At 37.6% G+C, this 41,980-nt stretch carries 43 protein-coding genes and 1 tRNA gene (1 of these 44 running past the window's edge); 12 read left to right on the top strand and 32 right to left on the bottom strand.

What is annotated here, in order from left to right; translation table 11 throughout:
* From JOC36_RS07525 to JOC36_RS07505, 5 genes are all read left to right on the top strand, one after another.
* On the top strand, positions 1 to 1,143 hold a 1,143-nt coding region (locus JOC36_RS07525), incomplete at its 5' end, for a CAP domain-containing protein (protein WP_239517566.1).
* A gap of 14 nt (positions 1,144 to 1,157) precedes the next feature.
* Complete coding sequence (locus JOC36_RS07520; protein WP_205145883.1) at positions 1,158 to 1,304, top strand: hypothetical protein; 147 nt, start codon at positions 1,158 to 1,160, stop codon at positions 1,302 to 1,304.
* 146 nt (positions 1,305 to 1,450) lie between these two features.
* Positions 1,451 to 1,855, top strand: coding sequence for a hypothetical protein (locus JOC36_RS07515; protein WP_205145882.1), 405 nt, complete (start codon positions 1,451 to 1,453; stop codon positions 1,853 to 1,855).
* Between the two features lie 18 nt (positions 1,856 to 1,873).
* Positions 1,874 to 3,118 carry a tyrosine-type recombinase/integrase gene (locus tag JOC36_RS07510; protein WP_205145881.1) on the top strand — a complete coding sequence of 415 codons (1,245 nt, stop codon included), beginning with the start codon at positions 1,874 to 1,876 and terminating at the stop codon, positions 3,116 to 3,118.
* A gap of 472 nt (positions 3,119 to 3,590) precedes the next feature.
* Positions 3,591 to 4,280 (top strand): hypothetical protein, encoded by a 690-nt coding sequence (locus tag JOC36_RS07505; protein WP_205145880.1) that lies wholly within the window; start codon positions 3,591 to 3,593, stop codon positions 4,278 to 4,280.
* Positions 4,281 to 4,332: 52 nt separating this feature from the next.
* Here JOC36_RS07505 and JOC36_RS07500 read toward each other — a convergent pair whose 3' ends face one another.
* From JOC36_RS07500 to JOC36_RS07480, 5 genes are read right to left on the bottom strand one after another with little or no spacing between them, the layout of a single operon-like run.
* Positions 4,333 to 4,686, bottom strand: a complete 354-nt coding sequence (locus tag JOC36_RS07500; RefSeq protein ID WP_205145879.1) for a hypothetical protein — start codon at positions 4,684 to 4,686, stop codon at positions 4,333 to 4,335.
* Positions 4,687 to 4,697: 11 nt separating this feature from the next.
* Positions 4,698 to 6,527: a hypothetical protein gene (locus JOC36_RS07495; RefSeq protein WP_205145878.1), complete on the bottom strand. Its 1,830-nt coding sequence runs from the start codon at positions 6,525 to 6,527 to the stop codon at positions 4,698 to 4,700.
* Positions 6,520 to 7,938, bottom strand: coding sequence for a hypothetical protein (locus tag JOC36_RS07490; protein WP_205145877.1), 1,419 nt, complete (start codon positions 7,936 to 7,938; stop codon positions 6,520 to 6,522). The genes JOC36_RS07495 and JOC36_RS07490 overlap by 8 nt, the downstream gene beginning before the upstream one ends.
* 11 nt (positions 7,939 to 7,949) lie before the next feature.
* On the bottom strand, positions 7,950 to 8,960 hold the full coding sequence (locus JOC36_RS07485) for a hypothetical protein (protein WP_205145876.1): 1,011 nt from the start codon (positions 8,958 to 8,960) through the stop codon (positions 7,950 to 7,952).
* 12 nt (positions 8,961 to 8,972) lie between these two features.
* Positions 8,973 to 9,719 (bottom strand): hypothetical protein, encoded by a 747-nt coding sequence (locus tag JOC36_RS07480; protein ID WP_205145875.1) that lies wholly within the window; start codon positions 9,717 to 9,719, stop codon positions 8,973 to 8,975.
* A 405-nt stretch (positions 9,720 to 10,124) separates the two neighbouring features.
* On the opposite strand from JOC36_RS07480, the gene JOC36_RS07475 reads away from it, so the two are divergent.
* The 3 genes from JOC36_RS07475 (at position 10,125) to JOC36_RS07465 (ending at position 12,744) form a co-directional block, all read left to right on the top strand.
* The gene (locus tag JOC36_RS07475) at positions 10,125 to 11,078 is read left to right on the top strand and encodes a hypothetical protein (RefSeq protein WP_205145874.1); all 954 of its coding nucleotides are present in this window, start codon (positions 10,125 to 10,127) and stop codon (positions 11,076 to 11,078) included.
* 10 nt (positions 11,079 to 11,088) lie between these two features.
* Positions 11,089 to 11,757 (top strand): hypothetical protein, encoded by a 669-nt coding sequence (locus JOC36_RS07470; protein ID WP_205145873.1) that lies wholly within the window; start codon positions 11,089 to 11,091, stop codon positions 11,755 to 11,757.
* A 228-nt stretch (positions 11,758 to 11,985) separates the two neighbouring features.
* On the top strand, positions 11,986 to 12,744 hold the full coding sequence (locus JOC36_RS07465) for a hypothetical protein (protein WP_205145872.1): 759 nt from the start codon (positions 11,986 to 11,988) through the stop codon (positions 12,742 to 12,744).
* Between the two features lie 45 nt (positions 12,745 to 12,789).
* On the opposite strand, the gene JOC36_RS07460 is transcribed toward JOC36_RS07465, so the two are convergent.
* The 4 genes from JOC36_RS07460 to JOC36_RS07445 form a co-directional block, all read right to left on the bottom strand.
* Positions 12,790 to 13,827 (bottom strand): DNA/RNA non-specific endonuclease, encoded by a 1,038-nt coding sequence (locus JOC36_RS07460; protein ID WP_239517565.1) that lies wholly within the window; start codon positions 13,825 to 13,827, stop codon positions 12,790 to 12,792.
* A 258-nt stretch (positions 13,828 to 14,085) separates the two neighbouring features.
* On the bottom strand, positions 14,086 to 14,238 hold the full coding sequence (locus JOC36_RS07455; protein ID WP_205145871.1) for a hypothetical protein: 153 nt from the start codon (positions 14,236 to 14,238) through the stop codon (positions 14,086 to 14,088).
* A gap of 35 nt (positions 14,239 to 14,273) precedes the next feature.
* Complete coding sequence (locus tag JOC36_RS07450; RefSeq protein ID WP_205145870.1) at positions 14,274 to 14,549, bottom strand: HU family DNA-binding protein; 276 nt, start codon at positions 14,547 to 14,549, stop codon at positions 14,274 to 14,276.
* Positions 14,550 to 14,690: 141 nt separating this feature from the next.
* Complete coding sequence (locus JOC36_RS07445) at positions 14,691 to 15,773, bottom strand: hypothetical protein (protein WP_205145869.1); 1,083 nt, start codon at positions 15,771 to 15,773, stop codon at positions 14,691 to 14,693.
* A gap of 300 nt (positions 15,774 to 16,073) precedes the next feature.
* Here JOC36_RS07445 and JOC36_RS08850 point away from each other — a divergent pair, with 300 nt between their 5' ends.
* Positions 16,074 to 16,166: a putative holin-like toxin gene (locus JOC36_RS08850; protein ID WP_205145868.1), complete on the top strand. Its 93-nt coding sequence runs from the start codon at positions 16,074 to 16,076 to the stop codon at positions 16,164 to 16,166.
* A gap of 421 nt (positions 16,167 to 16,587) precedes the next feature.
* Here JOC36_RS08850 and JOC36_RS07435 read toward each other — a convergent pair whose 3' ends face one another.
* The 3 genes from JOC36_RS07435 to JOC36_RS07425 all read right to left on the bottom strand — a co-directional run bounded on the left by JOC36_RS07435 (position 16,588) and on the right by JOC36_RS07425 (position 20,322).
* Positions 16,588 to 16,968 carry a hypothetical protein gene (locus JOC36_RS07435; protein WP_205145867.1) on the bottom strand — a complete coding sequence of 127 codons (381 nt, stop codon included), beginning with the start codon at positions 16,966 to 16,968 and terminating at the stop codon, positions 16,588 to 16,590.
* Positions 16,961 to 18,271 (bottom strand): Y-family DNA polymerase, encoded by a 1,311-nt coding sequence (locus tag JOC36_RS07430; RefSeq protein ID WP_205145866.1) that lies wholly within the window; start codon positions 18,269 to 18,271, stop codon positions 16,961 to 16,963. The genes JOC36_RS07435 and JOC36_RS07430 overlap by 8 nt, the downstream gene beginning before the upstream one ends.
* A 515-nt stretch (positions 18,272 to 18,786) precedes the next feature.
* The gene (locus JOC36_RS07425; RefSeq protein WP_205145865.1) at positions 18,787 to 20,322 is read right to left on the bottom strand and encodes an FRG domain-containing protein; all 1,536 of its coding nucleotides are present in this window, start codon (positions 20,320 to 20,322) and stop codon (positions 18,787 to 18,789) included.
* 750 nt (positions 20,323 to 21,072) lie between these two features.
* Between JOC36_RS07425 and JOC36_RS07420 the strand changes: the two genes are divergently transcribed.
* Complete coding sequence (locus tag JOC36_RS07420; RefSeq protein WP_205145864.1) at positions 21,073 to 21,165, top strand: putative holin-like toxin; 93 nt, start codon at positions 21,073 to 21,075, stop codon at positions 21,163 to 21,165.
* A 674-nt stretch (positions 21,166 to 21,839) separates the two neighbouring features.
* On the opposite strand, the gene JOC36_RS07415 is transcribed toward JOC36_RS07420, so the two are convergent.
* Positions 21,840 to 23,018, bottom strand: coding sequence for an AlbA family DNA-binding domain-containing protein (locus JOC36_RS07415; protein ID WP_205145863.1), 1,179 nt, complete (start codon positions 23,016 to 23,018; stop codon positions 21,840 to 21,842).
* A gap of 384 nt (positions 23,019 to 23,402) precedes the next feature.
* Here JOC36_RS07415 and JOC36_RS07410 point away from each other — a divergent pair, with 384 nt between their 5' ends.
* Entirely contained in the window at positions 23,403 to 23,591 is a 189-nt protein-coding gene (locus JOC36_RS07410) for a hypothetical protein (protein ID WP_205145862.1), read from the top strand.
* 485 nt (positions 23,592 to 24,076) lie between these two features.
* On the opposite strand, the gene JOC36_RS07405 is transcribed toward JOC36_RS07410, so the two are convergent.
* A complete protein-coding gene (locus JOC36_RS07405) occupies positions 24,077 to 24,313 on the bottom strand; it encodes a hypothetical protein (RefSeq protein ID WP_205145861.1) in 237 nt (78 codons plus the stop codon).
* Between the two features lie 270 nt (positions 24,314 to 24,583).
* On the opposite strand from JOC36_RS07405, the gene JOC36_RS08800 reads away from it, so the two are divergent.
* On the top strand, positions 24,584 to 24,721 hold the full coding sequence (locus JOC36_RS08800; protein WP_338061846.1) for a putative holin-like toxin: 138 nt from the start codon (positions 24,584 to 24,586) through the stop codon (positions 24,719 to 24,721).
* Between the two features lie 718 nt (positions 24,722 to 25,439).
* On the opposite strand, the gene JOC36_RS07400 is transcribed toward JOC36_RS08800, so the two are convergent.
* The 18 genes from JOC36_RS07400 to JOC36_RS07315 all read right to left on the bottom strand — a co-directional run.
* The gene (locus JOC36_RS07400; protein ID WP_205145860.1) at positions 25,440 to 29,015 is read right to left on the bottom strand and encodes a mucin-binding protein; all 3,576 of its coding nucleotides are present in this window, start codon (positions 29,013 to 29,015) and stop codon (positions 25,440 to 25,442) included.
* Between the two features lie 338 nt (positions 29,016 to 29,353).
* Complete coding sequence (locus JOC36_RS07395) at positions 29,354 to 31,033, bottom strand: GH25 family lysozyme (protein WP_205145859.1); 1,680 nt, start codon at positions 31,031 to 31,033, stop codon at positions 29,354 to 29,356.
* Between the two features lie 1,188 nt (positions 31,034 to 32,221).
* Positions 32,222 to 32,380, bottom strand: a complete 159-nt coding sequence (locus JOC36_RS07390; RefSeq protein ID WP_205145858.1) for a hypothetical protein — start codon at positions 32,378 to 32,380, stop codon at positions 32,222 to 32,224.
* Between the two features lie 27 nt (positions 32,381 to 32,407).
* A complete protein-coding gene (locus tag JOC36_RS07385; protein ID WP_205145857.1) occupies positions 32,408 to 32,770 on the bottom strand; it encodes a YopX family protein in 363 nt (120 codons plus the stop codon).
* Between the two features lie 82 nt (positions 32,771 to 32,852).
* Positions 32,853 to 33,131: a hypothetical protein gene (locus tag JOC36_RS07380; RefSeq protein ID WP_205145856.1), complete on the bottom strand. Its 279-nt coding sequence runs from the start codon at positions 33,129 to 33,131 to the stop codon at positions 32,853 to 32,855.
* A 1-nt stretch (position 33,132) separates the two neighbouring features.
* Positions 33,133 to 33,426, bottom strand: a complete 294-nt coding sequence (locus JOC36_RS07375) for a DNA translocase FtsK (protein WP_205145855.1) — start codon at positions 33,424 to 33,426, stop codon at positions 33,133 to 33,135.
* Between the two features lie 172 nt (positions 33,427 to 33,598).
* On the bottom strand, positions 33,599 to 34,114 hold the full coding sequence (locus JOC36_RS07370) for a hypothetical protein (protein ID WP_205145854.1): 516 nt from the start codon (positions 34,112 to 34,114) through the stop codon (positions 33,599 to 33,601).
* Position 34,115: 1 nt separating this feature from the next.
* Positions 34,116 to 34,913 carry a transporter substrate-binding domain-containing protein gene (locus JOC36_RS07365; RefSeq protein WP_205145853.1) on the bottom strand — a complete coding sequence of 266 codons (798 nt, stop codon included), beginning with the start codon at positions 34,911 to 34,913 and terminating at the stop codon, positions 34,116 to 34,118.
* Entirely contained in the window at positions 34,910 to 35,209 is a 300-nt protein-coding gene (locus tag JOC36_RS07360) for a hypothetical protein (protein ID WP_205145852.1), read from the bottom strand. Before JOC36_RS07360 ends, JOC36_RS07365 begins: the two co-directional genes overlap by 4 nt.
* Before the next feature lie 207 nt (positions 35,210 to 35,416).
* Positions 35,417 to 35,884 carry a hypothetical protein gene (locus JOC36_RS07355; protein ID WP_205145851.1) on the bottom strand — a complete coding sequence of 156 codons (468 nt, stop codon included), beginning with the start codon at positions 35,882 to 35,884 and terminating at the stop codon, positions 35,417 to 35,419.
* Between the two features lie 33 nt (positions 35,885 to 35,917).
* Entirely contained in the window at positions 35,918 to 36,244 is a 327-nt protein-coding gene (locus JOC36_RS07350) for a hypothetical protein (RefSeq protein ID WP_205145850.1), read from the bottom strand.
* A gap of 41 nt (positions 36,245 to 36,285) precedes the next feature.
* Positions 36,286 to 37,296 carry a hypothetical protein gene (locus JOC36_RS07345; RefSeq protein ID WP_205145849.1) on the bottom strand — a complete coding sequence of 337 codons (1,011 nt, stop codon included), beginning with the start codon at positions 37,294 to 37,296 and terminating at the stop codon, positions 36,286 to 36,288.
* 43 nt (positions 37,297 to 37,339) lie between these two features.
* Positions 37,340 to 37,708 (bottom strand): hypothetical protein, encoded by a 369-nt coding sequence (locus tag JOC36_RS07340; RefSeq protein ID WP_205145848.1) that lies wholly within the window; start codon positions 37,706 to 37,708, stop codon positions 37,340 to 37,342.
* A gap of 578 nt (positions 37,709 to 38,286) precedes the next feature.
* Positions 38,287 to 38,360, bottom strand: a tRNA-Ile gene (locus JOC36_RS07335).
* Between the two features lie 401 nt (positions 38,361 to 38,761).
* Positions 38,762 to 40,741: a KxYKxGKxW signal peptide domain-containing protein gene (locus JOC36_RS07330; RefSeq protein WP_205145847.1), complete on the bottom strand. Its 1,980-nt coding sequence runs from the start codon at positions 40,739 to 40,741 to the stop codon at positions 38,762 to 38,764.
* A 198-nt stretch (positions 40,742 to 40,939) separates the two neighbouring features.
* Positions 40,940 to 41,371, bottom strand: coding sequence for a hypothetical protein (locus JOC36_RS07325; RefSeq protein ID WP_205145846.1), 432 nt, complete (start codon positions 41,369 to 41,371; stop codon positions 40,940 to 40,942).
* A gap of 70 nt (positions 41,372 to 41,441) precedes the next feature.
* Positions 41,442 to 41,762, bottom strand: coding sequence for a hypothetical protein (locus tag JOC36_RS07320; protein ID WP_205145845.1), 321 nt, complete (start codon positions 41,760 to 41,762; stop codon positions 41,442 to 41,444).
* A gap of 19 nt (positions 41,763 to 41,781) precedes the next feature.
* Positions 41,782 to 41,980: the 3' portion of a hypothetical protein gene (locus JOC36_RS07315; RefSeq protein WP_205145844.1), read on the bottom strand. Its footprint extends 191 nt past the window's final position; the window shows 199 of its 390 coding nt (coding positions 192–390); its start codon lies beyond the right edge, outside the window; the stop codon is at positions 41,782 to 41,784.

Genomic DNA, 41,980 nt, shown 5'->3' with positions numbered 1-41,980 from the left:
CCTGGTTCAGAAGCATTGCCAGAGTCTAATACAACGCCAGAATCAAACCCTGGTTCAGAAGCATTGCCAGAGTCTAATACAACGCCAGAGTCAAATCCTGGTTCAGAAGCATTGCCAGAGTCTAATACAACGCCAGAATCAAACCCTGGTTCAGAAGCATTGCCAGAGTCTAATACAACGCCAGAGTCAAATCCTGGTTCAGAAGCATTGCCAGAGTCTAATACAACGCCAGAATCAAACCCTGGTTCAGAAGCATTGCCAGAGTCTAATACAACGCCAGAGTCAAATCCTGGTTCAGAAGCATTGCCAGAGTCTAATACAACGCCAGAATCAAACCCTGGTTCAGAAGCATTGCCAGAGTCTAATACAACGCCAGAGTCAAACCCTGGTTCAGAAGCATTGCCAGAGTCTAATACAACGCCAGAGTCAAATCCTGGTTCAGAAGCATTGCCAGAATCAAATACGACACCAGAGTCAAACCCTGGTTCAGAAGCATTGCCAGAGTCTAATACAACGCCAGAGTCAAATGCAGGTTCAACTGCATTGCCAGAATCAAATACAACACCAGAGTCAAACCCTGGTTCAGAAGCATTGCCAGAGTCTAACACAACGCCAGAATCAAACCCTGGTTCTGAGAACCAAGGTAATGTACAATTAACAGAAGAAGAGGCCTTGTCTGCAATTGAGACATCATTTAATACGCAATTGAATGAATACCGTAAGTCATTGAATGCACCTGCTTTATCAGTGGATAAGGATATGTCTATTGTTGCCCAAGATCGTGCAAATCGTGCTGCAAACGGCCAGATTTTGGTTGAGAGTGGTGCCCATAAGGACTATGTTTCAGATATCGATGAGCAACTAAAGAAGTCAGGATTGGAATCTGTGAAGCCACAAGAAAATATGCTTGTAATTCCTATCAAGATTGATGATGTACGTAGTGGTCGTGTATCTATCGAATCAGCTGCAAAAAAAATCTTAGAGCAATTCAAGCGTTCTGCTGGTCACGATAAAATCCAAACTGACCGTAAGATGATTAATGTTGGTACAGGTGTTGCCGTAATGAAGTCTCAAGGATTTAACGGTAGCCTTGTGGTTTATGTAGACTTTAACGGTGGTGTCCAAGAGTACTTAGATTTTTAAAGGAAGTAACTTATATGTCTAATGTTTCGTTTGTATACGTAATAAAGAAATCAGATTTAGCTAAGCAACGGTTTAGTAATGTTAAGCCGATGACTAAAGAAGCAGCGCTTAAAAGCATTGATGAAATGTACCGTATGGCTTTACAAAGAAAACAAAATTAATGGCCACATGGTCACGAGAGGGCATTTGTAAATCGCAAATGCTCTTTTATTTTTGAGATGTTTCTGTAGTTAATATTATAGTATTAAACACAGAAAGGTGTTATAATTAAGGTGAAGAGTAAAAATTTAGATTTGGAGCTATGCACGTGATATATCATAAATTGGATGAGGTTGTTGGTGTTTATGCGACTTCTACGGCTCAAGGCACAACACCAAAGTTTAAAGGCCAGATAATTAAGATTATTCCTGAGTCAGAGTGGCTTAATAAGTACGTCCCTGAATATTTAATCCAGGATTTGAACTCTGATGAAGTTTATCGCATTGGCCAGAATGATATTGATAGATCTGGCTATCTATTAAATGAAATAACAGTTCCTGAGCAAGCTAAAACGCGTAAGAGACAATCAGTTAATGAAGATACAACTTCTGCTAAAAGCACCCGGGATGGACATAGTAAGCCTTCTGTGGACGTTGTAGAGAAACATACCAGCGATGATAGTTCTTTGACTGATAAGAAACAGCCTATTTGGGAAGACCTATCCTTGTTTTAATTTAAAATGGTGAATAATATGACACAAAAACCTGAGTTTAAAGTTGATTTAGCAAAGGCACAGACTGCCACTACTACTGATACTGTAGAAAAGAAATTGGAAGAAGTACACTTTCCAGACTTCATTAATGAGTATTTTGAGACAAATCTAGCCCCTTCTACAAAAAAGACACGAATATATGCGATTAAGGATTTTCTGGATTGGTTGCTTAATAATTCTATTATTAACAAAAGCCGTATCCAGGATATTACATTAGAAGATTTTGGCCAGATTAGTACCCAGGATATTGAAGAATACTGGGGCTTTCTATTGGATGAGCCTAAAGAAAGCAAGCACAATGACCAAATTCTGGCCGCTATGAAAGCAACTAAGGATAAAAGCCGCCTGGTTACTTTGGAATCACAGTTAGAGAAGCGTTCACAGGGATATGTTACTACCCAATTGAATGCTAATCGTGCATTATTCACCTATCTCAAAAAAGTTGCATTGAAGAAAGGCGGAGATTCTAGATACAGTGCGTTTAAAATATCGCCCTGGGAAGGTGCTGAAGCACCTGTCTATCAACAAAGAGAAAATGTGGCCACTAAGCGTGCACGAATTATGGATCAGATGTACACCAAGAGAGAGTCTTTGGATTTATTTAATTTTATGCGGAACGGCTATTTAGATACCATAGACACAAAGACCAGGAACGGTAATGATAATCTTGCCTATCAAAAGCATATGCTTAATCTGGAAAGGAATATTGCTTTGTTTGCCCTACTGGAATTTTCAGGTATGAGAATTTCTGAGGCGCTTTCTATTAGTGTAGATCAAGTTGATTTGGATGATTTGGTGATTAAGAATGTACAGCGTAAGGAAAACGTGCGAACAGATGTGAATATTCAGGCCTCAGCTGTTGGTTACTTAAAGGACTACCTGGATGTAAGACGTGAGAAGTATCTTGATGCTAAGTATGAGGGTTATGATGATCCGTTTGTTTATAATGCTTTGTTCTTGAGTATTTACCAGGGACGTGTTCGTCCGCTTACAGCCAATGGAGCTAGAACTATTATTCATAAGTATAGCTCTGCGTTTGGTAAAGCAACTAGTCCTCACAAGTTCAGGCACTCATTCACAACGGGATTGCTTGATGTTGGAGCGTCAGTCACTGAAATACAACAAGCTTTGGGTCAGACAACTAGTTCTGCTACGGAAGTCTATATGCATTCAAGTGATGAAGAGCAAAGACGTTTGTTAGATGCTGCGGATAAATTAGAATAGAGAACATGGCCACTTTGGTGGCCATTTTTTTTATCAAAGATGAAGCGCAAACATTAGTGTTCATTTTATTTATTATACCGTAAACGCCAACCTACTCTTAGCAGTTATGGTGAATATGTGTTTTGGGCATTTAATCAAACAGATACCATTATTCACAGTTAGGTTTAACCTAACTTTAGAAAATGCAGACGTATATAACTGTGTAGTTTCTTACTAAAATGCCTATTTATAGCCTTTTTTGGGAAAAGTATCTGTAATTAATATACATATATTAATTACAGATACTTTAAAAAGCCTAAACCAATGAACCGCTGGTTTTTAAAATTTGATATTTACGGTATACTGGATAAAATGAACGTTTTCTGGAGGTGTTATCATTAAACTTAAAGACAAAGTCACAGACGATGAAAAATTTGCTATTCTACAAGATAGTTCTACCAGATCACCTGAAGTGCCTATTATTCATGATGCGGTGTTAGAATTTCAAACATTTCTCAAAGACCAACGTAAATCTGATGTCAGCCTAGAAGACCTATCCAGGTTGACTAATCTTTCAATGGACTCTATAAGTCAGTACACATCTGACAAAATCACTAGAACAACTTGGGCTATGGCTGCAAAACAGTCCAGGTTTGTCGCTAGTATTTCGGATGGATTAAAACAACAGCGAATAAACCAAGCAGTTGCAAATGTGCAAACTGAAATTGAATTCTTCCTAACATCACCTCTGACTAATTATTCCCTTGCGCTTGAATTTGGCTTTTCTGAATTAAGAATTAGCACCCTTGCTATAACAAATGTAAAGCGACGTCATAATACTGATCCATCCGATAACAGTATTTGGAGCCTAAATTATAAGAAAGTATTACTACTTTTTAACCTATTACAACATGATCGGCGTTTCGTTCAGTATAATCAAATGTTCCAAGACGCTAATAAACTAATTGAAGCACGGCCGAATGGAAAATTTGAATTTGTTAGAGCATTTTTCAATAGTTTTCCGGCCGGTTTTTCTCTAAGAGAAATCGCTAGAAATACAGGAATATCGCTAGGTACTCTTTCTAAATTTAAAAATAGAAGCGAATTTGATTGGGATAATTACAACATATCTCAAGTGAATATGGTAAGAATGTATCAACAGATAAAAAAAGATGCTAAATAATAAAAGCCCCCATAACTATTAGACATTTTGTCTATAGTTATGGGGGTTTATTTCAGACTTCACTTAAAGATCCTTTAGCATGCACTGTCCAATTTGAGAAACTGATAATAGCATATCTCTCAAATCCTAAGAATGAATCTATATCTTCCTGAGATAGTTTATATTCTCTTACTGAGAACAAATGATTTGATAGCAGTATAAAGTTTTTAGGTTCATATTCATCGCCCAATACTAATTTACCTTCAACCATGTCTAATCGCATATCCTTGATGTGACTTTTTAAGACCTCTAGTGTTTTCATCGCTAGTTTATGATTGCATAGATTTGTATAACCAGCTTGAAAAAGCAGCGTATAGTCACCTATCTGGCCGATAAAAAAAATCAAGACATCATCATTATCTAACATATTTTAAATAACTACTTTTTTGAATTATACAGAATTACGACTTGAATTCGATACTCTTGATTGAACCGATCTTCTGTATTATCGCCAACATAATAAACTAATTCGCCAACACCGTAGTATTTACCTGGCACACCACCTGCTGAGTCGGGTGATCGAAATTTATCTGGTGCAATCAACTTAATATTCTTAGCACCTGAGATTTTAAAATCTGTTGGTAATTGTAGTTCCTTTCCGAAATTTTTACTATCAGGGGTACCGTTGTATTCAAATTGAACAACTTGTTTTCCACTGCTTAAGCTTTCAGGCTTAAGTTCATTAACTGTAATAGATTTAATTATACCAGCTGAATCTGATTCAGTATATAATCCTTCCGGTACTTGTGTGGTTCCACCCTGGTTGGCACCGTTATCTGGGGTTGGTGGTGGTGTTGTCGTTCCACCGCCCTGGTTACCACCATTATCCGGGTTTGTTGGCGGTGTTGTCGTTCCACCACCTTGGTTACCACCATTGTCCGGGGTTGTTGGCGGTGTTGTCGTTCCACCACCTTGGTTACCACCATTGTCCGGGGTTGTTGGCGGTGTTGTCGTTCCACCGCCCTGGTTACCACCATTATCCGGGGTTGTTGGTGGTGTTGTCGTTCCTCCACCTTGGTTTCCACCATTGTCCGGGGTTGTTGGTGGTGTTGTCGTTCCTCCACCTTGGTTTCCACCATTGTCCGGGGTTGTTGGTGGTGTTGTCGTTCCACCACCTTGGTTTCCACCATTGTCCGGGGTTGTTGGTGGTGTTGTCGTTCCTCCACCTTGGTTTCCACCATTGTCCGGGGTTGTTGGTGGTGTTGTCGTTCCACCACCTTGGTTTCCACCATTGTCCGGGGTTGTTGGCGGTGTTGTCGTTCCACCACCTTGGTTACCACCATTGTCCGGGGTTGTTGGCGGTGTTGTCGTTCCTCCACCTTGGTTACCACCATTGTCCGGGGTTGTTGGCGGTGTCGTTGTACCTCCGCCCTGGTTTCCACCATTATCCGGGATTGTTGGCGGTGTCGTTGTACCTCCGCCCTGGTTTCCACCCTTATCTGGGGTTGTTGGTGGTGTTGTCGTTCCTCCACCTTGGTTACCACCATTATCCGGGATTGTTGGCGGTGTCGTTGTACCTCCGCCCTGGTTTCCTCCGTTTGGAACTGATGGAACTGTATTATCGCCTTTATTTTGATTTACATTATTATCAGGTTTTACCAATGGCGTAACAGTTTTATTCTCGTTGGATCCACCTGTCTTAACTTTTGGCCTTGAGTTTTCTTTGTTTACAATTGGCTTGATTGTTACATTATTACCTCTCGTCTTACCTGAATCCATATTAACACTTGGCATACCGGTACTTTGTCCTGATAAACGTGTCTCAGAGCCATTAGTATTACCTTTTGAAGTTTCTTCATCTTTCAGTTTAGCAAGAACATTATCAGCATCTTTACTGGTATCCATATCCTTGTCGTTTGAACCTAATAAATCAGACAAGGTTGATTCTGAACTATTATCGCCTGTCAAACGTGATAACGTCTTATCCTTATCCTTAGTATTTCCATTTATTAAACGTTCCAAATCATTTTTCTTCTTTGGTTTACCGTTCAAATCATATTCATCTGTGACCTTAGAAGATGCCTTACTTGCATCACTATTTTTATTAGATTGCTCTTTTTCTGTAGCGTTTGCCTGATAAAGGCCGACACCCGTTAATAAAGTAGCTCCACCACCCAAAGCAGCAAATTTTTGTTTAGGTGTTGCGTTATCAAAATACTTCTTAACGTTTAAAGAATTACTACCTAGAACTCGTTTCTTTTTAACCATTTTTTCTTACCTCATTTAATATCTTGTCTTGCTGTTTAATTGCTCGATCTAATTTATTCCGGTCTTTCTTTGATAAGTCTTTTTCTTTTAAAGCCTTCTTATATTCGCTATTTTTATCGCTAATTTTTTTAAGCTCTATAGCTTTATCTTTTAGATCATTATCTTTAGCCATCTCCGCATACTTTTCAGAATTATCAAAGTCGCCATCAACTAAGCACGAATAAGATGCCATTTGCGCATGTAATCCATTCATACGTGGAAAATTTTGATTTTTCAATACCTGGTATGCATCAGAATAATTTTTATCAAGAAAATCTCGGTCAAACTCAATCGTATCGGCCGTGTCGAACTCCTTTTTACCCAAAATCGATTTTATCTTCTCGGGTGATAAATCAGCATCGCTTAAAACCTGTGTTTCGGTCTTATTCACATTTTTAGGATACTTATCCGCTGCTTTTTCGTATTCTTTCTTCTCCATCAAAGAGTCATACGATGGTTTAACATTTTCACTAACTGCTTGTGTAACGGTTGGCCAAGATGTAAACAAAGCGAACATTAATATGACGGGCACCAGAATCAGCGCCCCTTTTAATAATTTTTTTACATCAAAGCGCATAAGAGAATGATGGCCAGAATTTTGTTTTTCATAAACGTTAGATACTGGTATCAATTCTCTAGTTTTTTCTTTCTTGAGCTTAGATTCTTTGACGACTGCAACTTTTTTCTTTTTAGGTACAGGTGTAAATGGTTTTGGTTCCTGTTCTTTTGCGCTCGATACAGTTGCTCGTTTTACATCAACCCGTTTTGGTGTTTTAGTTTGATCTCTATCTTGAGTTTGTTTGTTACCAGTACTGGTTTTTACTACCTTAGTTTTTTTGTTAACAATAGGTTTTTCCAAAGGTATTTCTGGTGCTGGATCATTTGGTATTTCTGGTGGGATTGAATTATTCAATTGTTGTCTGGGCGGATATTTTTGCCTCAATGCATTCACATTTTTATTATTAGCTGGTTCGCTCAATTGAATCAGCATATCCTTAATTGGCAATCCTTCTCCCATTTGCTGTACAAAAATATCTTTGACACCCAAATACACTAAGTTAGTCAATATTTCTGAATTCAAAGTTGTGCCATAAATAATGATTGCAAATCTAACATCGTCTACACTATGCAGCATAATGGATTGAATTGTGCTGATTATGTCATTTGCATTATCCTTAGCGCTATTTAATAAGTGATCAAATTGCATAAGAACAACGCCTGGATTCTGTTGAAGAACAGCCCTTTTAAGATTATTTGCATTATCAATGGTATTACAAACTACTAAATTTCCAGGAACCATATCTATAGCACTTTGAATGTTATCAGCCATGCCTTCATTCATAGCTAATAACAGGGATACTTCATTTCCCAATGCTCTCACCTCTATTCTGCAATAAACTTAATTCTCTTATAGGTTGTGTTTTGTTTGCCTATAAAATCCCCTAGGAATTTTCCAAGGTTTGCTTGTACATATTCTTCAAGATATGCATCAACACGTACCTTGTTTAACCTTAGTTGGCCTGAGAAATATAAAACAAGTTCATTATCACTAGCGTTATCTTCTGTTACTGATTCCATAGTTTGATGCGTTAATTTCCATCCATTATTACGTTCACTATTTGCAGTGATTGTTAATGTACCTATAGTGTTCAAAGTAACATCTGACGTATAACTCACTACAGACTCATATAACGTTACTATCTGAATATCATGATCAAAATAAATGGTCTTTCCCATTATTTGCGTTCCAATTGGGAAGAAACTTTCGGGAAACTCTTTACCAATAAAGTACTCACTATCATTGCTTTTTGGTGTATAGTACTTTTCCCGTATATAAGATGCACCTGTATACAACCCTAACTTCAACATAGGTTCAATAATGTGCTTTTTAGCATCTTTAATTGACTTATCAAAATATCTGCTCTCATGGAAAGCGCTAATTAAATTATCTGTTCTACTGTTTTTAGTCCAATTATCAAAGACTTGTTTATCTGAGGCTTGATTGAGTAAGAACTGTGGATAATAAATTGGAAATTGTTCTTTTGCTGACAAAATTATCAAAGCAGGATTATTTTCACCATTATAAATCTGATAAAGGTTCGTCAAACCAACACTAATTCCTTTAGCATAAACTGAATAAGCAGCTTGTAACATAAGTTTGTTCATCTCATCTGAGCAAATGAAATCCGTAATATTTTGCAGTACTTCTGATTCCAAATCATCATCATTTGAATTGCTTTCAACTAGATGATCAATAAGAGTAATTCTAGCTGTTTGTAGATATAGTCGGAATTTATGAAATTCAGGTGATTGGGGATTGTTTATATTTTTCCAAATGCTATCTATTTCGTTTGCTAATTCAGTCGGTGTGACTGTGGGGATTTGCAACTTCATCTAATCACTTCCTTAGTCTATTAATAATGTTTTATATTCTTCTTGGAATGGGTATACCATTTCTTTAAATGCTAATCGGTCAACCCAAGTAGGCTTATCGTATACTGCATCCTCCATAACTTTAGCTGAAGGATATTTTGTTAAAAATTTCTCTTCTAATTCGATTGGGATAGTAATCACTACTCCAACTTTGGCTCCATTTTGAATCAAAGTTGATACTTGTGAACTCATCTGTAAATGAGCATCAATTACCGGGAATATTACTTCATCGTCATACGGGTTTGCTCTAGAAAAAAGTAGATTCTTTAAAGAGAAAACAGGTACTGGTATTACTTCAGACGTATATGCAATATTCATATTTTCTGCTATCTTATGAATTTTCTTGCTTACGTCAGATATTTCAACATTCTTGAGCGAAATTCCATACATTTTTAAGTTCCGCTTATTTTCTTTATTCATCATTAAAAGTTTTGATGCCTTAGTTGTCATGTTCCAAATGACTACACCAGTAAGTAAAATCTGAATACAATACAATGCGTTAAATAGTCCACCAGGTGAAAAAATAAAACCAAATGTCAGGAATAGATCAACACCAAAAATGACCTGTAGTTTTAAATTTGCACGACGATATTGACTATAGTCTGTATACGTAAATGTTCTACTTCCTTTTACGATGAAACTATTCAATTTACTTGAAACTTTTTCAGCTGTTTCTATTGTCTCATCGACAATTTTGCTGTCACTATTTTTTGTTCTCATACAAAATAATCCCTTCCAATTTTTCGTTATATTAATTATCTCATTAGTTTTGTTTTTATTGTTCAAATCAAAAAAAGCCCCTTTTTAATAAAAAGAGAGTTAACTGGAAAATTAAATCGTGCCTTTTTTTATTGCCAATTTAATTTTCCAGTTAATGATAATATAGCTTTTAAAGAGATTAGCGATTAGGAAACGTTTTATTTTCTTAAACATTAACAAGTTCTTTCTTAGTCTTCTCAATAATATTTCTTAGTCTTTTAAGTTTATTTTCTTAGTCTTTTTAAGAGCTTTACGTGTACATCATGTTTTCCATTTCGTATACAAAGTAAAAGTCTCTTATTGTTGTGAATTAGCGTCATTTCAACGTTGTTAGTCACAAATAAATACAAGCGAGGTCTTACTTCTATGGTAATAGCAAGTGAAAAAATATTAGCAACAAATACAGGCAAGGTTAGGTTGTCACCTGTACACATCAATTTGCTGATTTTGTTGTCCAAAACAGATGGGTTAAATATGTATCAACTGCAAAAACTGTATAAGGGGTTAGTGAATAACGAGTCTTCTATTTCAAGAGCAACTATCTATAAGTGGGCAGAATCTAATCTACTTAATTCACACAGAATTAACCGTCCAATTAAAACAGTCTTATATAGTTTAGGTTCCAAGGCAACATCATTATCTAGTTATTTTAATGATGGTTATATATCTGATATGGGTAATTATTCTGAACATAAAAATCTAGTTTCTGCTGTTAAGTTTAGTTTTTTTAACTTGTTGATTGAAATAACTAAGAGTCAATATGTTGTAGAAAACGGTGGCTTTGACTTACTAGGATATAATCAATTTTTGCGTTCTTACTTATACAACTTGAACGTATTTCAGGTTAATTCAAATGTGGATACATTCATTCCAGATATTACTCTGACGTTTGATTCGTCTGATTCTGCAATACCATTCAACATATCAAAATGTATGGATATTCTTTTACAGGATGGATCATACAACAGTATTGATGAAGCGTTACATAGTTCATCTGAATCCGAACATATTGAAAGTGTGGCCCCTATGAGGGCATCTGCTATAAATACAGTAGTAAATCAGTTAGATATAGAAGAGAATAACCCGACACTTGAACGATTGAAATTAGGTGCAAGTTCTTCTGACGATTTATCAGATAATCCAGAGATCCCCTCTGTGCATCTCCATAATAAAGTAACAGAATTAGATTCTATCGAAGATAGTGTTGAACCTATCTCTTCTGATGAATCATCTGAATTGCACAGCCATACCAATAATGATACCGAGGACTTTGGGACTGGTCTCTTTTCACGTTTGAAGCATGCAGACACCGAGGTATAGCGAGGCAGACATGATACACAAAATTGAAATTGAATATGATAATAGTACAGAGGCAATTAACGTCTTGTTAAACAAAGTTAGCAATTACTTAGACCAGGCAAAACGTAATCCCCAATGTTATTACACGGTGGTGTTCATCTTTAGAGACGATAGCATACAGTCTTTGTATACTGATAAAACTATCCCAGTATCCTTTAACGATACACCTAGGAGACTCAAGAACTTTGTAAATGGGTTTGGTAGTGTTGAGGCTTTAGTGAATGGTTATCTAGCTCAAACAAATATGGAGCTTTATGCCATCCCCCTAGTAGCGGCTGGAGAAGTATTGAACCTCTTAGGCTTTGTACACGGGAAGCAAAATGAACAAAGATTCTCAGCAGCCATACAACGACTAACGGATGGCATTGAACAATCACAGGAGCGTACAATCTTTTTCGCCCAGGAGCCATCTTTTTTAGCAAAGAACAGTGTCATCCTTGGAACTATGCATCCCCTTGATGAAAAGCCTCACTTAGTAATTGGACATCCATATGGCGAGGTCTTAGGTCAAACGCTGACAAATGTCCCTCTATCAGTACGACCTGACATCAGTATGGATCCATCAGCATATTCAGATAAACCAATTATTCTTAATGAATTCATGTCATTAACTCACTCAAAGTATTCGTCATGCTTATAAAGCTATAGCACTTTCTTTTAATTATCAGTATAACTGCCTTATTATCGTCAAATTGCGATGGAAAAACCGCGCTAGCACGTGTAATTTCGGCAAAAATAAGATAAACTATACTTTGATGCCCCAGTTTAAGGTGTTTTTAACAGTAATTACTGTAAATCGTTCACTAAAAACGTCCAGCATATTATGAATCATAATTATTACTACAAATAAAAAGAGGAATTATACTTTATGCGATACGCTGAAATCATAGATAACCAAATTAAAAGTTTCTATATTGTGTTGATGCGTGATATTAAGTCGAAGAGTTTAATGCAGTTAAGTAAACAATCCGGGATCACTTATCAAACACTCACTAACATGGCCAAAGCTTACGAAGAGACTGATGACGTCACTTACCCTGTTGCATGGCTTACTATTAAGCGCATGTTACGTTACTTGGACAAGTACGAAGCTAAGAAAGATACTTTCCCTACTGCCTCTGTAGTAGATTATGTAGAGTCTGCTGCTTATGAGCTCATCTCTTTGGATAAGCACTACCTAAGAGGAGACGTTCTTGAAGAATACGGAATTAACAATATCTCTTTCAGCCGCTTACGTAGCCGCTTGAATAAAGGCGTTCCAAAAGATGAGCTATTGGATACCTATCCTTTAGAACCAATCCGTATGCTACTCAATCTTTACGCATCTAACGCCTATAATGAGCGTTGGCTATACAGCAAAGACCCTGAAAAGTTTGAAGAGGAGTCTAAGTCAACTTATCGTGAACTATTTGACTTAGCGCAAAAGTACGGTTCTCAAGCTGTTGTGAACATTACGGATATTACACCCGATGAAGCACATAAGCTATTTGATAGTCCTGACCGTACCCGCTACTCTAAGTTGAAGCTTGATCAAATTGTTCGTCTACATGAAGTCAGCTACCAACTACAAGAAGAGCGTGACAAAGAAAAAGCAAAAAAAAAATCTAAGGATTCAGCCAAGGCCTAAATAAAAAGCACCCCATTTGATATGAGGTGCTTTTTTTATGCTGTTTTATTCTGCTTTCTTGGCATCCCCGGTCTTATAGTCAATCACATAACCAGGTTGGACGTTTGGCACAAAAGCATTAAAGTCTAGTGCGCCATCTTGTGACTTAGCTTGAATGTGCATCCCTGATGGTACGATATTGTCTTGATCATAAATCGGTGTGACTTGGTATCTTACTAGCATGTTCTTATCTAGCGCTTGTCTAACAAGGCTTTCATAGTAGTTTTGACCCCGATTAGTTGAATCCCCCATAGATGCTTGGTTAGACCAGGCTGTTTGAGTCACGATGTTTTTAGGGTTTGCCTCTGAAGCATCAAATCCTTTAATGCTACCAGCAATCGCATAACCAATAACATGGCCCCGGTTGTATAACATGTTAAAGGCATCCCCAGTTCTCTGGTTTTTGAATCCAGGTGGTGTCATCTTCTTATCGTTGCCAGTCTCTTCTCTACTTTTATACTGACGACTAGACTTATTCAACAAGGCATCTGCTTTAGCGACCCGGTCTTTTGTATCCAGTGTATTGTGGACATAAGGTGCACTAGTAACATTTGTGTTTAAGTCTGAGTGCCCACCTTTCACATCAAAGGCCCCGTAACCACTATATGACACATTGCCCAATTGCTGTTTAACATTTGGTGTGAGTACTGAATTGGCTAACTCAGCATTGATTGTTGGCAGGTCCTTTTGTTTTTGCGCCTGCTCCGCATCTTTTTGCTTACTATCCTCTTCCGGGGATGGCTTATACTTCTTGGACTTCTTTACCTCACCATTGATACCAGCAACCATATTATCGTGATCACGCTGACTATCGGTTGAAATACCGGCAAAGAGTCCACCTTTACCCTTTGCCTTATTATTGCTCTCTGTTTTCTGCTGTAGCTTGTCCTTAGAGGACTTTACCTGTTTAGTGGCACTCTGAACAATAGAATCCCCTTGGAACGCCCAGCGACCCATAGAAGCCCCAAATACGTCATGTGTAGCCCCAAGCAGCAAGATTGCAATTGAGCCAACTGTTATATATATATTCTTCTTCAATTTCATGTGCTTACACCCTTTTCATTCATTACTTAATCATTATCCCATAGAAGCGAGAAATTTTAGGTAAAGCAAAAAAAGGGGATGCATCTCCAAAAAAGGACAAAAAAAATCACTCATCTATAAGACGAGTGATCTATATATCGTTGAAACGAATGTTCCTAGAACTTTCATTACACAAATAAAAAACATTTGGCGTAAAATGCTCTTTACTACTTAAAATTATACCTAAGCCTTACTGATAACACAATGCTTGAAGCAATATTAACGCTGCAAGATTGTTTGCACTTCTTTTTCTACCGCATACAGACTAACGTATTCATCATGATGAATATGAACTTGTAAGAATTTTGTGTAGCTATCTACTTTTTGATGAACTAAAGCATCATTACCGAAAATAATGCTCAACGCTGTCATGAATTGGTAGTAGTCCAGAAGTTTCAGTCCTTAGTCTATTTCACAGCGTCCTTCAATGCCTTACCAGGCTTGAAAGCAGGAATCTTTTTTGCTGCAATTTCAATTTCTTCCTTCGTTTGTGGGTTGCGTCCCTTACGAGCGGCACGTTCACGAACTTCAAAGTTACCAAAGCCAATCAATTGAACCTTTTCACCTGCGACCAACTTGCTTTGAATTGTCTCAAACACGGCGTCAACTGCTGCGTTAGAATCTTTCTTTGTCAATCCAGCCTTGGTTGCTACTTCATTTACTAAATCTTGCTTACTTGCCATTTCGCCTTCTCCATTTGAATGTATTTTTTTAATGCTTTAACAACGATTCTATCGTCTGACAACAGAGCTAGTCAACGGTTAGCGATAAAAATAAAAGTTAGCGCACAAATCCCTATTTACGAAACTGAGAGATTTTTTTCTTCATTTTGTGGAACCATGATGTTTTTCCTTTGGTGGCTTAACATCACCCTCTGTTGGATCAACTTTACCTTCTGCAATTAAGTATGCCTGATCACGTTCATACTGGTTCGTAGATAGATACAATATAGCTGCCATACACACTAAACCAAGAATTCCTGTACCGGCAATGATGGAAGCCATATGCTTTTTGAAAATCATCCCCATTGCAATACCAAAAACAAAGATAAATACCCATGCAAAACAGAAGCAACCGGTTTTATGGACTACCTTTTCGCGCCATTCTGTATGAGGCACATCAACCCACTCAACTTTTCTCCGCGTTAATACGTGGTTGGTAACCCAATCTACCAACTTCCATAATGGTATTAGTCCTCTTGGTACTGAACTGCATAAGAACGCTGACCATAAAAATTCAATCATAAATGCTATAGCAAGATATCCAGCCATAAGCATCACAAAAAGGCAGAGAAGTGTAAATATAACAAAATAAAGATAAAACAAATTTGCAATAGAATCAGTTTGATGAACCACCGGTACATTGTCCCAAATAAAAGAGGCCGCCAGAATACATACAAAAGAAATCACTGTAGACCACATCAACACAAACATAATGTTTTCATACTCAGTTTTCATGCTCTTAATTACTGGCTCAAGCACTCCTAATTGCCTTTGATATTGCTTACGTGTTTGCTCAAACGAATTATCAAATTCATGTATCATACGCATTTTATCAATGTCCAGATACCTATCTGATTCAATATATTCCAACGTATAATCTGCATCCCTACCCAATGCGACTAACTCAATGCCAACATCACTGCTTTGTAGATTATCGATAAACTTTTTGATCAAGACTTTAGCTTGTCCTTTGTGCATCTTCTCTTGTTTAGCAATGCTCTTGATTGCGTAATTATCATTTAGGAACCGCATGACCTGTCTTAAGTCTTCACGATGACCTTCGTTCTTAACCACTTGCCATTTTTGAACTAATTTCGATGACATAAATAGGACTATAAGAATACTTCCTAAAGTATCAACTAACGGCCCAAGTGCTTCTATAAGTTTACGTATTGTTTCAATCATTGGTTGTCCCCCAAAATATATGACACATGCTCATAATCAATATACATAAACATACATTCAGAAACAATATATTTATCGTTTAGATATTTTTTTGAACAAACAAAAAAGACACCCTGGGGATGTCTTCATTAATCCATTATTAATCCGTTAAGAACGTCTATACACCGGCATTTCAACGGTTTTTATGTTATAATACACATATGGTTATTTGAGATGGTGGCTGAACTCTTCCACAAGGGGGTGGTGCTTATGGTGTAATTACCTTTAAGCAAAATCTACTAGAAAGGAGCTTAGCCTGTCATGTCTGTATCCGATGCATTAACACTTATGTTAATGTTTGGATCTTTCTTGATTGGATTGTTGGAATATATCGACAATCACAACAAGAAATAAGGACACAAAAAAAGCATCTCATTAAACTCTAGCACGTTTGGGAGATGCTTAAAATCTTCATAAACTGTCAGCTACCGTTTAGATAACCTAAAAGCCTAAGTGTACCCGCACTTGGGCTTTTCTTAATATCTATATTGTACAATCGATACACAATTTATGCAAGCCAGGTTCCGACTGATTAACCATTCTTCATCCCCATTGATAGCAACAAATAAGGACACAAAAAAGCATCTCTGTAAACTTTGCCAGGCTCTAGTAAGTTTGGGAGATGCTTAAACACAAAAGTGTTTCAGTAAAAGTAGACTTTGAATTTTAAGCCTATCTAGGTGTAGTGACCTTAATAGATTTATCTTACTATAGAAACACTTTTTTATGCAAGTCAATTACCGGCTGATTAACTGTTCTTCATCTCAACTATCGTTTAATCAATTAGCTCAACATAATTAATATCAGCAATCGTCACGGTTTGAGCACCAATAAACGCTTCGTCATCGATATAGCCATTTACCTTACCTTTGAGGACTGGAGAGTACATTCCCTTGATGTCCTTACGATTAAGTTGATAGGCAACTTGCTGATGATTCCGATAGGCATCAAATAGCACCTGGGTAATCTCTTCTGTTGTCATTTCCTTTAATTCTTGCTGTTCCATTGCTCTTGCTCTCTTATTTGTATACTTCTCTACATCTTCGACATGATCAGATAGATAAAACCCCTGCCATTTTACCATCCCTCGGTCATGATAATCGTGTTCAAAGAAGTACTTGGCTCTCTCTCTAGCTAACTGTTCTTCTTCATCCATATGCATTACCCCCATTATGGCCACCAACTAACCCGGCACGTTGAATCATCGTTCCACCCTTAGACTTTGATGACAGCTTAACTAATGCTGTTGTGCCAAACTTGTGTCGGATATCGTCAATGGTTGAATCAATTTTATGTTGTTTAACGTTTGTTTCCACGGGGATGAACAAGTCAAGCTGTTCATGTCCATCAGCCTCTAACTTGCCTACAGATACACCGATATTCCGAACTACTTGTCCTTCATAGTGGGCATCAAAAATCTTATAAAGCGCATCTACTATCATCTGAGAGTTATTAGTCGGGCTAATTTTTGTCTGAGCAGAAAAGCCTGGGACGGTTTCTGACATAGCACTGCCGATGTACAGCGACACCACTCCACCCATCTTGTGTTTACTTCTTAAACGACTAGCTACTTGCTCACCAATTTCCCGTATAACTGTCTTAATATCTCGTTCTAGATAATAATCCCGGGGCAATACCTGACTATTAGAGATACTGTTCTCTTTGGGGTGGTACTTATGACTAACGATACTTCTATCAACCCCCCAAGCCAAGGCCGTTAATTCATTGCCTCGAACACCTAACTCTTTTTTTAATCGGTATGGATCAAAAAAAGCCAAATCACGCATGCTGACAATTCCCAATCGGTTTAACGTCTTAGCCGTCCGCTTACCAATACTCCAAACATCTGTTAAATCGGTAATTGGCCAGAGCTTTGCTGGGACTGTCTCATAGTGCCACTCACCAATTAATGAATGATTCTTCTTAGCCTCTAAATCTAGAGCTAGCTTAGCCATGACTGGGTTCTCGCCAATGCCTACCGTTAAATATAAACCCATCTTATTTTTGACTTCCAGTTGAATTATCCTGGCCAACTTCTTCATCGTCAAATCTTGGCCAAACCTATACTTCAAATACTCCCAACTAGACGTCACATCAAGCAGTGATTCATCAATTGAGTACAACTGTAGGTCATCATCCCCGACGTACTCACGAAAGACATCATTGATGCGCTTGTTCATAGCGATATAGTAATTCATACGCGGGGGCTTTATGATGAGCCTAGGGTCATCTGGGACGTCTCTACGCCTATCAACATTCTTAATACCCAAGTTCTTTTTAGCCATTGGGGATGCAGCCAAGACTAATCCACCATTTGTATTTTCCGCTTGGCTCATGACTATCAACATTGTTTTCATTGGATTCATCCCCAAAGCCACACATTCACAACTGGCGTAAAAAGATTTAGTGTCAATCATCATGACTTTTCGCTGGGGCTCATGTTCTGTTGGATCTAACATACTCAAACCTCACAACTAATTAATTAACTTAAACTTAATTATAATAGGTTAAAGTTAGATTTACCACCACCAAAATTTTCCCGGCACTTCGTTTATTTGTCCAAGATTTATACATATTGACTTCAATTTAATAGTCGTTGTATAATAAACCCATAGCAAATATTTAGCTCCCAATTAAATGGTAGCTTTTTATAAGATAACTGAGTATGCCTACCCCCCTAGCAACATATTCAGTTATCTTAGAGCCTATCTCCGGCCGTGTACCGCACTCCCTAGTGCGGCTTTTTTGCGCTCAAATAATTTATACCTAACTTTAAATCCACATAAAATTGATTTTAAACAAACAAAAAAGCACCTGTTCATCCAGGAGCTTTTCTTTGTGCTTATTGTTCACCAATAGTAACGAAATTGTACTGCTTCGCTATAATCGCATTCAATTCATTTAACTTCATGTAGAAATCTACTTAGTGATAATAACCCCCTCCAATGATGCCTAAGGGGTTTTACTATTTTAATTAAGATTCTTCAGGAGATGCTGCTTGATTTTCACTTTTAGTAGCATTGTCCTGATAGCTTCGTCTGAGCTTCTTCACCAAGTAGTCCGACTGGTGCTCAATATCAGGATACATTGTACCAGCATGGACACTTAGGCTTTCTAGTTGTGTTTCCATTCTCTTAATATTTTCCACCCCTGTGATTTTGATTGCAATCGGGTGAGGATTTTGTTGCATACCATACAACCGGGTTCTAGCTGCCGTTGGACTAAATGACGGTAGCCGATTGTTTTTAAGCGCTTGACTATTAATGCTGTCAACATACCGTGTTTCTTCTTGGTCATCCGTGATGGATTGAATCATCATTTCTTCTAAAGAGTATTGTATTTGGAAATTTCGACTCATCTCATTCAGGTCTTCAATTCTTGTTTTATTATCTATTGGAAAGGCTGGTAAAATAAATGCTCCCTGTTGTTGCCGAATACGGTCATTATTTTTCTTAGCATTAAAGATTTGAGCATTGGTTAAGACTTCATACACAGTAATTGGATTATCAATTTTAATGCCGTTGATTCGTCCACTTTTTTCAAGTTCAGCCAAGAATTTATCTGATTTTCTCAGTATACGCTCCATCTCTAAAACAGCTTTATACACTGCATAGTGTGCATTATCGTCTTGAATGAAGATTTCAATAGCATTTTCAAAAGAAGTATAGAATCCTAAGTGTTCAGGCTCATCAGCATCCCCCCATAAATTATCTTTATCACTCAGATAAGACACCATCTGTTCAACATTGTTTTTATCCAATTCTTCAAGGTTCTTCAAAATGTCTATAGTGCCATTGATTTTTGATTGAGTAATTTCCGATATCTCAAGATTTACCTTAATTATCGCTTTATTATAAAAGTCCAAATAATTTTTGTAAAATACGTCTTCTGAATACTTTCGATCCGTATTATTGCCCTCTACAATTTTTCGATACATTGCTGCAGGGGACATAGCTAGCTTCATAGTCCTAATGAAGTCCTCAACATCGGAATTTGGTAGAAACTGCACACCGGCTTTAATTTGTTCAGCCATCCCCCCGGGCAGTTCTACGTTTATATTATTTTCACCTGCATCAAATACATAGACATAGACTGAATCATCCACATCCCCACCTTCCAAATTGTTTCTTTCAGTTTCGATTCGGTCTACCGCCCCATCCAATGCAAAGAAGAGCCCTACCTGTGGATTTATTGTGACATCCAATAAACGTGTCTTTGCAGAATAATGTTGTAAGTGGGTTAGTTTATCAAAGGGCGTTTCGTCATCCTGCAATTCTTGTACTGCATCAAGTAATAATTGTGCATAATACTCATGACTTTGTAGGCTAACTGGTCTATCACGATCTAGCGATGGCAGCATAAATTCATAGGGCCCATTTTCACCTCTAAACAAGAGACTATGTCCAACTTGCTGTTGAATATTTTGTACCGCATCCAAAAATTCTTGTAAAGTATCAACTTCAATATACTCATAATTACTTCCACGAACGTTCGAAACATTTTCTGCCATATCCATCCCCTTAAACTTTTCTTATTCTATTATACCCTAATAATTTAAAGAAGGTTTTGAGGTCTTGACCCTGTCAAGCCCCAAAGCACGTCTAAATAACATGTAGCTCAACAATCTATCGAACAGTAGGTAAAGACAATAAAACATTTGCATTTAAAAATCTGTCTCTTGCAATAAGTAAGACCATTCAGAGGACGTTCAAGAGGTTACAAAAAAGGCGCTAATCATTAAATGGTCAACGCCATTCAAAACACTACTTCATGAAGTAATGTTTAATTTTCTCCACAATCACACCAGCAACCGCGCTGATCACAATTTAGATTACGAAATAGATTAATGACATGGCATGCACCTCCAGTCTGTGTCTATTTCGGCCGTGGCACATCGAGAAGTATGTCATGAAAATAAATGCAAAAAACCACTCGTGTCCAAACGGGTGGTTTTTATCGAAAGTACATCCATGTCGCTCTCTATTTCGTAAACTTATTACGACATGTTCCAATATCGCTAAGAAGATGATGGTAAAATCCAAGACTGGCAACTATCAGCACGTCAAACTACAATTAAAATATAAAACAAGCTATAAACACTGATACATCAACGTTTATAGCTTGTTTTGAAATGGGTTTGATGGTATAATAAACATACAAGTTAACAAAGGACGGTGGCTGAAATTCCCCACGAAAGGTGGTGGTGTCTATGGTGTAATACCCATAAACCCCAAAATCTTAGAAAGGAGTTCAGTTAAAGATGTCTGTTTACGACGCATTAACATTGATGTTAATGTTCGGAACATTCTTGTTAGCGTTGTTGAGTTATATCAACGACCAGCACAAGAAATAAGACACAAAAAAACCGCCCTTGAACTTTGATAGGTTAGGCGGTTAATTTCGTAATTAATCAGTCACCGTTTGAAGTAACTTGTAGAAGCTCAAGTGTTCCAAGCACTTGGGCTTTTCTTTATGTATTCATTATACAATCGTTATCCGACTTATGCAAGTCGGGTATCTGCTATTACCTGTGCTTCATCCCTGTTACCAACAAGAAATAAGACACAAAAAAACCGCCCATAAACTTTAGCCGGTTTGGCGGTTAATGTATCAATTAATCAGTCACCGTTTGAAGTAACTTGTAGAAGCTCAAGTGTTTCCAGCACTTGGGCTTTTCTTTATGTATTTATTATACAATCGTTACCCGACTTATGCAAGTCGAGTACCTGCTTATTACCCGTGCCTCATCATTGTTACCAACAAGAAACAAGAAATAAGACACAAAAAAACCGCCCTTAAACTTTGATAGGTTTGGCGGTTAATGTAAAAACTAATCAGTCACCGTTTGAAGTAACTTGTAAAACCTCAAGTGTTCCCCACACTTTTATTATACAATCGTTACCCGACTTGTGCAAGTTGTGTACCTGCTTATGACCCGTGGTTCATCCCTGTTGAAAACAACAAATAAATGCATAAAAAAACATCTCACTAAACTTTGCCAGGTATTGAGATTTTTAAAAACTTCAATTAATCACGTGTTGAGGATAAATACTGATTAATGAACTGTGCCGTTTTCAATTGTCTTAGCATTCCTTCAATGTTACTTGGCTTTAGTGCGTCGTCCTCTTCACTAAAGTCCGCCCACATCGCATCAATCTGTTTTTTAATGTCATCCTCAGATACATCAATTTCCTCTTCGATAGATGGTTCCTTAGCTAAAATATTATGCTCAATCTCTTCCTTTTCAGATTCTTCGTTGTAAAGTACAACTGATTCATAAAAAGGCCTCAATTGTTCACAACCACCTGCTATCCCATGGGGGACCTTTTGTATCATCATCTGTAACTTGTAATTTAAATTAGATTTCAAATAATAATAATACGATTGACCAGTTAGTGGTTCTCCCATGCCCTCTACGAAGCCCATATCTGGCATGACAACCAATGCGTTTCGGCTATCTAAGAAAACGCCGTTAAAAGAGTCCACTAGTACATTTCTAAACATCAGATCAATATGACAAGTATTAATTCTTTTCCTAAACAGGTTAAGACTAAATGCCATCAATTCGTCCCTGTCCTCGTCCATATCTTCCAGCATAATAACAAAATCAGGATCCACGGTATAAACATAGCCACATTCATTTCGTCTATTTTCAAAATATTCCCAATTTTGTACTTCAGAGAGAACGCGACCATATCTCTGCTTAATCGGTAGATCAAGTCCCATACGTTTCTTCCAAAGAACTTCTGTTTGGCCAAAAGATGCGGTACTAACAATGCCAGTATTTACATCCTTATTTCTTGTAAATATTTGACCTGCATGAATTATTTTATTCCCTTTTGGATTTTTTGGATAATCTTGACTCAGAAAAACAGGTAATTCATCAGTATCGTATATTGTTATAACATCAATCTCTTTCTCGTCAACTGTATACGTATCCACGCTAATCTTGGGAATTACCCCACCTGATATGGGACACTGTCGCAAAGTATCGATTACCATCTGTTGATTTTTTCTATTTTCGTCTTCTAAGACACCTACACAGTCTTGGTCATCAGTTACTCCAATGATCAAGTAGCAATCGTCATGATGTGACGTATTGACGAAACTAAATATATCTTTTATCAGTTCCGAAGTTTTGGTGCTTTTATACCACTCTCGTTTGAAATCATGCATCTCATCCTCAGGTGTTTGTATTAATTGCATTAACTCTTCTCGGCTTATGCTCATTCCTATATCCTCTATCCTCATATGTTCGTATTGTTTACTTCACTCACCTAATTTAAAGTCATTATATCACTATCCAATAATGACTTTATTTTATGGAAATTTTCCATGAAGTATTAGCTTAGCTCTATATTAAACAAGCCAAGTATCTCTAGTGTCATGATAACGCAAAAAGATTTTCCTTAGTAAAAACGCATATAAGTATTCTTCAACCATATGACACGATTAATCAATCTCTGCTACAACTAAATAAATGCCAACGTTTAATTTCAGCAAATATTTCGCTTGTAATCTTCCGCACTTAAACTTACAATAAATAAGTGACATCAAGAGATGTTCAAACTTCAGAAAGGAGCCTACTAAATGATTAATTGGATTAAGGACAAATGGAGCTTAATCAAAGAACTATTGGCACCACGAGAACAAAAAACAATTGAATGTGGGGATGCGCCAGTTGTCATAAATGGCAATAATCGTAATTGTATATTCAATATTCAGATGAGCGCCAATGATCAAAACGAGCGAGAAATTAGTCAAGATAATCATACATAGCAAAAATTCAATAGATACATAACAAAACAGTTAATCTGACTATAAAAAAAGGGCGCTAACCAGAAACCGGTCAACGCCTTTCAAAACACTACTTCATGAAGTAACGTTTAATGATCTCCACAATCACACCAGCAACCACGCTGATTACAACTGAGAGCACGAAATACATTAGGGTCATCTAAATAACCTCCAATCTGGCGCTTTTGTGATGGTGCGCCGCAGAAATTATAGCATAAAAAAAGCTTTTCAGGCCATCACACCCAAAAAGCTAAAAATCGAAGGTTATTTACCAACTCTTTTGTATTTCGTATTCACATTCTAACATGTTCCGATGCATTTTCCAATATTGTTGAGAAAATGATGGTGAAGCTCAAGATTAACAACTATCAGTGTGGTAAAGTCCTTCTTAGTAACCTGCCTATGTTGCATAACTTTGTAAGCAACAGGATTATTAAGAATGTCGTCAACATTTTCAAATATCACAACTAAACTTCATCAAAGTCGGTTTCCGAAGTATTAGCCATACGTTCAAACACGTTATTTAAAACGCCATTCTCCTCTAGAAAAAGGGTTTCAACCATCGAAGTATACTCCGCCTTAGGCACCATAACAACACTCTCCGCATCATCTGTTCCTACCTGCATCGGAAGTTTACTAGCTTTAACCATGTTTAGAACTTTCGCCCAATTACTTCTAGTCCAACTTGATGTAAATACCTCCATAATATAATGTCCTCCTCAATATAATGTCATAATCAATATTAGTTCATCTTCCACTTTCTACCCTAACGTCACTTTAACGTACTAAATAACGTACGCTATGAGTCGGATGATTGTATTCTAAAAAGAGGACTTATCAAATTGAAAATTAAGCGTTCCTCTTATCTCACGAATTTTATTATAAACAGCAACGATGGATAGGGTGTCTAAGACTATTGGATTGGATAGATTGACATTCTATGTCAGGCCAATTAGGTAATTGTCTTATTTGTCTTGCTGAAACACGATCAACTGTTCTCCAACGACCACTTAACCGTTTTGTCTTTTTACGACGCATTAACATTGATGTTAATGTTCGGAACATTATTGTTAGCGTTGTTGAGTTATATCAACGACCAGCACAAGAAATAAGGTACAAAAAAACCGCCCTTAAACTTTGATAGGTTAGGCGGTTAATGAAGTAATTAATCAGTCACCGTTTGAAGTAACTTGTAGAAGCTCAAGTGTTCCTGCACTTGGGCTTTTCTTTATGTCCTTATTATAACAATTGTTCCCCGACATGTGCAAGAAAGTTACCTGCGTATTTGCTGATATTCATCCCCAATAACAGCAAGAAATAAGACACCAAAAAACCGCTATACTCGACGTGTGCATTGGGTCGCACGCCAACTTTAGCACGTATAGCGGTTCTATCTTTCCAAAAGGTAGTGCTTACGGTGTATAACCCACTTGAGCAAAATCTTCTAGAAAGGAGTTCAGCTACAATTATGATACGATATATTCTGATTTATATCAACATCAACACAAGAAATAAGACATCAGAAATTTCTCCTTAAACTCTGGCTGTTACATGATTATTGCACTTCCAATCATTGATTGCGTTTCTCAATCTTTTTATACTGATAAAAAAGAGACCTACTTTTGTAGGTCTCTTTTGATCATGCTTTTATTGAGATTGTGAGTAACGACGAAAGCATGGTTGAAAGTTATTGCCAATCAACTTAAATAAGTTAAATCTATCCATGGCCTTTTTATCACCAGAGCGATGCACTCCAATATTACAACGTCCTAATGTGGCCGGCGACTTTGTTATAAATAAACTACCTGTTTGGTAATCTATTTCGATAAATTATTTATCACTCTTCGATTTTACTTGATTAATAGCAGATTTAACAAGGTTTTTAAGGCCCATACTCCAAATCACCCAGCCCATAAGTACCACACCCAAGGTTGTTAACCAAGCCTGTTGCTTGGCACCTGTATTTGGCAATACCTTGTCTACAGCCTTTGCTGCCATTTCAGGTAGCGTCTTTGCTGATTTTGAGCTTGATGAAGCGACGTTTGCATCCCCGGGCACATTTGCACCATTGCTTTGGCCTGTTCCTTGTGGGCTCTTAGCGTTGGTCTCAGACGCATTGTTTACGTCTCCTGGCTCTTGCTTGTTGTCTGTTGGGGTTGTTTCTTCAACAGGTTCAGTCTTGTCGTCTGGTTCTACAGCTTTGTTTGAATCCGGCTTAACGCTAGATGACTTGTCATCTGGTTCCTCAGGGGTCTTCTTTTCTTCCTCTGGTTCATCAGGTTTCTTGTTTTCATCTGGCTTAGGCTTATCTCCCTTTACCGGTGGAACAGGCTTAGATTCATCTGGCTTTTCGTCAGCATTCTTCTTGTAAGTCACTAATTCGTGCGTCACATCCTTAGTGTCTTTAGTAACCGCTACGCCAGGCACCGCTGCCTTATCTGCAGTCCATCCCGATACCTCAGGTGTATCAACGTTGCTAAATTGACCTGGTTGATATTCTGTCCAAGTTACAGCCCCGGTCACGTGATTAATTTGGCCAGTACGATGAATTTTTACGCTTTCTTCCTTAGAAGCACGCTTTGATGGTTCACCTTCAAATTCATAATCAATGACACGCTTCTTTGTCAAAGATGTGGCGTCACTACCATCAGGCCACTTAACACCATTTGGATATTGCGGATCAAGCGGTTGCCCAGGCTTACCTGGTGTATCCGGTGTAATTGGGCTTACTCGTGGTTTCAACTTCGTTTCAAAGTTTTGGTCTTTATCATCATCTTCGTCAAACACTAAACCATCCTTAGGGAAGTTTGTACCCTCAAGCTCATAACCGTTCTCCAAAAGTTCTTTAATACGGTCATTAGGTGTATAAGGTGACTTTTCACCTGATTTACCGGCTAATGCATCAACGGCAATCTCTTTACCAGTTGAAGAATCAATGAATGTCATCTTACCTTTTTGATCACCAGGCACGTAATCTACATAGACAGTCGTGTCACCATCTTCAACAGTGACATTTTCTCGTCCTGGCACAACCAACTTATCAGCCACCCAACCATTTGCTTTAGGGGAGGTCACAGCATCGTATCCGTTAGCTTTAGCAGTGAATGGTGTTTCTTCAACAATCTTACCTGTTACTTCATCCGTCACAATACGCTTAGAGAATACCAATGATTGCACATGGTCATTCATCCCTGGCATTGGTTGCTTAGTTTGAGCGTTACGGTATTGGATAGTTTGCTTAACTGTCTTTCGCAACTTATCCATCCCCATACCGTTTGTAATTTCAGGGGTGTGGGTCTTTAGCTTGTGGCCAAGTTCCACAACATAAATGGTTTCACCATCCTTGATAGTAATCTCCTTAGGAACGTTGTTTGTCTTAACCTCAAAGCCCTTTGATTCAAATTCTTTAATCTTATCGGCTGGTGAGTAATCTACATGGTTACCAATGTCACCATCTTTTGTGTCAGTGTGTAGGACTTCATTTGTTTCCGCATCAACATATTGAATTTTAACTGAGCCCTGGTCCGCAACATAAGTAATCTTTGTGTCCTTAGTGGCATCTTCTACCTCAGGTGCTTTGTAACCCTTCTTCTTGTCGTGAGGGTCTACCAAGTTCAAATCCTTACCATCAGGTCCTTGTGGTTTCTTGTTTGGCACGTAAGGAATCACAGCGTCATCCTTAATCTTAGAAGGATTCTTGTCATCGTTCTCGTATGATGGCATTTTATCTGAAACAGAAGCCTCGTCAGTCGTAAACTTACCAAGCTTTTCATATACATAGGTCACATCAGCTGTTTCACCTTCCTTAGGGAAATCAACATCTACAGAACGTAATGCATCTTGACCAGCTTTGTCTGGCGCCTTCTTCAAGACATATCCTTTAATGACCTTTGCTTGCGCTGTTGCTTTGTCTTTACCATCAGAGTTCTTTTCAGACCCCTTTGGCCAACCTGAAAGCGTCACAACATCATCAATTGACTTACCGTTTTCATCCTTGTAGTAAACCTTAACAGATGATTGGCCAGAAACATTTGCGACAGATCCATTTGTCTTGAAGTCATATGATTCCTTAGTTGGTAATGTTGTATTAAAGTCTGAATGTACATCATGGTCAGCCGATGGATCCGCAATCGTATAACGGATGTACATTGAAAGCTCTCCAGGATGCTTATCATAGTTAGCATCGATGTACTTAGCAGCCTCAGCACTATATTTGTATCCTGTTACCTTTTCAAAGAAGTCATGAACTGATGTCGCACCCATTTCCTTGTACTTGGTACTGTCCTTGAGTTTCATATGCTTTGACATGTCAAAGAAATCACCAAAGTAAACGGCTTGTACAACTGAATGGCCATCCTTTGAAATTGAATAACCCCAGTAATTTGAGCGCTTATCCTTTGCCATGGCATCCTTTAGGCGGGCCTTTACTTGGTTTTCCGTCAAACCTTCAGGCATTTCAACTTGCTTATAATAATCATTCTCATCACCATGATAGAGTTGTGTTCCGGTAATCAAGTTACCTTTTGCACCTTGCAGTGTCTTCAAAGGCAAGGCGTTGTATCCCTTATCCCCGGGGATGAGTGTCCAGGCGTTAAATCCAAATGAATCTAGCCCCTTAATCGTATCGTTCTTAACCTTGATGGTTGAACTCATCATGTAGTCATCAACACCAAGTTCCTTTGATGTCTTCTTAGCAGCTGTCGCATCCAAAGACTTTGTTTGACGCACATACATTGGCATTTCTAATACATTACCCTTTTGTGAAACGGCCATGTAATTATGCAACCCTGTCTTTGTATATGCTGGCTCCGTAACATCTGATGATAGTGTGGCCACCGTGTTACCACCATACTCAATCTTATTGGCCAAAGCCTCTACACCCGTTAAGGTCTTATTGATTTGCAACACGATGTTAGTACGTCGGTTAGCAGTCGCGGCTCCGATATTAAAATGTCCAGTACCTTCTGTGACATCTTTCAACACCCGGATACCGACACCTTTATCATTATCAGTACCCACAATCTCAAAACTACCTGTCTGGTCCTTAATACCAACACCATTTGCCAACACATCGTTTGAAACGTTTGTACCTTGATAATGCTTAATTGGTAGCCAAACAATGTCACCTTCCTTCAAGTCTTTGGCCGTGAAGTCAAAAGTATAACCGACACCATAGGCGGTTGTCTTACCTAAATTAATATTCCCTTTTAAGGTAGTCCCGGTCTCTGACTTAAATGTCAGTTTGCTGACTTTAAAGTGATCAGATTTATCGGCCTCATATACTGAACCATCTTCAACCATTAGCTTTGGTGCTTGATATGAAGCTTTTGATAACCCTTCCTCTTTTAGGCTAACAGGGATGCCGTCAATTGTTTCCGTTGAATCCGCTGATACTGGGGATGTCATCAATCCGAATGTGAATACAGAACTGAACAGCAGTCCTGCAATTACGCTTCTAGGTTTCATTACTTAATCTCTCTTTATATTATTTTTTAATTCATATTAGCGGACTAGATTCTTTGCTTTGAATATCGTCATAGTTCCGCCTTTTTTAACTTACTTGTGTATGTTGCGTTTGTATTGTCTGTACCATCTCTATCACAACCATGCTTAGTTGTGTTCACGCTTTGCTTGTCAAAAGAAATAACTCACTACCTCTACCACAAAAATGAGTACTTTTTTACTTACCGCTTTAATCTTTGCTTTGTTTATCAACATTGTAGTTATCCTGTTTATTAACAAGTTTAATTAGACTTATCCTTCTTGTGAGATAGCGCAACCGTACAAATCATGATGATGAACAATCCAAGTGCAGTTAACCATGTGCCACTATCTACATCCGTGTTAGGCAACGTTTTTTGTATCGCCTTAATCAACGGATTCTTAGATTCACTGCTACTTGATTTATTTACAGCACTTTCGTTAATCGGTGTGCCATTATCAGTATTGTCTTTAGATGACACATCAGTAGATTGGCCAGAGTTTGACATGTCATATCCATCAATCGCTTTCGGATCTTCTACAGTTTCTACTTCACTGACTTTTGTATCATTCCGATTCGTATTTGAGCTTTCCTGTGCCTCTTCCTCTGAGCGATTATGCCCATCAGACTTATCTGAACCGCTTTCTGAGACATTTGGCGTTACACCATGACTACTTGACTCTTTACTACCATTAGCATCGCTTGAAGAGCTTTCCACAGGTGTTGATGACCCTAGTTCACTACTTGAACTTTTTGAATCCTCTTTCTCAGAACTTGAGCGTTCCGTTGATGATTCAGTGTGGCTACTTGATTTAGATGATTCAAATACTGAGCTTGAAGTTGAACTTCCTGACTTAGCAGACGAACTCACGCTACTACTAGAGCTTGAACTTTGCGTTGAACTACTCTTGCTGCTTGATGAACTACTAGTCTTAGATGAAGAGATAGCACTGCTTGACTTAGATGAACTAGAGCTACTTGATTTAGATGACGATGAAGAGCTTGAACCGCTATCTGGTTTAGTTGGTGGCGTTGGCTTTTCAGGCTCTGCCTCCTTAGGGGCTAACACACCCGTATAATCAATTGACGCATCAAACTTGCCCGATACACTTGGGAAAGTCATAGCATCAGAAAATTGCCAGGCACCATACTGTGTATTCCAAAGATTTGTCTTCAACGGATTAAATGGATATTGAGCCATCCAAAATGACTTTGGCCCCAATGTATTAACATTCATCTTGCTACCCGCTTGATTGACGTAACTCACATATGTATAAACTGGACAAACATAACCAGCACTTTTTACTTCATTCTGAAATGCCTGGATATTTTGCGTGATATTACCGGTAAGCGTAAAGCCCTCTTCTTGATCCAAGATTAGTGGCGTGCCCTTGGGGATGCCTAATGATTTTGCGTATGCAATGAAATACTTTGCCTCTGACTTGGCAGTTGCTGGACTGCTAATCCAGCTATAGTGATAAACTGAAACGTTTAACCCGGCCGCTTTAGCATTCGCAATTTGTTGCTTGGCCACCGGGTTTTTATAGGTCGTGAACTCAGTCAGCTTAACAACAATCGTCTTGACCCCATTCTTCTTCATGACCTTAAAGTCGTTTACAGATGGCGTACCATTATTTGACGACACATCGACTGCATCAGTCCTTGGACGGGTCTTATCAGTGATCGATAGCGTTGGCACACCCGTTGTTGCTTGAATTACCTTTTTCAATGGTTTATCAGATGGCACTGATTCACGTTGTGTGATTTTGTCATGAAGTTCCTGATTGCTCATTTCATGATAAACGCTTGAATCGGTAGCTTGTAAATCGCTATGCCCCATAGCATTAGCATTCACCTGCATACCTAATAAGCTACTGGCTAACGTAAGCGTTAAGATTGCCGCCTTACTTGAGCGACGTTTCAATACAAATTCTAATTCCATATTTTCCTTACTCCCACTTGCAATTAAGATGATTGTTTTAATAACCGTATGGATCGCATTCCAACAAAACCTCCTTCATCAACCTTTCAAAACAAATTATATAGATGTTTTAAATCCTTGTGTTTAAAACAAAAAAAGCGCCTTTTGGCGCTTTTCAATGTTTCTATATAATTCTGTAAAATGGCTTTGCGATGGTCGTTTAGGCCACCGTTATGTCACATTAGCCTTTCCATGGTGGAAGTATGATTTTTGCGTTGACGTAACAACTGTGTTTTTGGTACAAAAAAACTCGGTCCAGATGGACAGATCCAATAATTTACTGATCTACTTATCACTCAAAACAAGCCCCCCCTCCTTGCTTTCTACTTTTTAACTCAGATACTCATTGATTCTCTGCAACCTTTTTATCTGGATTATGAGTATAGCAATATGAGTAGTGATGTTTTTCCTTCCCCAAGATATTCTCAATCTGCTTTACGAAAGGTTTTCCCATCAATACAATTGTCTTTTTGCGATTGAAAGAAATTTTTTACCAGTTCTTCTAATTGAGTAAAAGTATGTGCCAGTTGTTCCATCCCCACCGTAATGGCGCTCTAAATAAGCAATAATATACTCTTTTTGAAGCTGATTCACACTATATTTTGTAGGAATACTACCAGCTATTTTTTCAATCAAAGGGATGGCTTAAATTTGATGTGCTTTATTTTTGCATGTTTTGAATTATTTCTAATTATTTCTATAATTGGAGTATTTGCTACCAGAATGATAAAATAATCATTAGGGGGTATTCCCACCCCGCATTAACATATTCCACATATGCCCGCAAACCCCCTCACGTTAACTGAACGCTGAGGGGGTTTGTGTGTATCTAAACAAAAAAAATAACCAAACCTCATTTAGAGATTTGATTATCGGTGATTCTATTATTGGGATTTATTATCTGTTTGAACGTGTGTCACTCTGGTTTTGTATCTTAATACCTAGATCATCTAGTTCCAAGCATTTATGAAAAGACCATATGAGAACACCTAGAAAAGTCAATTCTACCAATTTCGACAGTCTGTTTTTTAAACCTTCAAGTTCCAAATCCCTACCTCTTCGACATCACTTAAATCAATAAAGTTAACCGGTGATTCACTCATACTCCCACCTTCTCCTCTTGTTCATACAGCTCTGATTATCAATATGTTAATGCATCTTATCCTCTAGCTTTGTAAATGGGCCAATCTTTTGCATCCCCGGATGTGGTTCATTAATCTCATTTAGCAAATTTTGATTGTCCTTGGCCAACATTGAATTTACTCTATCTCCCGTTGTAAAGCGTTTTAAAAAGCTCTTTAAGCCCATCTTTCCACTCCTTATTAATATTTATCCTTAGTCCAGCATTTCTGGATTTTCATTGATATTGCCCACGATTTTAAAATCGCCCATCCCTTGTCCCTCTAATGGAATTCTTTGTCCAACACTAGGGATATATACAACGAATATTTCTCCATTCCCTTGAATCACGCAATTTTCATGTACGTGATTTGAATTTTCAGAGTCAACTACTACAATATCGCCTTCAAAGATAGGCTCATTATTAATATCTTGCAATCCAGTATACTCTTCATAAATCCAAAGTTTATCATCGTCATCAAATACGAATGCTGTGGCATCATCTTCCGTATTGTACCAAGCTTTAGGTTTTTCGCCTTCTCTCTCCAACCAAATCCTGAATTTTAGTTTCTTTTCCATAGTTAAATTCAACCCCCATCTATATCAGACACTTCATAAATAGTTTCAATACTTTTAAATAAACACATTATAATTAATCAGTTCATAAACAATGTTTTATATCAAGAACATCACGTTTGATCACATCAATATATTTTTCCAAATTTACAATTTTAGTAGAGTACCGATCTACTAGATTTCCCAACACAACAAAAATACCGAGTGTAAAACCAACTAGTATATTTCCTATCCATCCCGCATTGTATAAAACATCATTGAACATGATGATATTTAAAATAACTAGCAACGCTGTTACACAACCCCACAAGTGCGTAACAAACCAGTCCCACAAATGCGCCATACCTCTACTTACTTTCCGCATCTTAATTCTCCTTAACTCTTTCAAAATCTCGTAACATTTCAACCAGATACTTGTTAACCAATTCATATTTAGAATATGACATTGAATCCTCAACTTTAATTTCTGAAACAATACCTTCATCCATAAGCCGTTCAACCATCCAACAAGCACGATTATAACCAATTTTAAAATGTCTCATAATTTCAGGAACAGACGTCAAAACACAACGTTGATCTTCAAAAACAGCATTATCTAACATAAACTGAAACACGCTAGGTGCTAATTCATCCTTAAACGCATTTGAAAAGTTAATCATTATTCTTAAACCTCCTCAATCAATTCAGCATGCAACCATGCACGCATTAAATCTTCTTCATTAACATCTATCCATATCCATTTTCTAAGCAATATCCTAATGAATTACTTTTGGATGGCTGCATCTTACGTCCGCATGTCTAAAACCCGGCCTTGCATATCTGACACCTCAGTCATTTCTCTACCATTTCCGCTTTCAGTACTTTGCCATATCCATTTGCTTTAAACTTTATTAATCGATTATCAGTTTTTATATTTTTTAATCGATCATTTGGTTTAACTTTAAGGCTAGTAATCGTTTTCGTCTTTTTCACACCTCGCAAGTTTCCGGAAACATGAACTTTGAATCCAGATCCATCAGTCGACTTTATCCGTAAATACTTCCCATCATCTGAAGGACTGACCGTGCCTGTTCCAACTATTATCATTCTGTCTTGCACATCATTTATAGGTACATTTTGTATTGCCGTCATCACACAAAATAAAATCAGCCCCGCCCCGACGACAAGAGGCATAAATATACTTAAAATAAGCGTGAAGTAGTCCGATTTCACATGATGAAATCTCCATTCTGTCATGGCTATGAATATACCGTAGATAAAGACTATTCCCCCTATAAAAGCAAGGCATGCAATGTTTCGTAAATCAACATTATTAGTTAATTGTTTTGCTATTTCATGAGTTGTCATATTATTCTCCAATTTGTCGAGTTAAATCTTTTCCAAAATACTTATTGGATAAACGCTTAAGAGTACCATCTTGTGCCAGTTTCACTTGGGCATCAGACACTTGCTTTTCTAATTCTTTGTCATTGTGTTTCTTGCTAAACATTGGTCGTGCCAAAATAGGCTCTAATTCATTCGTATGAATCGCTTTCAGCTTATTGGTCTGATGCTTCTTTTGATATGTGATCCATGCGTCTTCCGAGTTCAATGTAACATCTGCCTTACCAGAACCAACTAAATCTAACGTCTCTGAAAATCCTGGTGAACTAATAAGCGCAGCACCGTATTTCAAGGCTGATTGACCGTAAGCAGATGACGTCGTTTGTGCAGCCCGTGCTCCTTGTAGGTCATTTACTGTTTTAATTGGCGAGTTCTTTTTTACAATCATCACCGCATCAGATTTTAGATATGGTCGGCCAAATCGATAATGTTTCTCCCGTTCCTTTGTAGCAGTCATATCGTTATACACCACATCATATTTACCTACATCCAAACCTGCAGCTAACGAGTCAAATTTAGTTTCCACGAAAACTGGTTTTAATCCCATCTTCTTAGCAACCGCGTTAGCAACTTCGACATCATACCCAACTAATTTTCCAGATTTATCTTTGTATGAAAAAGGTGCGTATGTACCTTCTAAACCAACACGTAATTCCTTACGACTTCCTTTCGATTCTTTATTTAATTGATTGACGACTACTCCTGAGCCAACTAACACCAAAACAAAGGATGTCGCTAGAAGTACTACTGTATTTTTCTTCATCTGTTTTCACCTATTTTATTCGCTTTAACCAAAAGAAGTACCACAATAATCTCTAAAATCATTACAGTTATCTTAATCTGAAAACTATCTGATTTAGGGATACAGAAAATCCAATACGTAATTACAAACAAAATTATTGCTAACCAAGTCAGCAGATTTCTATCTTTGTAGTGTCTTTTAACAACTCTATATTGGGGATAAGCACGATATGTAATCAAAGCAACCATTATTCCATAAATATCCAAACCCGTTAATAAACCTAGTATCGCATCTAAAATTAGATTAAAAATTCCCATCTTTTTTCCTTTCTCCAAACGAATGAGAGACAGTTATAGAAAATAACAAATGTTAAAATTGCTAGCCAAAGTTGTTCAATGCCTTCCAGATATGATTCATAGCTAGTCAAGGTTGTCCATAATCTTCCTATATCCACCAAACAAGATTCTTCCAAGACAACTTCAGTTTCTTCATACAAACATTTATAAAATTTATTACCCTTCCTTTTATTCCTCGCTATCCCTAGCTTTTCTACCAACTTTAAAAGCATAGTAACTACTAGCAACACAAGTTGTAGACAAGAAAGAAATCCCAAACGCAATCAATCCAACTGGTAAGCCTCCAGAAATCATCTGTGCGTTATCTGCCCTGATCTTCAATTGAATCGCCAATAACACGACAAGTAATGGTCCAGTAACCAATATAAAAAATCCGCCGTTTGATTTTACGAAAGCTTGAGACGCTTTAGTATGGAATATCGCGAAACATTGAAAAACCATCGCCATGATCAACAAGCCCATAATTTGTTTATTTTGTAAACATAGAAGCATCGTCATAATCACATTGCTTAACAAAGTAATGCTGATAAAAAGTGTAATTAGATGTCTCTTCCATCCCTGGGCTCTCTTATCTGGCCCGTATAATAAAATCATGCAGGCATCTAACACAAAAATAATCGATAAATAAACCCCCATCACAAGCTCCTCCTTCTTGGTTTATAACCAGGGTTATATACCCCAGATAGTATGAACATAATTGTAAATAACGAATGTAGCTACAAACGCAAGTATCGCTGAAATAATAGCCACGAAATAGAACACCAATTTACGGTTACGGCGTAACGTATTGAGTTGCTGTTTCTTCTTATCAAGAGCTAAATTACCCTGACCCATCTTTTTATTTTCCAACGATTCAATCGCGCCATCATATTTTCTCAATATGTTCCTAGACGGATAAAAAAAAGCGAAATATATTACTAAATATAAAATAATGGGCCACATAATGATCATCGGTTGTAATAAAGCATAAATTAAATCCTCAAAATTTAAATCCATTTCACGCCTCCTTCAAATGCAAGCTTTAAGAATTTCTATTATCAATCTTCCCTCCAACTCTTCATATCAACGATTTTGTTCGTTCCATATAAATCGTAACCAGGGATGATTTCTTTATGAATTGGCTTAATCTGACCTTCACTTGAAATTAAATGATTTTCTATATCAGCACGTGCGAATGATAAGCTATCCTCATACGCAATTTCTGAAATTTTATAATCGTGTACGATTGTATTAGATTTAACTGCTGACTTCTTGGGTCTAAAATTTCGATCAGCTAATAAAATTCTTGATTCTGTGAACTTTTTTCCATTCAAACTTTTTTCATCCTTTGACGATAATTGACCATTAAGCGTCACTTTGTAGGCATAATATGTACTACGTGGTGCAACTTCATATTGTTTTGTAACATCTACATTATTTTTATCTGTTGTATCCCCGTTCCTTCTAAGAAGGGTTCCATCATCCAATTCAATATACTTCCTACTTTGATAAGTTTTATATATCCAAACTTTATGAGCAGGGACACCTGGAATCGTGCCAACTTTCTCTGCACTTTCGTTACCTTCAATTGAAACTCTGATAAGCTTTGTGACATCTTTTAAAGTTGATCCATTCTGTTCGTTCGACTGCTGTTTTTGTTTCTGCTGCCATATATCCATCCCAGAATCAATCGTCAGTAAACTGAATGCAATTGCAAAAAACATTAGCAGCACCCAACTGGGCTGTATTTCTATCTCTAAATTAGGAATAAAGTACTTTGCAGCTTTCACAAATACAATCAAAATTATGAGTGGTATTAAATCAATAATTAAACTATACCTAAGCTGAATAGTTACATTATTTGACACAACCTGAAAATTCAGAAACAAGACCGGACAGGCAGAGAAAATTAAATATAGAACGACTCCAATAGTGAACTGAAGGTTAGTAATAACTTTTACATGTTTTTTATCTTTTTTGAAGAAATAGATAATTGCACCCATTACAAGCAATGACAGTGTCACATATACTGCAATGGTTAAACCGATTTTAATCCAGATTGTATTCATATTTTTGTTCCACCTTTTCAAAATAGAAAATAATTATCATGCATTAATAACGACCATACCTTTTTGCCTTTGGACGCCAATCTATCTTTATGCTTTTAAATTCGCTCTCTAATGCGTCTTTCGTCTCTTGTATCAACGATAGCTTATTCGCACGCTTTTCCATCACATTGTAGCGATAGAGTTGAATGCAAGTGATCACAAGATATATTGCGCTTATAATAACCATCCCAACCAAATCATGTGTATTCAACCAGTCTGGTCGTACACATTCTAAGAAGATTACAATCACCGCACCAATCATGGCCAGACACATCCAAATGTAGTCTAGTTTAGACGTTTTAAGTTTTGGAATATTAGCTGTCATAATTGCTAATACTAAAATATATCCAATTAAAAATATCTTGATTCCCATTTTTCATCTCTCCATATAAAAAGGTAGAACCCTAACCGTGACAGTTACAGCTCTACCTATTGTTCATGCCTAGAATTAATTTCTATGCAATGCCCTTAAGAGGTATCGAACCCCTAACTTATTGATCCATAGAAGAAATCGACTAAACCCTAAATAAACCAGTAAGTTTTACCCCATCGGCAATAAAGGCAAAACTGGGGTTGTAGTAGTGATGTACAACCCAGTAAGACAAAAGACAATACTAGTTTCGTCCTAGTATTTGTAGCCTAAAAAATTAAAAAACTTGGCTACCAAACAACATAAACGGCTGAATGTTTGTGTTGTTCTGTTTTTACACAACTACCTGGAATCGAACCAGAAAAAAGAAAAATTATTAATGACTGTATCTATTTTCGACATATCCACGATATAGAATCATGAAGAATTCTTCTTATAATCCATTTTTAGTTGTAGTACAACCGCATTCAATGCGGTTGATGTTCATGTCCGCTAAACCCCTCTGTGGCTATTCAGAAGGTAAACTTGGACATGTCACCAATGATGTCTCATGTATACAGAAGGCGGTGAGTTTATTGTTATGTTCCCTGCTGGACTTGAACCAGCGACCGGACAGTTATGAGCTGTCTGCTCTAACCAACTGAGCTAAAGGAACAACCTAGTAATAGCGATAATCTTAAATTACCTTGTCTCAATTACTTGGACCTTGTCTAGATCAACAAAGTCTTCTGAACAATTAGTCTGATTCAATACACAATCATTAATTGATTTAATTACAGACAGCTCAGATAACGCTGTATCTTGATTGTCGTAATAAGTCGGTGTATTCCTTTTTAAATTGACGACGAATTTACTCCCAGTACATATTTTTGCGTAATACTTATCCGTATCTGTTTTGATCACAAACGCCATTTTATAGCCCACCAACGATGTTATATTGATTATTAATCAATATACCCATTCTATCGTTTTGGTTATGTGAGCGCAATTTAATTTCACAAAAATAAAAATTAGCGCACGAAAAAAAGCCACCGTATTTAACGGTGACTTCTTTAATTAACGAATAACCATGTTCATAGACTTTGGTGTGTTCCAACCAAGTGCCTTTGTGTTCTTGTTAACGTAGGCCCAAGTACTTTGTGATACCCACATTGTCCGCTTACCTGTTGCGTATGGATCAGCAATCAAAAATTGACCAGGACGGTATCCAACAATTGTCATAACGTGGAAAGCATGTTGGCCTGACAAACGCCAGTAATAGTCTGCCCAGGTTACAACAGCATTAGAGCGTGTTAGCTCCTTAATAATCTGTGAAGTACCAGCACCCGTGATGTCAGCGGCTCCCATGTTTTTAAATGCTTTTGCTAATGGATTAGCAAAAATAGTTTCTGTATAACGACTACCGTGTCCAAATGGGTTACCGTAGAATCCCTTACCAGGGTTAACACCATAACCAACTGGCACCTTGCGATAGATGCTTGGCAAGCCTGGGACGGCACGATTCTTATGTGACAATGCAATTTGCATTGACGCGCCTTCACAACCTTGTGGGGCACCTTGGTTCAATTGTGAGTAGTATGTGTAGTTCAACAATGCTTGATCAACACGGCCCTTGTTATTGAAATGATAACGCGTATTGCTCAATGTCTTCCAAGCATTTGTTAGACGCTTAAAGTTACTTTGGTAAAATTCCATCGTGTTCTTATAGTAACGCTTACCTGTGATGGCATGGCCATACTTATTAAAGAAGTAGTAGCTCCCTTTTTGGAGGATGCTCTTATTACGCGCTCCAGCAAAGTTTGAGCTATAGAATTCAAGTTGGTTCTTACCCTTGGCATCTTTATAACCACGGAAGCCAGTAATCGCTTGTCCTGTGTTGTTCAAGTAGTAGTAATGACCGTTCGTCTTAACACGCTTGTTACGGGCGCCAGCAAAGTTTGAACTATAGAACTCTAAGTGTTGCTTACCCTTTGAATCCTTAAACTTACGTACACCATTGATGGCCTTACCATTCTTATTGAAGAAATAGTAGTGGTTAGCTGTTTTGATGCGCTTATTACGAGCACCGGCAAAGTTAGAACTATAAAATTCTAAATGTAGCTTGCCGTTGGCATCTTTATATTGACGTAAACCAGTGATGGCCAAGCCGTTCTGATCAAAGTAATAATAATGATCATTGGTCTTGATGCGCTTGTTACGGGCACCAGCAAAGTTAGAACTATAGAATTCTAGATATTGCTTACTGTTAGCATCCTTGTATCGACGCAAACCGATAATCGCTTGACCATTCTGATCAAAGTAATAATAGTGGTTGTCAGCAAAAATACGCTTGTTTTGAGCACGTGTGAAGTCGCTGTTATAGAATTCTAAATGAAGTTTCCCATTAGCGTCTGCATATGAACGTAATCCCTTGTGTGCATTTCCATTAGCATCGAAATAATAATATTGGTTCCCAATTTTTTGTGAACCAGTAACCATGATTCCGTTCTTGTAATACTTGCCATTGCTCCAACCATTTTTCACTTCAGACGTTGCCTTAGTATTAGTATTTGTCTTTGATGATACTTGACTTTGTTGTGAAGTTGCACTTGTTGAAGATACTTCACTTTGAGAGTTAGTAAGCTTTGAAGCACCGGCGCTTGCAGATGCTTTTGTGCTTTGCTTGATACTGTTTGATTCAACTTGACTAGTAACACTTTGACTACCATTAGATGAGTTAACTTCACTAGCTGAAGAGCTGTTTAGTTGACTATTGCTTGCAGATTGACTGCTTTGATTTTGACTTACTGATTCACTAACAGAATTAGCGTTTTGTTGTGAGGCTGATACACCGGTTTCAACTGTCTTGCTAGTTGATGTAGATTGAGGTGTGTTCTCATCTTCGCTAACTGTTTGTGCTGCCTCTGGTGTCGTTGTAGACGTATCTACATCATCCGCATTCGCTACGCCACCCATCATCAAAAATGATGAGGCAACAAGAGCACTAACCCATACCTTACCACTTTTATATAACTTAACTCTTTGCTTACTTCCCATTTCCGTATACTCCTTAAAATAATCCAGCGTATATCTAAACGGATTCGACTAGATATACACAGCTAATATAGACCAAATTTCATTATATTATGTTAAACGGTATAAAAAAAGGTTAGTCCGTAAACTAACCAATTTTTATACCTCCTCTAATCCTCTTGTAATGTCAGCATTGGTCAAATACCTCCCCAACTAACTGCATCACTTCTTTGTTTGCTTTAGGCGTGGCACTATTTCCCCCTTACTAATCCACACAATTACGAGCAACGGCAGGATAGGCAAAAGCATCGTAAAGATGTTTCGGAACCAACCCGCGCAAAAGAAACCAACAAATCCCAATAGGATAATCCAATCAACTTTATTCTTACTAATCTGTTTGTTTCTAACTACCATTGAACGATTCACAATCCATGATGTGATGATTATGGCCATTGCCAATTTTTCGACTAACCAAACAAAACTCATCAAATCAATCATATTTAGGTTTTTCAAAATCATCCATGCGAACAAGGCAATCGGCAAAATCTCCAATGCCGTCAGTACCGTTTGGTAATTAGTATATGACTTAGTCCAGTCATCATCACCCATGTGCCATAGGTTCATCAACTTCTTTAAATCTTCAAACAGAAGCACAATACACAGCGCTACTATGAACAGAAATACACTTATTAATATTTGATACACTTTTTTCCTACTTTCAGCGCTACAATCCAAACTGATGATTAACATCTAAAGAATTCGTATCACCATAAACAATGTCGAGCGTGACATCTTGCCCTTTGGCACTAGTAAATTCGATACTTTTCCTAACAATCCAACTACCTGTATCATAATCAGAAAGAACGACTAGCTTTTGTGCTAATCCCTCTACTTCATTAATGGCACTTCCATCGGCCCCATAGTCCATCAGCATTTCCTTAGCTTTTAGCTCAGTAGCAAAGCCATCGTTACTAGCCCAAAAAGGTTTGAGTGATTCACCATCAACACCAATTGAGAGTGTGTATTCTTTATACGGATTCAGCATATTTATTCCTTACGTTCTACTATTCGGTAATATCTTTAATCGCCAGTTTCATCACTTGATAAATTCGGAATGCCTCTGGGCGCTCTTCCAAACCAATTGGAATTGGTCCGCGATGTGAACTTTCAAAAGCATCTTCAACTAAAGCTTGTAATGTCGCTTTATATACGTTCCCAGTTTCATCCCTATCAACCGTAGCAGGAACCATTACTTGAGCCTGG

Source organism: Weissella uvarum, from assembly GCF_016908785.1.
Classification (GTDB): Bacteria; Bacillota; Bacilli; order Lactobacillales; family Lactobacillaceae; genus Weissella; species Weissella uvarum.
This window is presented reverse-complemented; position numbering and strand designations above follow the sequence as displayed.

Bases quoted from the DNA above. Each gene is read 5' to 3' on its own strand.
- JOC36_RS07405 (WP_205145861.1), bottom strand. From the start codon at position 24,313: ATGGAGGTATTTACATCAAGTTGGACTAGAAGTAATTGGGCGAAAGTT.
- JOC36_RS07475 (WP_205145874.1), top strand. From the start codon at position 10,125: ATGGTAATAGCAAGTGAAAAAATATTAGCAACAAATACAGGCAAGGTT.
- JOC36_RS07460 (WP_239517565.1), bottom strand. From the start codon at position 13,827: ATGAAATTGAAGAAGAATATATATATAACAGTTGGCTCAATTGCAATC.
- JOC36_RS07345 (WP_205145849.1), bottom strand. From the start codon at position 37,296: ATGAATACAATCTGGATTAAAATCGGTTTAACCATTGCAGTATATGTG.
- JOC36_RS07360 (WP_205145852.1), bottom strand. From the start codon at position 35,209: ATGGGAATTTTTAATCTAATTTTAGATGCGATACTAGGTTTATTAACG.
- JOC36_RS07465 (WP_205145872.1), top strand. From the start codon at position 11,986: ATGCGATACGCTGAAATCATAGATAACCAAATTAAAAGTTTCTATATT.
- JOC36_RS08850 (WP_205145868.1), top strand. From the start codon at position 16,074: ATGTCTGTATCCGATGCATTAACACTTATGTTAATGTTTGGATCTTTC.
- JOC36_RS07420 (WP_205145864.1), top strand. From the start codon at position 21,073: ATGTCTGTTTACGACGCATTAACATTGATGTTAATGTTCGGAACATTC.
- JOC36_RS07355 (WP_205145851.1), bottom strand. From the start codon at position 35,884: ATGGGGGTTTATTTATCGATTATTTTTGTGTTAGATGCCTGCATGATT.
- JOC36_RS07350 (WP_205145850.1), bottom strand. From the start codon at position 36,244: ATGGATTTAAATTTTGAGGATTTAATTTATGCTTTATTACAACCGATG.
- JOC36_RS07330 (WP_205145847.1), bottom strand. From the start codon at position 40,741: ATGGGAAGTAAGCAAAGAGTTAAGTTATATAAAAGTGGTAAGGTATGG.
- JOC36_RS07385 (WP_205145857.1), bottom strand. From the start codon at position 32,770: ATGGAAAAGAAACTAAAATTCAGGATTTGGTTGGAGAGAGAAGGCGAA.
- JOC36_RS07380 (WP_205145856.1), bottom strand. From the start codon at position 33,131: ATGCGGAAAGTAAGTAGAGGTATGGCGCATTTGTGGGACTGGTTTGTT.
- JOC36_RS07450 (WP_205145870.1), bottom strand. From the start codon at position 14,549: ATGGCAAGTAAGCAAGATTTAGTAAATGAAGTAGCAACCAAGGCTGGA.
- JOC36_RS07410 (WP_205145862.1), top strand. From the start codon at position 23,403: ATGATTAATTGGATTAAGGACAAATGGAGCTTAATCAAAGAACTATTG.
- JOC36_RS07520 (WP_205145883.1), top strand. From the start codon at position 1,158: ATGTCTAATGTTTCGTTTGTATACGTAATAAAGAAATCAGATTTAGCT.
- JOC36_RS07400 (WP_205145860.1), bottom strand. From the start codon at position 29,015: ATGACATCCCCAGTATCAGCGGATTCAACGGAAACAATTGACGGCATC.
- JOC36_RS07445 (WP_205145869.1), bottom strand. From the start codon at position 15,773: ATGATTGAAACAATACGTAAACTTATAGAAGCACTTGGGCCGTTAGTT.
- JOC36_RS07470 (WP_205145873.1), top strand. From the start codon at position 11,089: ATGATACACAAAATTGAAATTGAATATGATAATAGTACAGAGGCAATT.
- JOC36_RS07340 (WP_205145848.1), bottom strand. From the start codon at position 37,708: ATGGGAATCAAGATATTTTTAATTGGATATATTTTAGTATTAGCAATT.
- JOC36_RS07500 (WP_205145879.1), bottom strand. From the start codon at position 4,686: ATGTTAGATAATGATGATGTCTTGATTTTTTTTATCGGCCAGATAGGT.
- JOC36_RS07320 (WP_205145845.1), bottom strand. From the start codon at position 41,762: ATGCTGAATCCGTATAAAGAATACACACTCTCAATTGGTGTTGATGGT.
- JOC36_RS07430 (WP_205145866.1), bottom strand. From the start codon at position 18,271: ATGTTAGATCCAACAGAACATGAGCCCCAGCGAAAAGTCATGATGATT.
- JOC36_RS07390 (WP_205145858.1), bottom strand. From the start codon at position 32,380: ATGGGCTTAAAGAGCTTTTTAAAACGCTTTACAACGGGAGATAGAGTA.
- JOC36_RS07485 (WP_205145876.1), bottom strand. From the start codon at position 8,960: ATGAAGTTGCAAATCCCCACAGTCACACCGACTGAATTAGCAAACGAA.
- JOC36_RS07425 (WP_205145865.1), bottom strand. From the start codon at position 20,322: ATGGCAGAAAATGTTTCGAACGTTCGTGGAAGTAATTATGAGTATATT.
- JOC36_RS07375 (WP_205145855.1), bottom strand. From the start codon at position 33,426: ATGATTAACTTTTCAAATGCGTTTAAGGATGAATTAGCACCTAGCGTG.
- JOC36_RS07495 (WP_205145878.1), bottom strand. From the start codon at position 6,527: ATGGTTAAAAAGAAACGAGTTCTAGGTAGTAATTCTTTAAACGTTAAG.
- JOC36_RS07455 (WP_205145871.1), bottom strand. From the start codon at position 14,238: ATGACAGCGTTGAGCATTATTTTCGGTAATGATGCTTTAGTTCATCAA.
- JOC36_RS07395 (WP_205145859.1), bottom strand. From the start codon at position 31,033: ATGGAATTAGAATTTGTATTGAAACGTCGCTCAAGTAAGGCGGCAATC.
- JOC36_RS07415 (WP_205145863.1), bottom strand. From the start codon at position 23,018: ATGCAATTAATACAAACACCTGAGGATGAGATGCATGATTTCAAACGA.
- JOC36_RS07480 (WP_205145875.1), bottom strand. From the start codon at position 9,719: ATGAGAACAAAAAATAGTGACAGCAAAATTGTCGATGAGACAATAGAA.
- JOC36_RS07370 (WP_205145854.1), bottom strand. From the start codon at position 34,114: ATGACAACTCATGAAATAGCAAAACAATTAACTAATAATGTTGATTTA.
- JOC36_RS07510 (WP_205145881.1), top strand. From the start codon at position 1,874: ATGACACAAAAACCTGAGTTTAAAGTTGATTTAGCAAAGGCACAGACT.
- JOC36_RS07435 (WP_205145867.1), bottom strand. From the start codon at position 16,968: ATGGATGAAGAAGAACAGTTAGCTAGAGAGAGAGCCAAGTACTTCTTT.
- JOC36_RS07365 (WP_205145853.1), bottom strand. From the start codon at position 34,913: ATGAAGAAAAATACAGTAGTACTTCTAGCGACATCCTTTGTTTTGGTG.